This window comes from Silanimonas sp., from assembly GCF_027531545.1.
Classification (GTDB): Bacteria; Pseudomonadota; Gammaproteobacteria; order Xanthomonadales; family Xanthomonadaceae; genus Silanimonas.
In genome coordinates this window covers 1-55,514 of sequence record NZ_JAPZSC010000033.1, presented here as the reverse complement: position 1 = coordinate 55,514, position 55,514 = coordinate 1, and the positions used below count along the sequence as shown (strand labels likewise).

The 55,514-nt window shown below is 70.0% G+C and carries 53 protein-coding genes, 4 tRNA genes and 1 pseudogene (1 of these 58 running past the window's edge); 34 read left to right on the top strand and 24 right to left on the bottom strand.

The features are described from left to right. From O9280_RS14815 to O9280_RS14805, 3 genes are all read left to right on the top strand, one after another. Positions 1-898, top strand: partial view of an SDR family oxidoreductase gene (locus O9280_RS14815; RefSeq protein ID WP_298344588.1) — the 3' portion only. 677 nt of this gene lie to the left of the window's left edge; only the last 898 of its 1,575 coding nucleotides appear in the window; its start codon lies off the left edge, out of view; its stop codon occupies positions 896-898. Positions 899-1,026: 128 nt separating this feature from the next. Beyond that, entirely contained in the window at positions 1,027-1,191 is a 165-nt protein-coding gene (locus O9280_RS14810; protein ID WP_298344456.1) for a hypothetical protein, read from the top strand. Further along, a complete protein-coding gene (locus O9280_RS14805; protein ID WP_298344453.1) occupies positions 1,178-1,753 on the top strand; it encodes a hypothetical protein in 576 nt (191 codons plus the stop codon). Before O9280_RS14810 ends, O9280_RS14805 begins: the two co-directional genes overlap by 14 nt. A gap of 9 nt (positions 1,754-1,762) precedes the next feature. Here the strand turns inward: O9280_RS14805 and O9280_RS14800 are convergent, their stop codons facing one another. Beyond that, positions 1,763-2,782: a VIT1/CCC1 transporter family protein gene (locus tag O9280_RS14800; protein WP_298344450.1), complete on the bottom strand. Its 1,020-nt coding sequence runs from the start codon at positions 2,780-2,782 to the stop codon at positions 1,763-1,765. A 62-nt stretch (positions 2,783-2,844) separates the two neighbouring features. Here O9280_RS14800 and O9280_RS14795 point away from each other — a divergent pair, with 62 nt between their 5' ends. Together O9280_RS14795 and O9280_RS14790 are read left to right on the top strand one after the other, a co-directional pair. Next, complete coding sequence (locus O9280_RS14795; protein WP_298344447.1) at positions 2,845-3,357, top strand: SET domain-containing protein-lysine N-methyltransferase; 513 nt, start codon at positions 2,845-2,847, stop codon at positions 3,355-3,357. 98 nt (positions 3,358-3,455) lie between these two features. Then, a complete protein-coding gene (locus tag O9280_RS14790; RefSeq protein ID WP_298344443.1) occupies positions 3,456-5,732 on the top strand; it encodes a DUF5916 domain-containing protein in 2,277 nt (758 codons plus the stop codon). Between the two features lie 7 nt (positions 5,733-5,739). On the opposite strand, the gene O9280_RS14785 is transcribed toward O9280_RS14790, so the two are convergent. Further along, complete coding sequence (locus O9280_RS14785) at positions 5,740-6,156, bottom strand: DUF2784 family protein (RefSeq protein ID WP_298344440.1); 417 nt, start codon at positions 6,154-6,156, stop codon at positions 5,740-5,742. Positions 6,157-6,174: 18 nt separating this feature from the next. Continuing rightward, positions 6,175-7,545, bottom strand: coding sequence for an amidohydrolase family protein (locus O9280_RS14780; protein WP_298344438.1), 1,371 nt, complete (start codon positions 7,543-7,545; stop codon positions 6,175-6,177). Positions 7,546-7,693: 148 nt separating this feature from the next. Between O9280_RS14780 and O9280_RS14775 the strand changes: the two genes are divergently transcribed. The 3 genes from O9280_RS14775 to O9280_RS14765 all read left to right on the top strand — a co-directional run bounded on the left by O9280_RS14775 (position 7,694) and on the right by O9280_RS14765 (position 9,566). Then, positions 7,694-8,131 carry an OsmC family protein gene (locus tag O9280_RS14775; RefSeq protein WP_298344435.1) on the top strand — a complete coding sequence of 146 codons (438 nt, stop codon included), beginning with the start codon at positions 7,694-7,696 and terminating at the stop codon, positions 8,129-8,131. After that, entirely contained in the window at positions 8,128-8,832 is a 705-nt protein-coding gene (locus O9280_RS14770) for an alpha/beta fold hydrolase (protein WP_298344432.1), read from the top strand. Before O9280_RS14775 ends, O9280_RS14770 begins: the two co-directional genes overlap by 4 nt. 116 nt (positions 8,833-8,948) lie before the next feature. Then, positions 8,949-9,566 (top strand): glycine zipper 2TM domain-containing protein, encoded by a 618-nt coding sequence (locus O9280_RS14765; RefSeq protein ID WP_298344429.1) that lies wholly within the window; start codon positions 8,949-8,951, stop codon positions 9,564-9,566. Position 9,567: 1 nt separating this feature from the next. On the opposite strand, the gene O9280_RS14760 is transcribed toward O9280_RS14765, so the two are convergent. Together O9280_RS14760 and O9280_RS14755 are read right to left on the bottom strand one after the other, a co-directional pair. Then, positions 9,568-10,452 carry a PhzF family phenazine biosynthesis protein gene (locus O9280_RS14760; RefSeq protein WP_298344424.1) on the bottom strand — a complete coding sequence of 295 codons (885 nt, stop codon included), beginning with the start codon at positions 10,450-10,452 and terminating at the stop codon, positions 9,568-9,570. Beyond that, complete coding sequence (locus O9280_RS14755; protein ID WP_298344421.1) at positions 10,446-11,333, bottom strand: PhzF family phenazine biosynthesis protein; 888 nt, start codon at positions 11,331-11,333, stop codon at positions 10,446-10,448. The genes O9280_RS14760 and O9280_RS14755 overlap by 7 nt, the downstream gene beginning before the upstream one ends. Before the next feature lie 184 nt (positions 11,334-11,517). Here O9280_RS14755 and O9280_RS14750 point away from each other — a divergent pair, with 184 nt between their 5' ends. The 4 genes from O9280_RS14750 to O9280_RS14735 all read left to right on the top strand — a co-directional run bounded on the left by O9280_RS14750 (position 11,518) and on the right by O9280_RS14735 (position 17,783). Next, positions 11,518-14,121 carry a bifunctional aspartate kinase/diaminopimelate decarboxylase gene (locus tag O9280_RS14750; protein WP_298344418.1) on the top strand — a complete coding sequence of 868 codons (2,604 nt, stop codon included), beginning with the start codon at positions 11,518-11,520 and terminating at the stop codon, positions 14,119-14,121. Then, positions 14,118-15,533: a UDP-N-acetyl-alpha-D-muramoyl-L-alanyl-L-glutamate epimerase gene (murL, locus tag O9280_RS14745; RefSeq protein ID WP_298344415.1), complete on the top strand. Its 1,416-nt coding sequence runs from the start codon at positions 14,118-14,120 to the stop codon at positions 15,531-15,533. The genes O9280_RS14750 and murL overlap by 4 nt, the downstream gene beginning before the upstream one ends. Continuing rightward, a complete protein-coding gene (murD, locus tag O9280_RS14740) occupies positions 15,514-16,902 on the top strand; it encodes a UDP-N-acetylmuramoyl-L-alanine--D-glutamate ligase (protein WP_298344412.1) in 1,389 nt (462 codons plus the stop codon). Before murL ends, murD begins: the two co-directional genes overlap by 20 nt. A gap of 77 nt (positions 16,903-16,979) precedes the next feature. Beyond that, positions 16,980-17,783, top strand: a complete 804-nt coding sequence (locus O9280_RS14735) for a dienelactone hydrolase family protein (protein WP_298344409.1) — start codon at positions 16,980-16,982, stop codon at positions 17,781-17,783. A gap of 21 nt (positions 17,784-17,804) precedes the next feature. Here the strand turns inward: O9280_RS14735 and O9280_RS14730 are convergent, their stop codons facing one another. Next, positions 17,805-18,809 (bottom strand): polyprenyl synthetase family protein, encoded by a 1,005-nt coding sequence (locus tag O9280_RS14730; protein ID WP_298344407.1) that lies wholly within the window; start codon positions 18,807-18,809, stop codon positions 17,805-17,807. A gap of 132 nt (positions 18,810-18,941) precedes the next feature. Here O9280_RS14730 and ssb point away from each other — a divergent pair, with 132 nt between their 5' ends. Beyond that, positions 18,942-19,517 carry a single-stranded DNA-binding protein gene (gene ssb, locus O9280_RS14725; protein ID WP_298344404.1) on the top strand — a complete coding sequence of 192 codons (576 nt, stop codon included), beginning with the start codon at positions 18,942-18,944 and terminating at the stop codon, positions 19,515-19,517. Here ssb and O9280_RS14720 read toward each other — a convergent pair. Then, a complete protein-coding gene (locus tag O9280_RS14720; protein ID WP_298344401.1) occupies positions 19,439-19,882 on the bottom strand; it encodes a hypothetical protein in 444 nt (147 codons plus the stop codon). The genes ssb and O9280_RS14720 overlap by 79 nt on opposite strands. A gap of 352 nt (positions 19,883-20,234) precedes the next feature. On the opposite strand from O9280_RS14720, the gene O9280_RS14715 reads away from it, so the two are divergent. The 3 genes from O9280_RS14715 to O9280_RS14705 all read left to right on the top strand — a co-directional run bounded on the left by O9280_RS14715 (position 20,235) and on the right by O9280_RS14705 (position 23,792). Further along, positions 20,235-21,467, top strand: a complete 1,233-nt coding sequence (locus tag O9280_RS14715; RefSeq protein WP_298344398.1) for an alpha/beta fold hydrolase — start codon at positions 20,235-20,237, stop codon at positions 21,465-21,467. Next, positions 21,452-21,610, top strand: coding sequence for a hypothetical protein (locus tag O9280_RS14710; protein ID WP_298344395.1), 159 nt, complete (start codon positions 21,452-21,454; stop codon positions 21,608-21,610). The genes O9280_RS14715 and O9280_RS14710 overlap by 16 nt, the downstream gene beginning before the upstream one ends. A gap of 166 nt (positions 21,611-21,776) precedes the next feature. Continuing rightward, positions 21,777-23,792 (top strand): S9 family peptidase, encoded by a 2,016-nt coding sequence (locus O9280_RS14705; RefSeq protein WP_298344391.1) that lies wholly within the window; start codon positions 21,777-21,779, stop codon positions 23,790-23,792. A 95-nt stretch (positions 23,793-23,887) separates the two neighbouring features. On the opposite strand, the gene O9280_RS14700 is transcribed toward O9280_RS14705, so the two are convergent. Further along, the gene (locus O9280_RS14700) at positions 23,888-25,609 is read right to left on the bottom strand and encodes a peptide MFS transporter (RefSeq protein WP_298344388.1); all 1,722 of its coding nucleotides are present in this window, start codon (positions 25,607-25,609) and stop codon (positions 23,888-23,890) included. Between O9280_RS14700 and O9280_RS14695 the strand changes: the two genes are divergently transcribed. Next, complete coding sequence (locus O9280_RS14695; RefSeq protein WP_298344385.1) at positions 25,561-27,630, top strand: S9 family peptidase; 2,070 nt, start codon at positions 25,561-25,563, stop codon at positions 27,628-27,630. The two genes, O9280_RS14700 and O9280_RS14695, sit on opposite strands and share 49 nt — an antisense overlap. A gap of 1 nt (position 27,631) precedes the next feature. Next, the gene (locus O9280_RS14690; protein ID WP_297866205.1) at positions 27,632-28,390 is read left to right on the top strand and encodes a helix-turn-helix domain-containing protein; all 759 of its coding nucleotides are present in this window, start codon (positions 27,632-27,634) and stop codon (positions 28,388-28,390) included. A gap of 9 nt (positions 28,391-28,399) precedes the next feature. Here O9280_RS14690 and O9280_RS14685 read toward each other — a convergent pair whose 3' ends face one another. The 4 genes from O9280_RS14685 to O9280_RS14670 are packed head-to-tail and all read right to left on the bottom strand — an operon-like array spanning position 28,400 to position 32,228. Continuing rightward, the gene (locus tag O9280_RS14685; RefSeq protein WP_298344382.1) at positions 28,400-29,110 is read right to left on the bottom strand and encodes a sulfite exporter TauE/SafE family protein; all 711 of its coding nucleotides are present in this window, start codon (positions 29,108-29,110) and stop codon (positions 28,400-28,402) included. Then, entirely contained in the window at positions 29,100-29,294 is a 195-nt protein-coding gene (gene ccoS, locus O9280_RS14680; protein ID WP_298344378.1) for a cbb3-type cytochrome oxidase assembly protein CcoS, read from the bottom strand. The genes O9280_RS14685 and ccoS overlap by 11 nt, the downstream gene beginning before the upstream one ends. Next, positions 29,291-31,729, bottom strand: coding sequence for a heavy metal translocating P-type ATPase (locus O9280_RS14675; RefSeq protein WP_298344375.1), 2,439 nt, complete (start codon positions 31,727-31,729; stop codon positions 29,291-29,293). The genes ccoS and O9280_RS14675 overlap by 4 nt, the downstream gene beginning before the upstream one ends. Beyond that, positions 31,716-32,228 (bottom strand): FixH family protein, encoded by a 513-nt coding sequence (locus O9280_RS14670; protein ID WP_298344373.1) that lies wholly within the window; start codon positions 32,226-32,228, stop codon positions 31,716-31,718. The genes O9280_RS14675 and O9280_RS14670 overlap by 14 nt, the downstream gene beginning before the upstream one ends. A gap of 162 nt (positions 32,229-32,390) precedes the next feature. Between O9280_RS14670 and O9280_RS14665 the strand changes: the two genes are divergently transcribed. Further along, positions 32,391-33,734: an HD-GYP domain-containing protein gene (locus O9280_RS14665; RefSeq protein WP_298344370.1), complete on the top strand. Its 1,344-nt coding sequence runs from the start codon at positions 32,391-32,393 to the stop codon at positions 33,732-33,734. A 33-nt stretch (positions 33,735-33,767) separates the two neighbouring features. Here O9280_RS14665 and O9280_RS14660 read toward each other — a convergent pair whose 3' ends face one another. The 6 genes from O9280_RS14660 to ccoN are packed head-to-tail and all read right to left on the bottom strand — an operon-like array spanning position 33,768 to position 38,869. Beyond that, entirely contained in the window at positions 33,768-35,318 is a 1,551-nt protein-coding gene (locus tag O9280_RS14660) for a 4Fe-4S dicluster domain-containing protein (protein ID WP_298344368.1), read from the bottom strand. Between the two features lie 4 nt (positions 35,319-35,322). Then, a complete protein-coding gene (locus O9280_RS14655; protein ID WP_298344366.1) occupies positions 35,323-35,616 on the bottom strand; it encodes a hypothetical protein in 294 nt (97 codons plus the stop codon). A 10-nt stretch (positions 35,617-35,626) separates the two neighbouring features. After that, entirely contained in the window at positions 35,627-36,655 is a 1,029-nt protein-coding gene (gene ccoP / locus O9280_RS14650; RefSeq protein WP_298344363.1) for a cytochrome-c oxidase, cbb3-type subunit III, read from the bottom strand. Continuing rightward, complete coding sequence (locus O9280_RS14645; RefSeq protein ID WP_297866214.1) at positions 36,652-36,795, bottom strand: cbb3-type cytochrome c oxidase subunit 3; 144 nt, start codon at positions 36,793-36,795, stop codon at positions 36,652-36,654. Before O9280_RS14645 ends, ccoP begins: the two co-directional genes overlap by 4 nt. Position 36,796: 1 nt before the next feature. After that, positions 36,797-37,402, bottom strand: coding sequence for a cytochrome-c oxidase, cbb3-type subunit II (ccoO, locus tag O9280_RS14640; protein WP_297866215.1), 606 nt, complete (start codon positions 37,400-37,402; stop codon positions 36,797-36,799). 12 nt (positions 37,403-37,414) lie between these two features. Then, positions 37,415-38,869, bottom strand: coding sequence for a cytochrome-c oxidase, cbb3-type subunit I (gene ccoN, locus O9280_RS14635; RefSeq protein WP_298344359.1), 1,455 nt, complete (start codon positions 38,867-38,869; stop codon positions 37,415-37,417). Positions 38,870-39,344: 475 nt separating this feature from the next. Here ccoN and O9280_RS14630 point away from each other — a divergent pair, with 475 nt between their 5' ends. After that, positions 39,345-41,129 carry a S8 family serine peptidase gene (locus O9280_RS14630; RefSeq protein WP_298344356.1) on the top strand — a complete coding sequence of 595 codons (1,785 nt, stop codon included), beginning with the start codon at positions 39,345-39,347 and terminating at the stop codon, positions 41,127-41,129. 116 nt (positions 41,130-41,245) lie between these two features. Here O9280_RS14630 and O9280_RS14625 read toward each other — a convergent pair whose 3' ends face one another. From O9280_RS14625 to wrbA, 3 genes are read right to left on the bottom strand one after another with little or no spacing between them, the layout of a single operon-like run. Continuing rightward, a complete protein-coding gene (locus O9280_RS14625; RefSeq protein ID WP_297866218.1) occupies positions 41,246-41,731 on the bottom strand; it encodes an asparaginase domain-containing protein in 486 nt (161 codons plus the stop codon). A gap of 33 nt (positions 41,732-41,764) precedes the next feature. Then, positions 41,765-42,154 (bottom strand): DUF2069 domain-containing protein, encoded by a 390-nt coding sequence (locus tag O9280_RS14620; protein ID WP_298344353.1) that lies wholly within the window; start codon positions 42,152-42,154, stop codon positions 41,765-41,767. Between the two features lie 40 nt (positions 42,155-42,194). Further along, complete coding sequence (gene wrbA, locus O9280_RS14615; RefSeq protein ID WP_298344351.1) at positions 42,195-42,785, bottom strand: NAD(P)H:quinone oxidoreductase; 591 nt, start codon at positions 42,783-42,785, stop codon at positions 42,195-42,197. A gap of 99 nt (positions 42,786-42,884) precedes the next feature. Here wrbA and O9280_RS14610 point away from each other — a divergent pair, with 99 nt between their 5' ends. Together O9280_RS14610 and O9280_RS14605 are read left to right on the top strand one after the other, a co-directional pair. Next, a complete protein-coding gene (locus O9280_RS14610) occupies positions 42,885-44,150 on the top strand; it encodes a YihY family inner membrane protein (RefSeq protein ID WP_298344347.1) in 1,266 nt (421 codons plus the stop codon). After that, positions 44,150-44,812, top strand: a complete 663-nt coding sequence (locus O9280_RS14605) for a TlpA disulfide reductase family protein (protein WP_298344344.1) — start codon at positions 44,150-44,152, stop codon at positions 44,810-44,812. Before O9280_RS14610 ends, O9280_RS14605 begins: the two co-directional genes overlap by 1 nt. A 10-nt stretch (positions 44,813-44,822) precedes the next feature. On the opposite strand, the pseudogene ppk2 reads toward O9280_RS14605, so the two are convergent. The 3 genes and pseudogenes from ppk2 to hemA form a co-directional block, all read right to left on the bottom strand. Next, positions 44,823-45,665, bottom strand: a pseudogene (ppk2, locus tag O9280_RS14600) (polyphosphate kinase 2); the annotation flags it as partial. A gap of 64 nt (positions 45,666-45,729) precedes the next feature. Then, entirely contained in the window at positions 45,730-46,815 is a 1,086-nt protein-coding gene (prfA, locus tag O9280_RS14595) for a peptide chain release factor 1 (protein ID WP_298344339.1), read from the bottom strand. Next, positions 46,812-48,092 (bottom strand): glutamyl-tRNA reductase, encoded by a 1,281-nt coding sequence (hemA, locus tag O9280_RS14590; protein ID WP_298344336.1) that lies wholly within the window; start codon positions 48,090-48,092, stop codon positions 46,812-46,814. Before hemA ends, prfA begins: the two co-directional genes overlap by 4 nt. 160 nt (positions 48,093-48,252) lie before the next feature. On the opposite strand from hemA, the gene O9280_RS14585 reads away from it, so the two are divergent. From O9280_RS14585 to O9280_RS14530, 12 genes are all read left to right on the top strand, one after another. Next, entirely contained in the window at positions 48,253-49,734 is a 1,482-nt protein-coding gene (locus O9280_RS14585) for a hypothetical protein (RefSeq protein WP_298344333.1), read from the top strand. After that, positions 49,731-50,387 carry an outer membrane lipoprotein LolB gene (locus O9280_RS14580; RefSeq protein ID WP_298344331.1) on the top strand — a complete coding sequence of 219 codons (657 nt, stop codon included), beginning with the start codon at positions 49,731-49,733 and terminating at the stop codon, positions 50,385-50,387. The genes O9280_RS14585 and O9280_RS14580 overlap by 4 nt, the downstream gene beginning before the upstream one ends. After that, a complete protein-coding gene (gene ispE, locus O9280_RS14575) occupies positions 50,384-51,277 on the top strand; it encodes a 4-(cytidine 5'-diphospho)-2-C-methyl-D-erythritol kinase (protein ID WP_298344328.1) in 894 nt (297 codons plus the stop codon). The genes O9280_RS14580 and ispE overlap by 4 nt, the downstream gene beginning before the upstream one ends. 15 nt (positions 51,278-51,292) lie before the next feature. Next, positions 51,293-51,369, top strand: a tRNA-Gln gene (locus O9280_RS14570). A 39-nt stretch (positions 51,370-51,408) separates the two neighbouring features. Next, positions 51,409-52,365, top strand: coding sequence for a ribose-phosphate diphosphokinase (locus O9280_RS14565; protein ID WP_298344325.1), 957 nt, complete (start codon positions 51,409-51,411; stop codon positions 52,363-52,365). A 111-nt stretch (positions 52,366-52,476) separates the two neighbouring features. Further along, on the top strand, positions 52,477-53,169 hold the full coding sequence (locus O9280_RS14560; protein WP_297866229.1) for a 50S ribosomal protein L25/general stress protein Ctc: 693 nt from the start codon (positions 52,477-52,479) through the stop codon (positions 53,167-53,169). A 62-nt stretch (positions 53,170-53,231) separates the two neighbouring features. Continuing rightward, the gene (gene pth, locus O9280_RS14555) at positions 53,232-53,816 is read left to right on the top strand and encodes an aminoacyl-tRNA hydrolase (protein WP_298344322.1); all 585 of its coding nucleotides are present in this window, start codon (positions 53,232-53,234) and stop codon (positions 53,814-53,816) included. A 37-nt stretch (positions 53,817-53,853) separates the two neighbouring features. Beyond that, a complete protein-coding gene (gene ychF / locus O9280_RS14550; RefSeq protein WP_298344319.1) occupies positions 53,854-54,945 on the top strand; it encodes a redox-regulated ATPase YchF in 1,092 nt (363 codons plus the stop codon). An 83-nt stretch (positions 54,946-55,028) separates the two neighbouring features. Beyond that, positions 55,029-55,114, top strand: a tRNA-Tyr gene (locus tag O9280_RS14545). Positions 55,115-55,164: 50 nt separating this feature from the next. Continuing rightward, positions 55,165-55,238, top strand: a tRNA-Gly gene (locus tag O9280_RS14540). A gap of 27 nt (positions 55,239-55,265) precedes the next feature. Further along, positions 55,266-55,341 (top strand) — tRNA-Thr (locus O9280_RS14535). A gap of 32 nt (positions 55,342-55,373) precedes the next feature. After that, the coding region (locus O9280_RS14530; protein ID WP_284449322.1) for a GTP-binding protein at positions 55,374-55,514 on the top strand (141 nt) is incomplete at its 3' end.

The following is a 55,514-nucleotide window of genomic DNA, read 5'->3' as shown; positions in this document are numbered from 1 at the left end:
TGAAGTGTTCGGACTCGACCTTCGCCACACGCCCAGCGTGGAAGCGTTCTGTGCCGAGTTGGTCGCGACCCGGCCGCGCCTCGACTTCATCATCAACAACGCCTGCCAGACGGTGCGCCGCCCGCCAGCCTTCTATGCCCACATGATGGCTGGCGAAACGAAAGCCCTGCACGAGTTGCCGGAGCACATTCGCAAGCTGGTGGGCGGCTACGAAGGCTTGCGCGCGGCGGACCTGCTGCCGGGTGGCAGTCAGGCCTTGGTGGATGGCCCGAACTTGGCCACGCAGGCGGGCATTGCGCGTGCGGCCGAGCTTTCGCAGGTTCCGCTGCTGGCCGACGAGCTGCTGGGGCAGGCGCATCTGTTTCCGGAAGGCCGCGTCGACAAAGACCTGCAGCAAGTGGATTTGCGCGGTCGGAACTCGTGGCGTTTGCAGATGGATGAAGTGCCGGCGGTGGAGCTGCTCGAAACACAGCTGGTCAACGCGGTCGCGCCCTTCATCATCAATGCGCGCCTGAAGACCCTCATGCTGCGCACGCCGGAACGCGACAAGCACATCGTGAACGTGTCGGCGGTGGAGGGGCAGTTCTATCGCAACTTCAAGACCACCAAGCATCCGCATACGAACATGGCGAAGGCGGCGCTGAACATGATGACGCGCACGTCCGCCGCCGATTACCACGGTGACGGCATCCACATGAATGCGGTCGACACCGGATGGGTGACCGACGAAGACCCGATTGAAATCGCGGCACGCAAGGCCATCGAGGAGCGCTTCCATCCGCCGCTCGACATCGTGGACGGTGCGGCGCGCATCGTTGATCCCATCATCGGCGGCATCAATAGCGGCCAGCACGTATGGGGCCAGTTCTTGAAGGATTACGCCCCGACCGATTGGTGAGCCTCTGGCGCCGCTGGCCCAGGTGACACCCGTCACCCACAAGTCCTGACGCCCGTGGATGGGGCCATGTGCAGGCCTTCGCGACACTGTCCCCACGCTTCGATGGTCGAAGCGATGAGGAGAGCACCATGGAATCGCGTGACCTGACCCGCATCGCCCTGATCGCCGGCGCCGCCTTCGTGGCGGGCAAGGCCATCAAGGCGGCCAAGGGCTTCGGCTGGGCCAGCTTTGGCTTCGCCTGGGTGGCGTACTGGACCGGTGGCTTTGGATGGATGCGCCATGTCTTTTTCTGAGCGCAGCCTTGAAATCCAGCGCGCCGAGTTCGCGGCCGCGCGTGGGCTGGCCATGCCGCTGGCTGGCACGATCGCCTGGGCCGCGGTGGGCGTGGCCGGCCTGTTCCTCCCGGAGTCGACGATGCTGCTGGTGCTGGTGATCGCCACCGGCATGATCGCCTACCTCGGCATGGGGCTCTCGAAGCTCACCGGCGAGGATTTCCTCGACAAGACCAAGCCGAAGAACGCGTTCCAGAACCTGTTCTTCGTCGGCATGGCGCAGGCCCTGCTGGCCTACGCCATCGCCATCCCTTTCGGCATCGTCGAGCCCAGCGCGATGCCGCTCGGCGTCGCCGTGCTCAGTGTCTCGATGTGGATGGTCTACAGCTGGATCATCGGCCACTGGATCGGCTACGCCCACGCGGTGGCCCGTGTCGTGGCCGTGCTGGGGCTGCACTACGCGCTGCCCGACCATCGTTATGTGGCGATTCCTGCAGCTGTGGTCGTGCTCTATCTCGCGGTAATCGTGCTGCAGGAGCGGCGCTGGCGGATGAACCGCGACGCGCGCCCCGTGGCTGCCTGAGCCGCGGCCTCAGGCGATCACGCCACCCAGCAGGTGGCCGATCGCGAAGGTGAGGGCGCCGGCCCCGCCGCCGATGGCCAGCATCCGGAAGCCGCCGCCGAAGGCATTGCGCCCCGAGAACAGGCTCATCGCCGCACCGGTGGCGAACAGGCCGACGGCCGAGAGCGCGCCGCCGACGTAGGCCGCCATTGGCAAGGCAGCGCCGAAGAGGAAGGGCAGCAAGGGCAGGGTGGCGCCGACGGCGAAGGCGAGGAAGGACGAAATCGCCGCGCCCCAGGGGGAGCCGAGGTCGTCGGGGTTCAGGCCCAGCTCCTCGCGCGCCAGCACGTCGAGCGCGTGCTCGGGGTTGGCGACCAGCTGGTCGGCCATGCGCCGCGCGTCCGCCGGATCGATGCCGCGGGCGGCGTAGATCAGGGCCAGCTCCTCCGCTTCGGCTTCGGGGTACTCGGCGAGCTCCTCGCGCTCCAGCCCGATCTGGTACTCGAACAGCTCGCGCTGCGAGCGCACCGAGACGTACTCGCCGGCCGCCATCGACAGCGCGCCGGCGAGCAGGCCGGCGACACCGGCGGCCAGCACCGTCGCATCGCCGGAGCCCGCGCCGACCATGCCGAGGATCAGGCTGGCATTGGAAACGAGGCCGTCGTTGATGCCGAACACCGCGGCACGCAAGGAGCCGCCACCCGGCCCGCGATGGCGATGGCCGATGTCCTCGACGCGGGTGTGCCGGGCATGGCCGGCCGGTGCGGCGTCGTAGGCCGAGAGCCCGCGCACCTTCAGGGCGCGCAGCAGGGGCAGCAGTCGACGCGGTGGCACGCGGCGCAGGAGGGCGGCGGCCAGCTTGGCCCGGGGTGTCGGAGCGAATGCGGGTAGGGCGGGCGCCAATGCCGCCCAGCGCTGGGCCTGCTGCTCGGCCGTTCCGGCCAGCCGCTCGAACAGCGCGGCCATCCGCGCATCGCGCTCGGCGAGGGCGAGGCGCCGGTAGAGCCAAGCCGACTGCATTTCCTCGTGCCAACTCTCGACGGCGGACATGGGCTGTTCCTGCGCTCGGTACACGGCCAGAATAGGCTTCTTCCTGCCACGCGCCTTGACCCATGCCAAAGAAAATCGAACGCCGCCAGTCGTCCATCCATGGCAACGGCGTGTTCGCCACCGAGGCCATCGCCAAGGGCGAGCGCGTGGTGCGTTACAAGGGCGAAGTGCGCGCCCATGCCGACGTCGATGCCGATTACGCCGGCCACGACGAGACCGGCCACACCTTCCTGTTCAGCCTCAACGACGAGTTCGTGATCGACGCGAACATCGACGGCAACGTGGCGCGCTGGATCAACCACAGCTGCGCGCCGAACTGCGAGGCCGTGCAGGAAGAGAACGCCAAGGGCAAGAAGCACAAGGACAAGGTCTACATCCACGCCCTGCGCGACATCGCCGCGGGCGAGGAGCTGAGCTACAACTACGGCATCGTGCTCGACGAGCCCTACACCCCGGCGCTGAAGAAGCTGTGGGAATGCCGCTGCGGCTCGGCCAAGTGCACCGGCACCATGCTGCAGCCCAAGGACGAGCCGAAGCCGAAGAAGCCGCGCAAGAAGGCCGCGGCGAAGAAGTGAATCGCGGCTGACCCTGCCCCCGGGCGGGGTGACTTCCGGGTGACGCGTGCGCCCGGTCGACGTTTAGGCTGTCGGCCGTTGTTCGCCCCGAGGCCGCCATGCGCCCAGTGTTCCCTCCCTCGCCGACGCGCCTCGGCCTCGCCCTGCTCGCTGCCCTGTCCGCGCAGGGGCTCGCTGCAAGGACGGCGATCACGCTCGACGGCCGCATCGATTCCGCCGAGTGGGCGGACGCCCGTCACATCACCGATTTCCGCGGGGTGCAGCCGCTGACCCGCGAGCCGGCGTCGCTCGGCACCGAAGCCTGGGTGAAATCGACCCCTGACGGCCTCGCCATCGCCTTCCGCAACCACCAGCCCGCCGGCGTGCCTCGGCTCGCGCCGCGCGGCGGCCGCGACAACGTTCCGCCCGCGGACCGCGTCAACGTCTATGTCGATTTCGACGGCGACGGCCGCAATGGCTACAACTTCGTGGTGACGATGGCGGGCGACATCGGCGACACCACGATCGCCAACGAGAACCAGTTCAACGACGACTGGGACGGCGACTGGCGGCAGGCCACCTCGGAGGACCCCGAGGGCTGGTCGGCGGAGGTGCTGATCCCGTGGCACGTCGCGCCGATGGCGCAGGCGAAGGACGGCCAACGCACGATCGGGCTCTCGCTGGACCGCGTGATCGGCCACAGCAATGCGCGCTACGGCTGGCCGGCGGTGAGTTGGAACGAGCCGCGCTTCCTGTCGGTACTCGAGAAGATCGAGGTGCCGGCCTTCGAGCAGTCGCTGCTCGCCATCACGCCCTATGTCTCGGGCCTGCAGGACCAAGTGGACGGCCGCTTCCGCGGCGCCGCCGGTGCCGACCTGTTCTGGAAGCCGAACGGGCGCTTCCAGCTCTCGGCCACGCTGAACCCGGATTTCGGACAGGTGGAGAGCGACGAGCTGGTGGTGAACTTCGGCGCGACCGAGGTGTTCTTCAACGACAAGCGGCCGTTCTTCACCGAGAACCAGGCCTACTTCGACGTCGGCTTCGGCGGCCTGAACAACGCCAACCGGCTGCTCTACACCCGCCGCGTTGGCGCTGGCGCCGACGATGGCCGCGGTGCCGGCGACGTGACCGGCGCGGTGAAGCTCAACGGCAGCGCGGGCCGCATCGGCTATGGCCTGTTCGCGGCGACCGAGGACGGCCCGGCGGGGCGCGATTTCGTCGCGGCGCGCGCCAGCACGGCCGGCGAAGGCTGGACCAGCGGCGCGATGCTGACCGAAGTGAAGCGGCCCTTCCTCGACCGCGTGGCGCGCGTGGCCTCGTTCGACCAGGCCTGGACGCCGCATGACGGCCTGACCGTGCGCGGCGGGCTCGCGGCCTCCGACATCGAGGATCCCACCCGCGGCGGCCGCGACAGCGGCGGGCAGCTGCGCATCGACCACGAGCTCGGACAGGGCTGGCGGCAGCAGCTGTATGCGCTGCACCTCGGCAAGAACCTGCAGCTGAACGATTTCGGCTTCCTCGAGCGCAACAATTTCAACTACGTGCGCTACGAGGTCGCGAAGCGCGAGGCCGATCTTCCCGAGGACAGCCGGTTCGCCTCGCACCAGACGCGCTACGCCGCCTCGAGCCGCTACAACGACCGCGGCCTGCGCCTCTTCAACACCGTGGCGATCAACCAGTACAGCGAGTACCGCGACGGCGGCAACCGGCTCTGGGACGTGTTCGTCACCGGCCCGTTCAACGACGATCTCGTCCTGCGCGGCAACGGCCACGTGCGCCTGCCGCGTCGCGTGGGGATCTTCGCCGAGCGTTACTGGGCGCGTTCGCCCGAGGGGCGCTTCGAGCACTACGGCAAATTCCGCAGCGCCAATGAAGGTTTCGATGGTGGCGGTCGGCGGATGGTCGAACTTCTCGGCGAAACCACCTATCACGCCAACGAGCGCCTGCGTTTCACGGCGAGCCTGCAGCTCATCGACAACCCGGACTGGGTGATCTGGCGTGGCGGCAACGCGCTGGGGCAATTCGCCGGCCAGCAGGCCTTCCTCTCGGCCGGCACCACCTGGCAGATCGATGCGAAGCAGGAACTGCGCGTGCGCCTCGAAGCCATCGGCCTCGACGCCGAGGCCCGTGCGCTCTGGCGCGTGGCGCCGGGCGGCGTCGCAAGCCGCACTACCGAGCCGCTCGACGACTTCGCGCTGCGCAACCTCGGCTTCCAGGTGCGCTACCGCTACCAGATCGCGCCGCTCTCCGACCTCTACATCGCCTACGTGCGCGGCGGTTCGCTGTTCCAGGAATCGCAGGACGGCTTCAGCCTCGGCGACGAGTTCAGCAACGCCTTCGACCTGCGCGACTCGGAGCAGCTGCTCGTCAAGCTGAGCTACCGCTTCACGATCTGAGGCGGGGTCAGCGCCGGCCGCGCCGCTTCGGCGGCACGAGCCACCACAGGGCCAGCGACAGCGCGGCCCAGCCGAGATAGACCGGGATCAGAACGGCCAGCGGCACGTCGACATAGAGGGCCTCGGCGAGCAGGGTTTCGATGAAGCCGCCGCCGCTGCCGTGTTCGCCGGCGCCGCGGCGCAGCTCGGCCTCCCAGACGGTAAGGAAGCACAGGTCGCCGAGCGCGGCCTGCAGGGCGACCACGGCCATGCCGCCGAGATGCAGCACGCGCAGCCCGCGATGCCGCACCCAGCGCCAGTCACGCCACGCGCCGGCGAGAATCGCCGGCGGCATCACGACGTTGAAGGCGACGATGGCGAGGTGCAACGCGAGGATCGCGTCGGCCAGCGCCAGCGCCGTGGTCGGGCTGAACGCGCTGGCCATCGCGGATCCCGCCAAGGCTCAGCGCGCGGTAACCACGGCTTGGTCGACGGCCTTCTCCGGCATCGGCACCACCCGGCCGGCGGCCACCACGAGGCGGATGCGGTCGCGCTGCAGGGCGGCGAGGTCGGCGAGCGGGTCGCCTTCCACCACCACCACGTCGCCCGAGAAGCCCGGTGCCAGCTGGCCGACCTCGGTTTCGAGGCCCAGCAAGGTCGCGGCACTGCGGGTGGCCGAGACGACGACCTCCTTCGGGCTCATGCCGCCGTACTGCACCATCAGCGGCATCTCCTCGGCATTGCGGCCGTGCTCGGAGACGCCGGAGTCGGTGCCGTAGGCGATGGGCAGGCCGGCCTGTCGCGCGGCGGCGATGTTCTTGCCGGTGGCTTCGAGGCGCACGCGGATCTTCGCCGCGACGACGGCCGTGTAGAGGCCCTTCGGCAGGTTCTCGCGGTAGGCGATGGTCGGCGAGAGGGTCGGCACGAGGTAGGTGCCGCTGGCCTTCATCGCGCGGATGCCGGCCTCGTCCACGTAGGTGCCGTGCTCGATCGAATCGACGCCGGCGCGCGCCGCGGCGGCCACGCCCTCGGCGCCGTGCGCGTGCGAGGCCACTTTCAGGCCCAGCTGGTGCGCGGTATCGACGATCGCTTTCATCTCGGCGTCGGTGAAGTGCTGGCCGAGGCCGCGGTTCTGCTGCGAGAGCACGCCGCCGGTGGCCGCGAACTTGATGACGTCCGCCCCCGCGCGCGACAGCGTGCGCACGACTTCGGCGCACTGCTCCGGGCCGGTGCAGGTGTTGCCGCCGTCCATCGCCCGCGTCACTTCGGGACGGAAGCCGGTGAGGTCGCCGTGGCCGCCGATGATCGAAACCATCCGCCCAGCGGAGAGGATGCGCGGGCCCGGCACGTCACCCTCGCGGATGGCGTCGCGCAGGGCGTAGCCGGCGTTGCCGGGTGCGCCGAGGTCGCGCACCGTGGTGAAGCCGGCCTGCACGGTGCGCAGGGCATTGCGCACGCCGGTGATCGCGGCGCGTTCGTCGGTTTCGACCACGGACTGCCAGAACGGCTCGGCCGGATTGCCGGTGAGGTGCACGTGGCTGTCGATCAGGCCAGGCAGCACGGTGTGCGCGGTGCCTTCGAAGCGGAATTCGCGCACCCGGCCCTGGCCCTCGGGCGTGGCGACCTCGGCGTCGGCGCCGGGCAGCACGGCCTCGATGCGGTCGCCGCGGATCACCAGCGTGGCCGGTGCCACGCGGCCGGTGGCCGGATCAGCCAGCACCCGCTCGGCGCGGACGATAACGACGTCCTGCGGGGAGGCGGGAGCGCCTTGGGCGATCACGCCGGCGGGCAGCAGGCAGGCGAGGGTGAGCAGCGGTCGACGAAAACGGCGCATGGGAACCTGGGCGGGCTCGGGACGAGCCGCGAGCATAGCCCCCGATGGGCCGCGTCGCGGCGGGCAGGGGCGGGCCCTTCCCAGCAAGCCGCCTGCTGCAGGGCGGGCGTAGACTCCGGCCCTCCACCCCCACCCGAGGAATGCCGCCATGGCCACGCTGCCCCGCACCGCCACCGCCTTCTGGGAAGGCGCCCTGAAAACCGGACGCGGCGGCATCAGCACGCCGCAGAGCGGGGTGTTCGCCGAGCAGCGATTCGGCTTCGGCACGCGCTTCGGCGACGAGAAGGGAACGAATCCCGAAGAGCTCATCGCCGCCGCGCACGCCGGCTGCTACTCGATGGCGCTCGGCTTCATGTTGGAAACCGCCGGCCACGTCGTCACGCGCATCGACACCGAAGCGAAGCTCGCGCTGTCGGTCGGCGAAGCCAGCGGCCCGGCCATCACCGGGATCGCGCTGACGGTGCGTGCCACCGTGCCCGGACTCGACGCCGCGACCTTCGCCGAGTTCGCCAACAACGCCAAAGCCAACTGCGTGGTATCGAAGGCGCTGTCGGTGCCGATCACGCTGGACGCCGCGCTCCGTTGAGCCCGCGCGCGCTGTTCCTGCATGGCGCCGGTGCCTGGGGCGGCCAGTGGGCGATCTGGCGACGCCTGTTCGAAGCCGAGGGTTGGCGGGTCGATGCGCCGGACTTCGAGCCGGCCGCCGGTGGCCTCGCGGCGACTCGACTCGACGATTACCTAGCGCAGGCGGTCGATGCGGTGGAGGCGGCGCCCGTCGACGTCCTGGTGGGTGCCAGCCTCGGTGGGCTGTTGGCCGTCGCGGCCATGGCGCGCGTGGCGACGGCATCGCGCCCCCGGGCCCTCGTCCTCGTGAATCCGCTGCCGCCGGCGCCCTGGATCACGGCCGTTCCGTCATTCACTGCCTCCAGCGATGTCGTGCCCTGGTGCACCGAGGGGCGCTTCGCGAGCACGCAACGCGCCTTGGCCGGGGCGGGCTTCGCCGACCAGCAGTTCGCGTTCCGGCATTGGCGCGACGAGAGCGCGGCCGTGCTGTGTGAAGCGCACGCCGGCTTGGCGCTGCCCGATGCCGGCGCCCCCACGCTGGTCATCGCCAGCGACGCCGATGACGACATCCCGCCCGCGGCGTCGGCTGCTTACGCGAACGCCATCGGTGCCAGCCTATGCCGTGTGCCCGGCGGGCACGTCGCGCCGGTGATGGGGGCCTCCGCGGCGCGGTCTGCGCAGGCCGCCCTGGCCTGGCTGGCGCCTGCGCTGTCGGTGCCTTGAACGCCGGCTTTCGGCCCGCTGAACGCGCCGTCGCCCTGCCGTCCGATTAAGCCTGTGTTGACCCGCGCGGCCCGAGTCTCTCCTTGCGCCGCACTCCCGCGGCCCGGAGAGACCCGATGATCCGCCGCACCGCCCTCGTGGCCGCCCTTGCCCTCGTCGCCGGCACCGCTTCGGCGCAGTACTACGACAGCCGCTACGACTCGGGCTATCGCGGCGACAACGGGCCGCGCTGGGACACCGCGCGCGTGGTGAACGTCGATCCGATCCTCGCCCCGGGCGAGCCCAGCTACCGCCAGCAGTGCTGGCAGGAGCCGGTGCGTTACGTCAGCCGGGAGCGCGGTTACGGCTACGACGACCGCCGCTATGCGCGCCAGGGCGGCCCGGGCACGGCCACCAATACCGTGCTGGGCGGCATCGTCGGCGCGGCCATCGGCCGCCAGTTCGGCGACGGTGACGGCCGTCGTGCCGCGACGGTGGCCGGTGCGCTGCTTGGCGGTGCCATCGCCAACGACCGCAGCCGCCAGCGCTACGACGACGGCTACGGCCGCAGCTACGAGCGCGAGACGGTGCGCTACGAGCAGCGCTGCCAGACGGTGTCGGACGGTCGTGCCGAAGACCGCGTGGTTGGCTACCGCGTCGCCTACGACTACAACGGCCACGTCTACACGACCGAGACGCCCTACCACCCGGGCGATTCGATCCGCGTCCGCGTGGACGTGGTGCCGGAAACCTGAGCTACCAGCGCAGGGACCCGGCGACCACCGTCTGCGTGGTGCCGCCCACCCAGATGCGTCCGCCCTCGCGGACCAGCGACAAGCGCGCGTCGCGGCCGACTTCGCGACCCTGGCTGACGACATAGCGGTCGCTGAGCTCGCGGGCTTGCCCCGTGGCATGCAGATAGCCGGCCAGCGCGGCGTTCGCCGCGCCCGAGGCCGGGTCTTCGTAGTGGCCGTGGAAGGGCATCAGCGCGCGCACGACGAGGCCGTAGTCGGTGCCGTGGCAGCGCGCGAACACGGCGAGGCCCATCGCCTCGTGCGGAGCGGCCAATGCGGCGATGCCATTGAAGTCCGGCGTCCAGCCGCGCACCGCGGCTTCGTCCACGAGTTCGGCGGCCCACCAGCGGCGGCCGCTGTCGATCAGCGCGGCGCCGGCCGTCGAGAGCCGCTCACCGAGCAGCGCCCGCAGGCCCGCATCCTCGCCGTCGCGGCGCGCCAGCACCTGCGTGGCCGGCGCCTGGACGAACAGGGCCTGCGTCGGCCCGTCGCCTTCCACGCGCACCGGCAAGAGGCCGGCACCGCATTCCTGCACCAGCAGGCGCGTGCCCTCGGCGGCCTCACGCGGCGTGGCGAGGCCTGCGGCCAGCACCGCATGCGCGGTGCCGACGCTGGGGTGCCCGGCGAAGGCCAATTCGCGGCGCGGTGTGAAGATGCGCACCCGGTAGCTGGCCTCCGGCGTGGTCGGCGGCAGCACGAAGGTGGTTTCGATGACGTTCGTCCACGCGGCGATGCGCTGCATGGCCGCGGTGTCGAGGCCCTCGGCGTCGAGGACGACGGCCAGCGGATTGCCGGCGCCCGCCCGCGGCGCGAAGACGTCGAGATGCATGAAGCGCCGCGTCACCACGCCAGCGTGCCCTCGATGACGGTCTGCGTCAGGCCGCCGATCCAGACCTCGCCTTCGGCGTCGACCTCGATCTCGACCACGCCGTCGCGGCCCACTTCGCGGCCCTGCGAGCTGCGGAAGCGCGCCGACGGCAAAGCGATGTTCGCCTGCAGCCACGCGGCGATGGCGGCGTTGGCGCTGCCGGTGACCGGGTCTTCCGGAATGCCGTCGGCGGGGACGAAAGCCCTGACGACGAGGGCGTAATCCGGCCCGCTGCAGCGCGCGAACACGGCGACACCGACGCTGCCGTCGGCCTGGTTCGCCGCGGCCATCGCTTCGAGGTCCGGTGCCAACCGGCGCACGGTCGCTTCGTTGGCGAGCTCGATGCACCACCAGCGCGGGCCGTTGTCGACCAAGGCGGGACGCACGGCGCCCAGCGGCGCGCCGAGGAGGCTGGCCAGCACGGCGCGGGCATCCGCCGCGCGCTCGACACCACGCGGTGCGCGCACGTGGATCACGCGCGCCGCACCTTCGCCGCAGATGCGCAGGGGCAGCAGGCCGGCCGCGCATTCCTGCACGAGGGCGCCACGATCGGCCGCCGCCTTCGGCGTCGCGAGGCCGCGCTCCAGCACCGCGTGCGCGGTCCCGACGCTCGGGTGGCCGGCGAAGGGCAGTTCCTGCCGCGGCGTGAAGATGCGCAGGCGGTAGTCGGCCGCGGGCTGCGTGGCCGGAAGCACGAAGGTGGTTTCGGAAAGATTGAGCCACGCGGCGAGGGCCTGCATGGCGGCGGTGTCGAAGTCGTCTGCGCCGAACACCACGCCCAGGGGATTGCCCCGGCCCGGCTGGTCGGCGAAGACGTCGAGTTGCATGTAGTCGCGTTGGACAGGATCACGAGTCGTCATGCGCACAGTGTCCCCGCTGCCCGCGCATCGCCACAAGACGCGCAGCGGATCGACCACGGCCCCTCGGCGTCCACGGTGGGGCCACGGTATCCTTGCGCTGCCGCCTCTCGAGGCGGCATTCCTTTTTCCCGAAGCCCCAGAACCCACGGCCCTGTGAGGTGCCAACCCCGATGAGCGTGCCCCGATGAGTAGCCCTGTCCCCGCGTTCGCCAATGACTGGATCGTCCTGAAGTTCGGGGGCACCAGCGTGTCGAAAAAATCGCGCTGGGACACGATCGGGAAACTCATGCGCCGCCGCGCGGAGGAGGACGGCGCGCGCGTACTGGTGGTGGTTTCGGCCCTCTCGGGCGTGACGAATGCGCTGCAGGCCATGATCGATGGGCATCAGGACATGCCCGGCCTTCATGCCCAGGCGGAAGCTCTCATCGCGCGCCATGCCGCGTTCGCCGCCGAACTCGGCGTCGACGTCGAGGCGTGCTTGGGTGCGCGCTTCGCCGCCTTGCGCGCCTTGGCGTCCGACCCGCGTGCCGCGTCGGCCGAGCTGGCGTGGCAGGCCGAGGTACTGGCCCAGGGCGAGCTGCTCAGTTCGACGCTCGGCGTGGCCTACCTGCGCACGCAAGGCATGGTGTTGGAATGGTGGGACGCGCGCGATTCGATGCGCGCCATCGAGCAGCCCAACGCCAGCGCATGGGCGCAGCGCCTGTCGGTGTCCTGCGACTTCATGGACCCGGTGGCACGGGAGCGGCTGATGGCGAAGCCCGAACGTTTCGCGATCACGCAGGGCTTCATCGCCCGCCATCGCGACGGCGGCACGGCGATTCTTGGTCGCGGGGGGTCGGATACGTCGGCCGCCTACTTCGGCGCCCTGCTGAAGGCGCGTCGCGTCGAGATCTGGACCGACGTGCCCGGCATGTTCAGCGCCAACCCGCGCCAGGTGCCGGACGCGCGCCTGCTCTCGCGGTTGGACTTCGCCGAAGCGCAGGAGATCGCGACGACTGGCGCCAAGGTGCTGCACCCGCGCTGCCTGACGCCCTGCCGCGAGGCGGGCGTGCCGATGTGGATCCGCGACACCGAGAACCCCGACCTCGCCGGCACCGTCATTGACGGGCAGGCGGCGACGGTGGCCGGGGTCAAGGCGATCAGCGCGCGGCGCGGCATCGTGCTGGTGTCGATGGAGACCATCGGCATGTGGCAGCAGGTGGGCTTCCTCGCGGAGGTCTTCGGCTGCTTCAAGTCGCACGGCCTGTCGGTGGACCTGATCGGTTCCTCGGAGACCAACGTCACCGTGTCGTTGGACCCGAGCGACAACCTGGTCAGCACCAACGTGCTCGAAGCGCTGTGCCGCGACCTCGAGCGCATCTGCCGGGTCAAGGTGATCGCGCCGTGCTCGGCGATCACGCTGGTCGGCCGCGGCATGCGCTCGCGCCTGCACCGGCTCACCGAGGTGCTGGCCACCTTCGGCCGGGAGCGCGTGCACCTGATCTCGCAGAGCTCGAACGACCTCAACCTCACCTTCGTCGTCGACGAGGCGATCGCGGAAGGCCTGCTGCCGACGCTGCATGGCCTGCTCATCGCTTCCAACGCGATGCCGGTGGACGAGACGGCGGTGTTTGGCCCGAGCTGGCGCGAGCTGGGTGCGCCGCGCACGCCGCGCGCCACGTGGTGGCAGGCCGACCGTGCCCGCTTGATCGCGCTCGCGGAACGCGCTGCGCCCGTCTACGCCTACCACCTGCCGACCGTGCGCGAGCGCGCCCGCCAGCTGAAGGCCCTGACCGCGGTGGACCGCGCGCATTACGCGCTGAAGGCCAACCCGCACCCCGTCATTCTGAAGGCGCTGGAGGCCGAGGGCCTCGGCTTCGAGTGCGTGTCGCTGGCCGAGGTGGAACACGTGCTGGCGACGCTGCCCGGCCTCGATCCGAAGCGCGTGCTGTTCACGCCGAGCTTCGCGCCGCGCGTCGAGTTCGAGAAGGCGTTCGATCTCGGCGTGCACGTGACGCTCGACAACGCCGCGCTGCTCGCTGAGTGGCCCGAGGTGTTCCGCGGCCGCGAGCTCACGCTGCGCGTCGATCCGGGCTTCGGCTCGGGCCACCACGACAAGGTGAAGACCGGCGGCAAGGAAGCGAAGTTTGGCCTGCCGCTGGACGACGCGCCCGCCGCCGCCGCCGCCGCGAAGGCGCTCGGCGCGCGCCTCACCGGCCTGCATTCGCACATCGGCAGCGGGATCTTCGACGCCAACCACTGGCGCGAGGTGTACGCGCGGCTGGCCTCGGTGGCCGACGCCATCGGCACCGTCGAACGCATCGACGTGGGCGGTGGCATCGGCATCCCCTACCAGCCGGAGAGCGAGCCCTTCGACATGGCGGCCTTCGGCGCGATGCTGGCCGAGATGAAGTCGGTGTATCCGCAGTACGCGCTGTGGATCGAGCCCGGCCGCTTCCTCGTCGCCGAGGCCGGCGTGCTGCTGGCCCGCGTCACATCGACCATGCACAAGCAGGGCGTGCGACGCGTGGGCCTGGATGCCGGCATGAACGCCCTGCTGCGCCCGGCGCTCTACAACGCCTGGCACGGCATCGTGAACCTCACGCGCTTCGACGATCCGCCGGGTGAGCCCGCCGAGGTCGTGGGCCCCATCTGCGAAACCGGCGACGTGCTGGGCCGCCGCCGTCGCCTGCCCGATGCCACGGCCGAAGGCGACGTGGTGCTGCTCGCCGACGCCGGCGCCTACGGCATGGTGATGGCCAGCCGCTACAACCTGCGTGCACTGCCCGCCGAGGAGATCCTGGAATGAGCTGGACCTTCGATCGCGCGGCCATCCGCGCCTTCCGCTTCACCTCGAAACGCTTCGACCCGGCCACGGGCGAAATCGCGCTGGGCTACGCCTTCGTCAACCACGACGGCGCGACCAGCGCCGAACTGGTGGAGCGCATCACCGTCCCCGGCGCCCCGTTCACCGCGGTGCAGCCCGGTTCGGCGGATTTCGACGCAGCGAAAGCGGCGGCGGTCGACGCCGCGCTTCGCCTGCTGCACTTCGTCGCCGGCGTCAGCTACTACAAGGCCGCCGCACCGTCGGTGATCGAATGCGCCGACGGGCCGGTCGACGAGGCCACGGCGGGCTTCGTCGCCAGCGTCTACGAGAACGGCCTCGGCGAATTTGCCTACCGCAACGGTCTCGACCTGCGCGGGCACCTCGCTTGGCCGCGGGGCGGTGCGGCACGGCCCGTCGCGGCAACGCTGGGCCTCGAAGCCCCCGGCGCTTTCGGTCGCCGCGCTCTCGTGGCCATCGGCGGCGGCAAGGATTCGCTGGTCTCGATCGAAGCGCTGCGTGCGCTGGGCGCTTCGCCCACCGTCACCTGGATCGGCAGCTCGCCGTTGATCCGCGCCTGCGCCGAACGCACCGGTCTGCCCACGCTCAACATCACCCGCGCGCTGGCCCCCGAGCTGTTCGCCTTCAATCGCGAGGGCGCATTGAACGGCCACATCCCGGTGACGGCGGTGAACTCGGCGATCCTCGTGCTTTCCGCCCTGCTCACTGGCCACGGCAGCGTGGTGTTCTCCAACGAGCACTCGGCGAGCTACGGCAGCCTGATCCCGGGCACCGGCGAGGTGAACCACCAGTGGTCGAAGGGCTGGGACTTCGAGCGCGATTTCGCCGCGCTCGTCCGCGCGCAGGTCGCGGCGGATTTCGACTACGTCTCGCTGTTGCGGCCGTTCTCGGAGCTGGCCGTGGCGCGGCAGTTCGCGCGCCTCGAGCACTACGACGCGCATTTCTCCAGCTGCAACCGCAACTTCCACCTGCTCGGCGAAAAGCCCACGCAGCGCTGGTGCGGCGCCTGCCCGAAGTGCCATTTCGTCTTCCTCGCTCTGGCGCCCTTCATGCCCAAGCCGCGCCTGCTCGGCATCTTCGGCCGCAACTTTCTGGACGATGCGGGGCTGGCCGCCGAGTACGACGCCCTGCTCGAGATCGAAGGCCACAAGCCCTTCGAATGCGTGGGCGAGGGCCGCGAATCGCGTGCGGCCATGGCCGCGCTGGCGGCCAGCCCGGCGTGGCGCGAGGACGCCCTCGTGGCGCGTTTCGCCGCATCGCAGCAGCCGGCCCTCGATCCGGCTACCCTGCGCCTCGAACCACTGCTCAGCCCCCAGGGCGAGCACGGGCTGGGGACGGCACGGATGGAGGCGCTGGGTGCGCATTTCGGAGCTTGACGGCAAGAAAGTCGCGATCTGGGGCTACGGCCGCGAAGGCCGCGCCGCGCTGGCGGCGCTGCGCTGGCGCCTGCCGGGCCGGCCGCTGACGGTCTTCTGCAAAGACGACGAGGTCGCCGACCTGCAGGCGCAGGAAGACCCGACCCTCGTCATCCGCACCGAGGTCGATTCCGTCGCGCTCTCGGCCTTCGACGTGGTCATCAAGTCGCCGGGCATCAGCGCGTATTCGTCGCCGAAGATCGATGCCGAACTCCACGGCGCGCGCTTCACGAGCGGCACGGCGATCTGGTTCGCTGAAAACGCCGGTGCCCACAGCGTCTGCGTCACCGGCACCAAGGGCAAGAGCACGGTCACCGCGCTGATCGCCTTCCTGCTTCGCGCGGCGGGCGAGCGCACCGCGCTGGCCGGGAACATCGGTCTGCCCCTCCTTGAATTGCTCGACGTGCAGCCGCCCCCGGATGCCTGGGCCATTGAACTGTCGAGCTACCAGACCGCCGATGCCCTGCGCCCCGCCGTGGCCGTGGTGCTCAACCTGTTCCCCGAACACCTCGACTGGCACGGTTCCGAGGCGCGCTATTTCGCCGACAAACTGAAGCTCGTCACCGAGGCGCAGCCCGGCATCACCCTGCTCAACGCGTCCGATGCCCGATTGTGCGATGTCGGCACGGCGCTCGCTGCCCGCGGGCAACGGGTGCAGTGGTTCAACACTGACGACGGTTGGCATGTGCGTGATCGCTGGATCATGCGCGGTGGCCGGGCCGTGATCGACGTGAAGTTCCTGCCGCTGCCGGGCCGCCACAACTGGGTGAACCTCTGCGCGGCCATGGCCGCCGTCGAGGCGCTGGGCATCGACCCCGTGCCGCTCGCCGAACGCGTCGCCGATTTCCAGCCGCTGCCGCACCGCCTGCAGCGCATCGGGGAGAAGGACGGGCTGGTCTACGTCAACGATTCGATCAGCACCACGCCGATGGCTTCGATCGCGGCGCTTGACTGGTACCCGGGCAAGGGCACGGCCATCCTGGTCGGCGGCTACGACCGCGGGCTGGATTGGGGCGTGTTCGCCGAGCGCGTCGCTGCGGATGCCCCGGGCGCGATCATCACCATGGGCCAGAACGGCCCGGCGATCTTCGAGCGCCTGAAGGCCATCGCCACCGCCGCCAAGTTCGTGATGCGCGAGTCGACCTCGATGGAGGAAGCGGTGCGCTACGCGCAGGAGGTACTGGGCACCAAGGGCACGGTGCTGCTCTCGCCCGGCGCCCCGAGTTTCCCGCGCTATCGCGACTACGCCGAACGCGGCAAGCACTTCGCCCAAGCGGCGGGTTTCGACGGCGCCCAGATCAGCGCGATCCCCGGGCTCGGCGTGCGCTGAAATCCCAGCACGTCGCGGTCACGACACGGCCGGGGCATCGGCCTACACTCAGGCGCTCGTCTTCCGGAGCCTTCGCCATGCGCCTCGTCCCGCGTCTTGCCGCCCTCGCCGTGGCCACGGCAGCCGCCTTCGCCTCGATCGCTTCCGCCGCGCCGACCACGAGGCCGGTCAGCTGGACCGTGGGCGAAACGACCTTCGACGGTGTGCTCGTCTACGACGACGCCAACGCCGCGCCGCGTCCCGGCCTGCTGATGGTGCCCAACTGGTACGGCGTCACCGATTCGGCGGTCGAGAAGGCGAGGACGGTCGCTGGCGACGATTACGTGGTGCTGCTGGTCGACATGTACGGCCGCGGCGTGCGTCCGGCCAACCCGCAGGAGGCCGGTCAGGCCGCCGGCGCCGTGTACGCGGACCGCGCGCAGATGCGCGAACGCATCAACACCGCGCTGGCCACGCTGCGCGCCACCGAGGGCGCACCGCTGGCGAAGGACGACATCGGCGCGATCGGCTTCTGCTTCGGCGGCGCGACGGTGATCGAACTCGCCCGCAGCGGTGCGGAACTCGCTGGCGTCGCCAGCTTCCATGGTTCGCTCGGCACCAGCGCGCCCGCGATCGCCGGCGCGGTGAAGACGCCGCTGCTGGTCATGAACGGCGCCGACGACGCGTTCGTGAAGCCCGAGGAAATCGACGGCTTCGAGAAGGAGATGCGCGACGCCGGGGCCGACTGGCAGTTCGTCAACTTCGGTGGCGCCGTGCACTGCTTCGCCGAGCCCGACGAGGACGGCAGCGTCATCCCGGGCTGCAAGTACCACGAGCCGAGCTACCGCCGCTCGATGGCGATGATGCGCGGCTTCTTCGATGAGCGCTTCGCCGCGGAGTAAGGCATTCCTCTCCGGCGCGCCTCAGTGGGCGCGCTGGAGTGCGTACTGCGCCAGGCCGGCCAGCGCGGCCTTCGCCTCGGAATCCGGCAGCGCGGCGAGGGCGTCGATCGCCGAATCCGCGTACTTCTGCGCGGCGGCGCGGCTGTAGTCGAGGCTGCCACAGGCCTCGATCGCGGCCAGCACTTCCGGGAAGCCGTCGGCGTCACCGTCGAGGACGATCTGCTTCAATCGGGCCTGGATGTCCGGCGCGCTGTGCGCCATGGCGTGGATCAGCGGCAGCGTCGCCTTGCCCTCGGCGAGGTCGTCGCCCAAGTTCTTGCCGAGCGTGGCCGCGTCGCCGGCGTAGTCGAGCACGTCATCGGCGATCTGGAAGGCGTAGCCCAGCGCCATGCCGTAGTCGAACAGCGCCTTCTCCCCGGCGGCGCCGAGGCCCGCGAGATGCCCGCCAAGCTGGGTGGCGGCAGCGAAGAGCACGGCCGTCTTGCGCTCGATCACGCGCAGGTAGGCGGCCTCGTCGGTGTCCGGGTTTCGCACGTGAAGCAGCTGCAGCACCTCGCCCTCGGCGATCCGGTTGGTGGTGTCGGCCAGCACTTTCTGGATCGTCATCGATTCCAGCTCGACCATCAGCTGGAAGGCGCGCGAATAGAGGAAATCACCGACCAGGACGCTGGCGGCATTGCCGAAGGCGGCATTGGCCGTCGCCCGGCCGCGGCGCAGGTCGGATTCGTCGACCACGTCGTCGTGCAGCAGGGTGGCGGTGTGGATGAACTCGACCACCGCCGCGAGCTGGTGGTGGGCGTCGCCGCGGTAGCCGGCCGCGCGGGCCGCTAGCACGGTGAGCATCGGGCGCAGGCGCTTGCCGCCCGCGCCGATGATGTATTCGGCTACCTGGTTGACCAGCACCACTTCGGAGGCGAGCCGCCGGCGGATCAGGGCGTCGACGGCAGCCATGTCGCTCGCGGCCAGAGCCTGGACGGCGGGGAAGGGCAGGGCGGGCGCGGGTGCGGAGTCGACGGCGGCGTGCATGCTGGAATTATAGGCCGCCGCCCCCTCGTGAAGACGTGTTCCGACCCTCGCACGAGGGGTCGGCCGACCCCGGGCGGGTGGGGGCTGTCATACTCTGTGGCCTGTTTCGACATTCAGCGGCCGGAGGACCCCATGGCGCGCGGTATCAACAAAGTCATTCTCGTTGGCAACCTCGGCAACGACCCGGAAGTGCGCTACAGCCAGAGCGGCTCGGCGCTGACGACCATCAGCGTGGCCACGTCCGAGAGCTGGAAGGACAAGGACGGCAACATGCAGGAACGCACCGAGTGGCATCGGGTGAAGTTCTTCGGCCGTCTGGCGGAAATCGCCGGCGAGTACCTGAAGAAGGGCCGTCAGGTGTACATCGAGGGCCGCCTGCGCACCGAGAAGTACACGGACAAGGCGGGCGTCGAGAAGTACAGCACCGACATCATTGCCGATGAAATGCAGATGCTCGGCGGCAACCCGGGCATGGGCGGCGAAGGCGGCGGTGAGCGCGCCGAGCGTCCGGCCCGTTCGGGCGGCGGTGGCGGCTACGGCGGTGGTGGCGGTCGCGGTGCAGGCGGCGGCGGTGGCGGCTACGGCGGTGCGCGTGGTGGCAGCGGTGGCGGTTCGGGTGGCGGCGGCGGTTACGGCAACCGCGGTGGCGGCAGCGCGCCGCCGGCCCAGAGCAACGACCCGTTCCCGGACGACGACATCCCCTTCTGATCCGGCCGTCCGCGGGGCTTGCGCGCTAGGGGGCGCTGGATAGACTTCGCCTTCCCCCACCCCCCACGGACGTTGCCATGAATGGACTCCGACGGGCCGCTTTCGCGGCCCTGTTGCTTTTTGCCCCCCTCCACGTTGCGGCGCAGGGCGATCCCGCCCTGGCGGCCCCGGCCCCGCTGCCTGCCGACGTTGCCGGTCTCGTCGCCCATCTCGTCCGCGACGAGAAGTTCATCGACATCGCGCTCTCGCCGACCGGCGAGTACTTCGCCGCCACGGCCGCGCGCGACAAGCAGACCTTCCTCGTCATCGGCACGCTGGCGGAGCGCAAGGTGCTCGCCCACCTGTCCGGTGGTGAGGAAGCCCATGTGCTGGATTTCTGGTGGGTGAGCGACACCAGGATCGTCGCCTCGATGGGCGAGAGCATTGGCTCCCTCGAGGCGCCGCGCGATTACGGCGAGCTCTGGGTGCTGAGCGCGGTCGAAGGGGCGGAGCCAAGGCTGATCGCCGGTTGGCGCGGTGCCGAGAACACGATGGTTTCCCGCGCGGCGGCGCGCAACACGGACCACAGCCGCTGGGTGTACCTGGCCGACCCGCTGCGCAACGATGATGAGACTGTCCTGGTCTCGGTTGTGAGCATGCAGTCGCGTGGCGAGGGCTTCGCTACCGCGGAACTGATGGATCTCACCTCCGGCCGCCGCCGCGTCGTCGCGCGCGCCCGTGCCGCGCGCCGACTTCCTCGCCGACCATTCGGGCGAGGTGCGGTTCGCCACCGGCCAGAACAGCCAGAACGACACGATCACCTACTACCGCAGGGACGCGAAGAGCGACTGGCAACTGGTCAACGACCAGGGCACGAGCGGCGTCTGGATCGAACCGATCGGGTTCTCGAAGGACAACGCGGTGGCCTACGTGCTGTCGAGCCGCGAGGAGGGCCCCGACGCCATCGAGCGGCTCGACCTCGCGACCCTGGAGCGCACCGAGGTGTTGCGGGATCCCCGTGTCGACCCCAGCCGGATCATCTACGACCCCGCCACGGACGAGCCGATCGGTGCGGTGTTCATGGATGGCAGGCCGAAGTCGGTGTTTTTCGACCCGGCCTCACCGCAGGCCCGCACGCAGCGCAGCCTGGAAGCGGCCTTTCCCGGACAGTCGGTGCAGCTGCGCAGCGCCAGCGCCGACGGCAACCAGCAGCTGGTGATCGTCACCAGCGACCGCAACCCGGGCGACTTCTACCACTTCGACCGGGCGAAGCGTTCGGCGGACCTCTGGGGCAGCCGCGCCGACTGGGTGATGCCCGACCAGATGGCCGAAACCAGGCCGGTCGAGTTGAAGGCCCGCGACGGATTGCCGCTGCATGGCTACCTCACCGTCCCGCCCGGCCGGGACGCCAAGGGCCTGCCGCTGGTCGTGCTGCCGCATGGTGGGCCGCACCAGGTGCGTGACACCTGGTCTTTCGACCTGGAGCGCCAGTTGCTCGCCGCCCGCGGCTACGCCGTGCTGCAGGTGAACTTCCGTGGCTCCGGCGGTTACGGCGGCGCGTTCGAGTCGGCGGGCTACCGCGAGTGGGGGGGTGCTATCCAGGATGACATCACCGACGCCACCCGCTGGGCGATCGAGCAGGGCATCGCCGATCCCAAGCGAATCTGCCTGTACGGCGCGAGCTTCGGCGGCTACGCGGCGTTGATGGGCGTCGCGCGCGAACCGTCGCTCTACGCTTGCGCCGCCGGCAACGTCGGCGTCTACGATCTCGACATGATGTACGGCCGAGGCGACATCCAAGCCCGCCGCTGGGGCGAGAACTACCTGAAGCTCGTGGTCGGCGAGGAAGGGCTCGACGCCCGCTCGCCGGCCAAGCTCGCCGCATCGATCCGGGTGCCGGTGTTCCTCGCGGCGGGCAGGAGGACGAGCGCACCCCGCCGGAACAGACGCGCGCGATGGAGCGCGCGCTGAAGGCCGCGGGTGTGCCGGTCGAAGCGCACTACTACGACGGCGAAGGCCACGGCTACTTCCTGTTGCCGAACCGCCGCGACTACTACACGAAGCTTCTGGCCTTCCTCGGCCGCCATCTCGATGGCGACCAAGCGGCCCGCTGAGGGCTTCGCCGGGGCCGGGCTTCACGCTCTGCCCGGCGGATCCGCCCGGTTGGGCGGTGGATGGGCGTCGCAGGGCTTGTCGTCGACACCGCCCTGTCGCGCCTCTGGTAAGGTTTCGCGCATTCGCCCGCAGGGCGTTCAACCATCATCTGGGGAGATCATGGCAATGGGTTCCAATCGTCTTCTGTTCCTGGCTTCGATGGCGCTCTCGGGCGCCTTGCAGGCGTCCGACGCGCCGACGACTGTTCCGCTCGAGGACTTCAATCGGCACGCCGAGTACACGGCTGTGCGCATTTCGCCCAACGGCGAGTATCTCGCCGCCACGGCGCCGATCGGCGATCGCGACGTGCTGGTGGTTCTGGACATGAAGGACCTGAAGCCCATCAAGGTCCACCAGCTGCCGGACAACAAGAGCATCGCCGGCTTCTTCTGGGCCGGGCCTGATCGCCTGATGTTCACGGCGACGCGCAAGTTCGGCCAGTTCGCCCAGCCCGGCGGTACGGGCGAGTGGTATGCGGTCGACGCCAACGGGGAGCGACCGCGCGTGCTCGTCACTTACGAGGGGACGACGACCAGCGGTTCGACGAGCTTCTCGCAGAGAGTCAGCCCGGTCTCGGCCCTGCGCGAGGACGCCTCGCGCGTGCTGGTCCAGGTGACCACGGGCACCGGTAGCGAGGAGGGCGACCGGGCCGAGCTCATGGAGATGGACACCTTCACGGGCCGCATGAAGCGACTGGCGCGCGCACCCGCGCGCAACTGCGATTTCGTGCTCGATGCCGATGACAAGCCGGCCTTCGCGAACTGCGCCGACAACAAGGACCGCGACAGCTTCACGGAAGGCCATGGCCAAGTCTATCGCCGCGCCGACGGCGATTGGACCAAGATCTTCGACTCCCGCGAGACGGCGGGCCGCCTGCGTGTCTCGCACGTCGACCCCGACGGCACGGTGTATGCCGTGCAGCACGACAACGCCAAGCCCAACGTCATGGGCCGCCTGGACCCGCAGACCGGTGCGTTCTCACCGCTCGATAGCGACCCCCGCGTCGACATGCTGGGCGAAGTGATCGCGGCGGACGGCAAGACCCTCATCGGCGTGACCCGCATGCCCGGCAAGCCGGAAGTGCGTTACATCCGCGAAGAGCATCCGGACGCCCAGCTGCTTGCCCAGCTTTCGGCAGCCTTCCCCGGGCAGTACGTCAGCCTCGGCGGCGCGACCCTCGATGGCAACAAGATGGTTGTTTCGGTCCAGAGCGACCGGAATCCCGGCGAGTTCTACCTGTACGACAAGTCCACCAAGCAGGCGCGTTACCTGGTGAGCACGCGCCGCTGGATCGATCCCGAGCTGATGTCGGAGATGCGTCCCTTCACGATGACGGCGCGCGATGGCGTGACGCTTTCGGGTTACCTGACGGTCCCGAAGGGCCGTGAGCTCAAGGGCCTGCCGATGATCGTCAACCCGCATGGCGGCCCGCACGGCCCGCGCGACATGTGGGGCTTCAATCCCGAGGTGCAGCTGTTCGCCAACCGCGGCTACCTCGTGTTGCAGGTCGATTTCCGCGGGTCAGGCGGCTACGGTAAGGCCTTCGAGCAGATGGGCTACGGCGAATGGGGCGGCACGATGCAGGACGACGTCACCGACGCGACGCAGTGGGCCATTGCCCAGGGCTACGCGGATCCGGAGCGAATCTGCATCTACGGCGCCAGCTACGGTGCCTATGCGGCGCTGATGGGGGCGGTGCGCGAGCCCGACCTGTACCGTTGCACGGTCGGCTACGTCGGCGTCTATGACCTGCGCTTGATGTACTCCGAGGGCGACATCCGCGAGTCCGATACCGGCGGCAACTACCTGGAAAGCGTGATCGGCAAGGACCGCAGCAAGCTCGACGAGCGCTCGCCGGCGGCGCGAGCCAGCGAGATCAAGATCCCGGTGTTCCTCGCCGCGGGCGGCCGCGATCGCCGCACGCCGCCGGAGCAGACGGACGCGATGGAAGCCGCGCTCATCGCCGCGGGCAATGCACCGCGGGAGAACATCCTCGAGCCGAAGGAAGGCCACGGCTTCTATGAGGTGCCTGCCCGCAACAACATCTACTCGAAGATGCTGGCCTTCTTCGGGGAGCACATTGGCGGCACGGTCACGGTGGGCGAGTCGCGCACCGAGTCGGCGTCGGGCGGTTCGGACTGATTGGGCTTGTGGCTGCCGGTCACGGCAGCCCCAAGGATCACGGGAAGGGCGCGACTCCGGTCGCGCCCTTCGTCGTTCATGGGGCCGCGTGGGGATCAGTCCGCGCGCAGCAGGCGGTTCAACAGCGGCGTCGCAATGAACATCGCCAGGCCTGCCCCGAGCCCGATCCACATCATCTGGGTGAAGAACGGCGCGTAGACGGCCAGGGCCTCGGCGGCGGAGATCACGCCGTCAGGCCCGGGCGCCACTTCGGCCATCGTGCCGAGGCGGCCAGCGATCATTTCGCCGAAGGCCGAGAACAGGAACCACGCGCCCATCATGGTGCTGACCACGCGCGGGATCGACAGCGAGGTGACCGCCGCGAGTCCGATCGGACTCAGCGCCATTTCGCCGAGCACCAGCACCGCGTAGGCGAGGATCAGCCACCAGAGGCTGACGAGGCCGTCGCTGCCGGGGTTCGCCGCCGCGAAGGCCAGCACGCCGAACGAGCCGCCGCAGAACACCAGCGCCCAGGCGAACTTCGCCGCATAGCCCGGATTGATGCCCGCGCGGTCGAGGCGGGGCCACAGCCATGCGAAGAGGGGCGTCATCGCGATGACGCAGAACGCGCCGATCGCCGTGGTCTGGCCGGCCGTCCATTCGATGCCGAAGGTGCTGCGGTCCATGGCTCGCTCGGCCAGCGTCACCCACGGGCCATAGCTCTGCTCGTAGAGGCCCCAGAACAAGGCGCTTACGGTGGTGAGCACCAGCAGCAGGATCATCTTTCCGCGTGCGACACGGTCGATCCCCGAAAACATCAGCGCAATGAACCAACCGTACAAAACGGTGCCCGCCACGACGGCGACGAGTTCAGTCAGCGTCACCTGGTGGCCGCCCAGCAGGGCGTTCAAGGGCGCGAAATCGATGCGCGTCTGCAGGATCTGCCAGACCGCGACCACGCCGGCCAGCGCGCCGAGATAGATCAGCCACTCGCGGCTGAGGCCACCCAACGCCCGCTCGCGCAGCAGGGCCGGGTCGGCCGGTTCGGCCTGGCCCCGCAGATGTGGCTGGCCGAGCAAGAAGATCACCAGCCCCACGGCCATCATCAGGCCGCCCAGCGCGAAGCCGTAGCTCCAGCTGATGTTCTCGCCGACGTAGCCGACGATGAAGGAGGCGAGCAAGGCGCCGATATTGATGCCCATGTAGAAGATCGAGAAGCCGGAGTCGCGGCGAGGATCGTTCTCCGCGTAGAGCCGCCCGACGATCGTCGAGATGTTCGGCTTCAGGAAGCCCACGCCCATCGCGATCAGGGCCAGCGAGGCGTACATCACCTGCACGGCGGTCTCGTCGCGCGTGCCGCCGTCGATCGGGGTGCCGATCCACGCCATCCCGAATTGCCCGAGCACGAGCAGCACGCCGCCGAAGACGACCGCCTTGCGCATGCCGAGGTAGCGGTCGGCCAACATGCCGCCCAGCAAGGGCAGGGCGTAGGCGAGCCCGGCGTAGGTGCCCATCAGCAGGTAGCCGTCGGCGTCGGAGAAGCCGTGGTGCTTGATGAGGTACAGCACGAGGATGGCCTTCATGCCGTAGAACGCGAAGCGTTCCCACATCTCGGTCAGGAAGCAGACGTAGAGGCCTTTGGGGTGGCCAAGGAACTCGGCCGGCGCGGCGGTGGTGGTCAAGCGGCGTTCCTGCGGTGGTGGCCGGGGTGTGAAGCCCGAGTGTACGGGGCGTGATGGCTCAAGGGGCGCGTTATCCTTGGCCCCTCGTCCCGGAGACCGAACCGCCCATGCGCCTGTCCGTCCTTGCTCTGTCGCTGGCCCTCGCGGGGCCGGCACTCGCCGCCGAGCCCGCCGCCACCGCCAATCCGCGCGGCTTCACGGCGAAAGACCTCGTGATGCTCGACCGCGTGTCGGCCCCGCAGTTCTCGCCGGACGGCGATCGCATCCTCTATGCGTTGCGCGAGACGAACTGGGAAGCGGACCGCGGCGTGGGCTCGCTGTGGGTGACGGATGCTTCGGGCGGCCCTGGTACGCGCCTGACGCCGGCGGACCTCCCCGCCTCGGCCGGTGCGTGGTCGCCGGATGGCGCTTTCGTCTATTTCCTCAGCGCGAAGTCCGGCTCGATGCAGGTCTGGCGCGTGCCGGCCGCCGGCGGTGATGCCGCGCAGGTGACGGCCTATCCCTTGGACGTCGGCAGCTTCCGCCTCGCGCCGGACGGCAAGGCCATCGCCCTCGCGTTCGAGGTGTTCGCCGATTGTGGAACGCTCGCCTGCACAGCGGAGCGCCACGCCACCAACGCCAATGACAAGCGCACCGGCGTGCAGTACGACCGGATCTTCGTGCGCCATTGGGACACCTGGAAGGACGGCACGCGCTCGCAGGTGTTCCTGGCCCCGATCGGCGCGGACGGCAAGGCCGCAGGCGAGCCGCGCCTGCTGACCACGGGCATCGACGGCGACGTGCCGGGCAAGCCCTTCGGCGACCAGTCCGACTACGTGTTCTCGCCGGACGGTTCGACGCTCGTGTTCAGCGTGCGCATCGCCGGCATGAGCGAGCCGTGGTCGACCAACTTCGACCTCTTCGAAGTACCGGTGGACGGCAGCGCCGCGCCGAAGAACCTCACCGACGCCAACGACGCGACGGACACCAACCCGGTGTTCTCGGCGGACGGCAAGACGTTGTTCTGGCGAGCGATGAAGCGCCCGGGCTTCGAGGCCGACCGCTTCGGCCTGATGGCGCTGGACCGCGCCACCGGCGCCACCCGCGAGATCGCCGCCGACTGGGACCGCAGTTTCGACATGCTTGTTCCCGGCGACGACGGCCGCACGATGTACACGGCCACGCTCGACACTGGCACGCACCCGGTCTTCGAGGTGAACCTTGCCAGCGGCGCGGTGCGCAAGGTGGTGCAGGGCGGCAACATCGGTGCCTTCGACATCGACGGCGACCGCATCGTCTTCACCCGCGACAGCATCGCGCAGCCGGCCGACCTCTACCTCGGCGCGATCCGCGCGCGCATCGCCGAGCGTCGCTTGACCACCTACAACGCCGATGCACTCAGTGGCGTGCGCATGGGCGAGTACGAGCAGTTCAGCTTCAAGGGCTGGAACGACGCCACGGTGCACGGCTACGTCATCAAGCCGTGGAACGCCGAGCCCGGCAAGAAGGCGCCGGTGGCCTTCCTGATCCACGGCGGCCCGCAGGGCAGCTTCCACAACCAGTGGCACTACCGCTGGAACGCGCAGACCTATGCCGGCATGGGCTTCGCGGTGGTGATGATCGATTTCCACGGCAGCACCGGCTATGGCCAGGCCTTCACCGATGCCATCTCGGAGGACTGGGGCGGCAAGCCGCTGGTCGATCTGCAGAAGGGCTGGGCGGCCGCGCTCGAGAAGTACGACTTCCTCGACGGCGAGCGCGCCTGCGCGCTGGGCGGCAGCTACGGCGGCTACATGGTCAACTGGATCGCCGGCAACTGGAACGAGCCGTGGGACTGCTTCGTGAGCCACGCCGGCGTGTTCGACCTGCGCTCGATGGCCTACTCGACGGAAGAGCTGTGGTTCACCGAGTGGGAGAACGGCGGCGTGCCGTGGGAGAACGCCGCCGCCATGGAGAAGCACAACCCGGTGAACTTCGTGCAGAACTGGCGCGTGCCGATGCTCGTCATCCACGGGCAGAAGGACTATCGCGTTCTCGTCGAACAAGGCCTCGCGACCTTTGGTGCGCTGCAGCGTCGCGGAGTCGAATCGGAACTGCTCTACTTCCCGGACGAGAACCACTGGATCCTGCGGCCGCATAACAGCGTGCAGTGGCATGAGTCGGTGAACGCCTGGCTGCAGGAGCACACGGGGCGCTGACATGAGCTTGATCGAACTGAAGGCCCTCGCCGGCCAGCGCAGCTGCGATGAGTGCGTGCTGCACCCGATGTGCAAGCCGGCGCTGGTCGGCATCGAGGACATCGAGCGCCTGTCCGGCGCGGTGCTGGCGCGGCGCCCGATGGGCAAGGATGCCGTGCTGTTCCGCGCGGGCGAACCGATGCGCTCGGTGTTCGTCGCCCAGAGCGGCGGCTTCAAGACCGTGGCCATCAACGAGGCCGGCGACGAGCAGGTGATCGGCTTCTATTTCCCCGGCGAGCTGATCGGCCTCGAAGGGCTGCGCGACGGCCGCTTCAGTACCGACGCCGTGGCCCTCGAATCCGCGCAGGTCTGCGAGGTGCCGCTGCCGGCGCTGGAGCGCGTGGCCACCCAGCGTCTTGAGTTCCAGCGGCAGATGATGAAGGCCTTGGGCGAGGGTATGGCCCGCCACCAGGACCACCTCGAGCTGCTGGGTCGCAAGCAGGCGCAGGAGCGGTTGGCGATGTTCCTGCACGGTCTGTGCGAGCGGCAGCAGCGGCTCGGCCGCGATCCCTCGCGCCTGCACCTGCCGATGAGCCGCTCCGACATCGGCAGTTACCTGAGCCTCGTGATCGAGACCGTCAGTCGCGGCCTGTCGAAGCTGCAGGACGAGGGCGTGATTTCGGTGAAGGGCCGACAGCTGGAAGTGCTCGAGCCGGAGCGCCTCGCGAGCATCGCGCACGGCGAAGAAGGCGACGGAGAGCGCTGCGCCGGCCGTCGCTGAGCGCGGCGATCAGCCGGCGAGGCTGCGGCAGCCCAGCGCCGCAAGCGCCGAGTGCAGCATTGGTAGCGAGACCAGCCAGGGCGCGGCGAGCGTCAACACGCCGCTGCTGCCGATGGCGATCGCGCCGATCGTCCGCCAGCGGGGTGTGTCGAGCCCGAGCCGCGCGCCGCTCCAGCCGAGGCTCGTCATCAGCGGCAGCGTGCCGAGGCCGAAGGCCCCCATCAGCAGGGCGCCGTGGAGCGCATCCGCTTCCAGCCACGCGGCGGTGAGCACGGTCGCCGAGAAGCCGCAGGGCAGCCAGCCCCAGAGCAGGCCCAGCAACCAGGGCCGCAGCGGCCCGTCGCCGGGCAGGCGCGCGCGCAGCGGAGCCAGCCAGCGCCAGATCGGCAGGGCCGGCAAAGCCGCGGCGAAACGCGGGCGCGCGATGCGCACCGCCGCCCACAGCAGCACCAGGCCGACGCCGGTGCGCAGGGCGGTGGCGAGGCCTTCGATGGCGAGCACGCCGAGCAGTCCACCGCCGATGCCGCCGACGAGCGCACCGGCCGCGGCATAGCCCAGGACGCGCCCGACGTTCGTTGCGGCGGCGCGATAGGCGGCGCCGGAGGCGGGGCCCGCGCTGCCGAGACCGACGGCGATGCCGCCGCACATTGCGCCGCAGTGTGCGCTGCCGAGCAGGCCCGTGAGCAGCGCCGCGCCGAGCACCAGCAGGTCAATCGGCATCGCGAGGGGCGTCCGCTGGAGGTTTCGCGGGACAGGGCGGCGGGGCGCGCTCGTCGCCGAGGATGTCGAGCGAGGGCGTGTCGAGGTCTTCGAACTGCCCGCTTTGAACGGCCCAGGCGAACACCGCCAGCGCCAAGCCGACCAGCAGCAGCGAGATCGGCACCAGGAACAGCAGTACGTTCATGGCGTATCGCCCTCGAGGCCGCGGCCGATGCGCCAGGCGTTCGCAGTGACGGCCAGCGACGACAGCGCCATGCCCAGTGCCGCCAGCCCGGGCCCGACAATGCCGAGGGCGGCCAAGGGCAACATCAGCGCGTTGTAGGCGATGGCCCAGACGATGTTCTGGCGGACGATCGCTTGCGTCTGGCCGGCCAGTCGCATGGCGTAACGCAAGGGCGTCAGGCGCGAACCCAACAGCACGAGGTCGGCCTGGCGCTGCGCCAGCGAGGCGCCACTCGCCATGGCCGCCGACACGTCCGCTGCGGCGAGCACGGCGGCATCGTTGACGCCGTCGCCCACCATCAGCACGCGGTGCCCCTCGGACTGCAGCACGCGCAGCGCGGCGAGCTTGCCCTCCGGCGACAGGCGGGATTGACGATGGGCGGCGTCGATGCCCAGCCGTTCGCCGAGCGCGGCCACGCGCGCGCCGGCATCGCCACTGAGGATGCGCGGTGCCATCCCGTCCCGGGCCAGGGCCGCGACCGTGGCCGCGGCATCGTCGCGGGGCGCGTCATCGACGTCGAAGCGGGCTTCCAGCCTGCCCTCGCGCGACAGCCAGAGTCCGCCGTCATCCGCGGCGTCCGCGCCAGCGGTGGCGTCGACGAAGCGCCGGCGACCAAGGCGCCAAAGGGCACCGTCGATGCGGCCTTCCACCCCTTCGCCGGGGTGCAGGACGGCGCCGCTCGCGGATCGACCTGCGGGCGCCTCGCCGAAGGCCTTGGCCAGCGGATGCGCGACGCCGAGTTCGAGGCAGGCGGCGATGCCGCGGAGGCTCTCGGCATCGCGCCCGGCGAGTGGTTGGATGTCGAGCAGCTGCGGTTCGCCGCGGGTGAGGGTGCCGGTCTTGTCGAAGGCGACGCGATCGATGCTCGCGAGGCGCGGCAGCGCGTCCGGCCCCAGCGCGAGCACGCCGCGGGCCAGCAGCCGCGATTGCGCGCGGGCGATGGCGGCCGGCACGGCCAAGGCCAGCGCGCAGGGGCAGGTGGCGACCAGCACGGCGAGCGTCGCGGGAAAGGCGTTCGCCGGTTCGATGAACCACCACGCGATCGCGACCAGCGCCGAGAGCACGAGCGTGGCCGCCACGACACGCCGCGCGATGGCTTCCGCCCAGCCGGCCATGGCCGGCCGCTGCTCGCGAGCCTGCGCGACCTGTCGAGCGACCTGCGACATCGCGGTGGCCGCGCCGACGGCCGTGGCCTGCAGGCGCAGCGTGCCGGCGTGCACGTGGCTGCCAGCCAGCACTGCCTCGCCGTGGCGACGGCGGAGCGGCGTCGATTCGCCGGTGAGCAGGGCCTCGTCGACCCAGGCGTCGTCGCCGACGACCGTGCCATCGCAGGGCAGGGCATGCCCGGTGCCGACCTGCACGAGGTCACCGACCACCAGTTCACGGGCCGGAACCGCTTCGAGCCGGTCGTCGCGAAGGCGCCAGGCCATCGCGGGCTGCGCGCCGGCGATGGCATCCAGCCGCGCGGTGTTGGCATCGCGCAAACGGGCTTCAAGGAAACGCGCCGCCAGCAGGAACAGCACGAACATCACCGCGGCGTCGAACCACACCTGCGGGCCGCCGCGCAGGGTTTCGAACAAGGAGCCGGTCCAGGCCAGGAGGATGCCGCCGCCGATCAGGGTGTCCATGCCCGGCAGTCGCATGCGCCACTCGGACCACATGCCGCGGAGGAAGGGGGCGCCGGCGATGAAGACCACCGGGGCGGAAACGGCGGCCGTCACCCAGCGGAAGGCGTCGCGCGTGGCCTCCGGCATCTGGCCCGCGGTGTCGAGGTAGAGCGCTTCGGAAAACATCATCGCCTGCAGCGTGCCGAGCCCGGCGATGCCCAGCGCGATCAGTTGGCGACGGCGTTCGCGGCGTTGTTCGGCGTCGCGCGCCGGCGAGGCGAGCAGGGCCGGTCGATAGCCAAGCCGCCCGACCCGCTGCAGCAGGGCCGAGAGCGGCGTCCGCGCCGGGTCCCAACGAAGGTGGAGGCGCCCATCGACGGCGTTGGCCCGAACGTTGAGCACGCCGGGGGCCTGCCGCAGGGCCTTGTCGACCAGCCAGGCGCAGGCGGCGCAGTGCATGCCGCCCAAGGCGAGCCGGATGGCCCGGCCACCGTCCGCTGCTTCCGAATGGGCCTCGAGCATCTCGGCGCGGTCCCAGTCGCCGTAGTCGTCGGCCGCCTCGACCCGTGGGCCGGGTGCGCTGCGCCAGCGGTAGTAGTCGCCGAAGCCTTCCGAGGCGATCCACGCCGCGGCGCCGGCGCAGCCCTGGCAGCAGTAGGCGTGCTCGACGCCATCGACGGCGGCGTGGACGACACGGGTGGCCGTTTCGCCGCAGTGGGCGCAGGCCATCGCCGACGCGGCGGCAGCGGCGTCGCGCCTCACCGCGGCCTGGCCGTCAGCCGGGGCCATCGCCGGTGCCGAGGTTCGCGGGTTCGTCGCTCGCCACGGCGGGAGCGAGATCGATGCTGCGGGCGCCGCGCGGCCAGCGCGCGACCAGCCGCCATGCGCCGTCGGCCGGGGCCAGCGACACCCGCCAGCCCACGTTCGGGTCGAAGGCCGGCGCCTGCCAAGCGCCATCGGCCGGGGCCAGCGCGAGCGCGACGTCCTGCGCGGCGTCCAGCGGATGCTCGAGCTGCAGGCGGAGATCCGACCCGTCGTCGAGGCCGGGCACCACCACCCGCACCTGCGCCCCGTCGAGCGATAGCCGCCCGCCCAAGTCGAGCCGTCGCGCCGCGGCGTCGGCGGCGAGGTCGACCTGCTGCACCTGGGCGGTGCGGCGGACCGGATCCCCCACCGTGTCGAGGCCACCCCGCCCGATGATGGCCAGCGTGGCGACGCCCGCGGCCAGCGTGGCCACGGGCAGGCCGATGAGCACCAGCAGCACGGGATTTTTCGCTTTCAGGGGCATGGCGGGCACAAGGAAGGCCCGTGGAACCGGGCAGGAACAGGGCCAGTGTGGCCGAGGCCGCCCCGGCCGTGTTTGCGTTCGATCAATCGCCCCCTGTCAGCGATGGCAAATCCTTGACGCAACCCCCTGTGGACACCGCCGTGAGGTCGTAAGCTGGTGACGATGATCAAGCCCGTTTCCATCAGCCGCGCGCGCGCCGGCATGTGGTTCCACCGCCTCGGCGGTTCGGGCTTGCACCACGCGTTCGTGAAGAACGGCTTCCTGCTCGAAGCCCGCGACATCGCGGTGTTGGCCGAAGGTGGCGTCGAGGAGTTGATCATCGACACCGACAAGGGCCTCGATGTCGAGGACGACGGCACCACCGCCATCGCGCCGGCGACCTCGGCGACGGAGGCTGCGGAGGTCGAAGCCGCGGCATCGGCAGAGGAGGCGGCGGCTCCGGCCCCGTTGCCCGCCGACGACCCGCCGCAAGGATCCGATGAGGCCAGCGCGATGCCGGCGGCGGTCGCCGTCGATGCCGTAGCCGCGCCGGTGGCCGCGCCCGTGGCCGCTCCGCTGGTTCCGCGCGAAAGCATGGACCAGGAGCTGCATCGCGCCCGGCGCATCTGCCAGGACAGCAAGGCGCAGGTGGTCGCGCTGTTCAACGACGCGCGCCTCGGCCGGGCCATCCAGCCCGAGGCCGTCATGCCGATGGTCGAGGAGATCAACGAATCGGTGAGCCGGCATCCCGATGCCCTGCTCAGCGTCGTGCGGCTGAAGAACCACGACGAATACACCTACATGCATTCGGTGGCGGTCTGCGCGCTGATGGTCGCGCTGGCGCGCCGTTTGGGCCTGCCGGAAGAGCAGGTCCGCGATGCGGGCGCCGCGGGGATGCTGCACGACCTCGGCAAGGCCGCGATGCCGCTGAACGTGCTGAACAAGCCCGGCGCGCTCAGCGACGACGAGTTCAAGATCATGAAGGCGCATCCTGTGCGCGGTTACCACATGCTCGTGCAGTCGGGCAGCGCGTCCGAGGCGGTACTGGACGTGGCCCTGCACCACCACGAGAAGTTCGACGGCAGCGGCTACCCGCACAACCTCAAGGGCGACGCCATCGGCCTGATGGCGCGCATGGGCGCGGTCTGCGATGTCTACGACGCGATCACCTCGAACCGGCCCTACAAGAAGGCCTGGGGCCCGGCCGAGTCCCTGCAGCGCATGGTCAGCTGGAAGGGGCACTTCGACGAACTGGTGCTCAAGGCCTTCATCCGCAGCGTCGGCATCTACCCGATCGGCGCGCTGGTGCGGCTCGAATCCGACCGCCTCGGCGTGGTGCTGGAGCAGGGCGAAAGCTCGCTGCTGGCGCCGAAAGTCCGTGTGTTCTTCAACGCCCGCAAGCGCGAGCCGGTGTTCATCAAGGACATCGACCTCGGCGCGCCCGACTGCGGCGACCGCATCGTCGGGCTCGAGTCGGCCGACAAGTGGAACTTCCCGAACATGGAGAGGCTCTGGCTGTCGCAGTAGGCGCGGCATCGCGCGGCGAAGCCGCGCGATGCGTCAGAGCGGTCCGAAGAAGCGGGTTTCCTCGGCCACGGTCGTCTCGCCGTCCAGCGTCGCCACTTCCAGCGTCACGTCGATACGGCCCGACACCGCGCCGGCGGGCGCCTTCAGCGCGATGCCCACGCTGCGCACCTCGCCGGGCCCGACGCCGATCACGCCGGGATCCGCGCCGAGGGCGATGCCCGCCGGGGCGTCGACCACGCGGATGCGGTAGGCGGCGGGTTCCTCGGACTTGTTGATCAGCCGCAGCGTGTAGCCGTTCTCGATGCTGCCGTCCATGTTGGCGCGATACAGCGCATTGCGGTCGCGCAGCACGTCGACGATCAGCGGGCTGCGGGTGGCGATGCCAATGGCGATGCCGGCACCGATGGCCGCCAGCAGGGTGGCGTAGACCCAGACGCGGGCGCGCAGGACCTTCGTCGGCTTGCCATCGACCGCGTTCTGGCTGGTGTAGCGGACGAGTCCCTTGGGGTATCCGAGCTTGCCCATCACGTCGTCGCAGGCGTCGATGCAGGCGCCGCAGGCGATGCACTCGTACTGCAGGCCATTGCGGATGTCGATGCCGGTGGGGCAGACCTGCACGCACATCGTGCAGTCGATGCAGTCGCCCAAGGCTTCGCCGGCGGGCTTCTCGCGCTCGTCGACGTGGATGGCGGCGTCGACGATCGAAGTCGTACCGCGCGCGCCGGCCGCGAGATCCGCGGCGCTTTTGTGGCGGGCGAACCACGCCACCCAGCCGTCGGCGTCCTCCTTGCCGATGAGGCCGCGGGCGCGTTCCAGCACGCTGGCGAGGCTGCCCTTCTTGCGCGGTCCGCGCGGTTCGCCGCGGCGCTCGTCGTAGGCGATGATCAGGGTGTTGCGGTCGAACATCGCGCTCTGGAAGCGCGCATACGGGCACATGTACTTGCAGACCTGCTCGCGCAGGAAGCCGGCGTTGCCCCAGGTGGCCACCGCGTAGAACAGGGTCCAGAAAGTCTCGTAGCCACCCCATTCGAAGGGGACGAGGCGCGCGCCGAGCTCTCGGATGGGCGTGAAGTAGCCGACGAAGGTGAAGCCCGTCCACAGCGCGAACACCGCCCACAGCGCGTGTTTCGAGCTCTTGCGCAGCAGCTTCTCGCGCGACCACGGCGCGGCGTCGAGCTTCATGCGCTTGGACCGGTCGCCCTCCGTCCAGCGCTCCATCCAGATGAAGACTTCCGTCCACACGGTCTGCGGGCAGGCGTAGCCGCACCACAGGCGTCCCGCGAGCGCGGTGAAGAAGAACAGCGACAGCCCCGCCATCACCAGCAGGAGGGCGAGGAAGATGAAATCTTGCGGCCAGAAGACGAGGCCGAACACGTGGAACTTGCGCGCCGGCAGGTCCCAGAGCACGGCCTGCTGGCCGTCGAGGTTGATCCAGGCGACGCCGTAGAACAGGCCCAGCAGCACGAACACGGCGAGATGCCGCAATCGCTGGAAGTGCCCCGAGACCTCGCGCGGGTAGACCTTGGCCTCGGAGACGTACATCGCGCCGTCGTCGACGACCTTCAGCGGCAGCGGCTTGCCCATCGATTCAGTCCTTGAGCGGGCCGTTGAAGCGGCTGGCGGGGCGCAGCAGAATCCAGGTGAACAGGCTCGAACTCGCCGTCGCCGCCCAGAACATGAAGAAGCAGATCGTGTAGCCCACGCCGCGCCCGATCTCGTGGTCGAGATCGGGGAAGCTGATGTCGCGCAGGTCGAGCGGATCGACGAAGGCGAAGAACACCATCGTCATCACGCCGGCGGCGAAGAACGACGGCCAGAGGATCGCGCCCAGCCGCTGGGTCCAGCTGCGCGGCGGGTGTTCGATGATCGGGCCGTCGTCCATGGTCGACGCCTCAGCCTTCCGCGCCGGCGGCCGGCGCTGCGGCGTCGGCGGCAGCGGCTTCGGCGGCAGCGGCTTCGGCGGGTGCGGCCTCGACCGGCGCGGCCTCCGCAGGTGCCGGAGCCGGTGCGGGCGCCGCGGCGAGTTCCGGCTCGCCGCTCAGCGAGTGCACGTAGGCCGCCAACAGGCGGACGCGTTCGGCGCCCAGCACCGGCTCGAAGGCCGGCATCTGGCCGTTGCGGCCCTTGATGATGCCTTCGCGGATCGTGGCGAGGTCCGGCGCATAGAGCCAGTCGGCGTCGGTGAGGTTCGGTGCGCCGAGGACCGGATTGCCCTTGCCTTCCGTGCCGTGGCAGGCCGCGCAGACGAGGTCGAACTTCGCCTTGCCGACCGAGGCGAGACCCGGATCGACCGTGGCGCCCGAGAGCGACTGCACGTAGGTGGCGACCGCGGTCACCGCGGCATCGTCGCCGATCGCCGCGCCGAGGGCGGGCATCACGGCGGTGCGGCCATGGGTGATGGTGGCCAGCATCGTCACTTCGTCCTTGCCCCACTGCCAAGCCGTGTCGGTGAGGTTCGGGAACCCTCGCGCACCGCGGGCATCCGAGCCGTGGCACTGCGCGCAGTTGTTGGCGAACAGGTTGCGGCCCACGGACAGCGCTTCCGACGAGGCCGCGATCTCGGCGATCGGCATCGTCGCGAACTGCGAATAGCGCTCCGCGAACGCCGCGTCGGCCTTGGCCTTCTCGGCGTCATGCTGCTTCTGCGAACTCCAACCGAAGGTGCCTTCGGCCTTGCCGAAGCCCGGGTAGACCACGAAGTAGCCGATGGTGAACGCGATCGTCAGGTAGAACAGGTTGATCCACCAGCGCGGCAGCGGCTTGTTGTACTCAGTGACGTCGCCGTCCCAGACGTGGCCGGTGGTCTCGCCGGTGGGCAGGCTGCTGTTGCGCTGCTTCGAGGTGTACCAGAGCAGCCACACGCAACCGACGAGGTTGAGGACGACGAGGGCGATCAGGAACCAGGACCAGAAGTCGCTCACGGGCGTTCCTCCGTCGTTTCGTCGTCAAGGGCCATGCGGGCCAGTCGGTCGAAGTCCGCGGCGCGGCGCACCACGAACAGCCAGTAGGCGCCGCCGAGGAAGGCGGCAAGAAGGATTGCGGTAACGGTGCCGGCGATCATGTCAACCTCGCGGTGCGTGCTTGCCGAGGCCCTGGAGATAGGCCACCAGCGCATCGAGTTCCGACTTGCCCTCGACGGCCGCCGCGGCGCCCTGCAGGTCTTCGTCGGTGTAGGGGTGGCCCAGCGTGCGCAGCGCGGCGAGGTTCGCCGTGATCGCCGCGCCATCGACCGGCGTTTCGGCCAGCCACGGGTAGGCCGGCATGTTCGATTCCGGCACCACGGCGCGGGGATCGAGCAGGTGCACGCGGTGCCAGTCGTCGGAGTAGCGGCCGCCCACGCGGGCGAGGTCCGGGCCGGTGCGCTTGCTGCCCCACTGGAAGGGGCGGTCGTACACCGATTCACCGGCCAGCGAGTAGTGGCCGTAGCGCTCGGTCTCGAAGCGCAGGGTGCGCACCATCTGCGAGTGGCAGTTGTAGCAACCCTCGCGCACGTAGACGTCGAAACCGGCCTGCTCGAGGGCGGGGCGGGGCTTCATGCCGGGCAGGGGTTCCACCTGCTCGGCGCTGTACATCAGCGGGACGATCTCGGCGAGGCCGCCGAAGCTGATCGCGACGGCGATCAGCACGCCCATCAGGCCCACGTTGCGTTCGATCTTGTCATGGCTCATCGCAGCGACTCCTTAGGCGTGGGCCGGTTCGAGGACGGGGTGTTCGACCGCGCCGCGCGAGGCCTGCAGGGTCTTCCAGACGTTCACGACCATCAGCACCATGCCGATGATCACGAGCACGCCACCCACCAGGCGGATCAGGTAGTAGGGATAGGTGAACTTGACGATCTCGATCCAGGCGTAGGTCAGCGTGCCGTCGACGTTCGCCGCGCGGCTCATCAGGCCCTGGCCGATGCCCGAGACCCACATCGAGGCGGCGTAGAGCACCACGCCGATCGTGTGCGTCCAGAAGTGCGCGTCGATCAGCTTGGTCGAGGCCATTTCCTTCAGGCCCAGGCACTTCGGGATCAGCATGTAGATCGCGCCGATCGAGATCATCGCGACCCAGCCCAGCGCGCCGGAATGCACGTGGCCGATGGTCCAGTCGCTGTAATGCGAGAGGGCGTTCACCGACTTGATGGACATCATCGGGCCCTCGAAGGTGCTCATCATGTAGAACGACAGCGACACGATGAGGAACTTCAGGATCGGGTCGGTGCGCAGCAGGTGCCACACGCCCGAGAGGGTCATGATGCCGTTGATGGCGCCGCCCCAGCTCGGGGCCAGCAGCACCAGCGAGAACACCATGCCGAGGCTCTGCGCCCAGTCCGGAATGGCCGTGTACTGCAGGTGGTGCGGGCCCGCCCACATGTAGATGGCGATCAGCGCCCAGAAGTGCACGATCGACAGGCGATAGCTGTAGATCGGACGGCCGGCGCGCTTCGGGACGAAGTAATACATGATCCCGAGGAAGCCGGCGGTCAGGAAGAAGCCCACCGCGTTGTGGCCGTACCACCACTGCACCATCGCGTCGACGGCGCCCGAATAGATCGGATAGCTGTGGATCGCCGAAGTGGGTAGGGCCAGCGAGTTGACGATGTGCAGCACCGCGACGGCGATGATGAAGGCGCCGTAGAACCAGTTGGCCACGTAGATGTGGCTCACCCGGCGCTTCACGATCGTGCCGAAGAAGAGCACGGCGTAGGCCACCCAGACCACCGCGATGGCGATGTCGATCGGCCACACCAGCTCGGCGTACTCCTTGCCCTGGGTGAGGCCCAGCGGCAGCGAGACGGCGGCCGCGACGATGATCGCCTGCCAGCCCCAGAACACGAAGCTCGCGAGCTTGTCGGAGAGCAGCCGCACGTGGCAGGTGCGCTGCACCACGTAGAGCGAGGTCGCGAACAGCGCGCTGCCGCCGAAGGCGAAGATCACCGCGTTGGTGTGCAGCGGCCGCAGGCGGCCGAAACTCAGCCAGGCGGTGTCGAAGTTCAGGGCCGGCCAGTAGAGCTGGGCCGCCAGCAGGACGCCGACGGCCATGCCGACCACGCCCCAGATCACGGTGGCCAGTGAGAACTGGAGGACGACCCGGTCGTTGTAGGTCGCGGGTGGGGCTTCGGGGTGCCGGGTGGGCGCGGACGCGCTCATGGGAGGCCTCTTCTGGGAAGTGAGGCCAGTGTGATGGCCGGCGGGATGCGACCGATTGACGCTGGTCAAAACCCCGGACGCTCTCGCGGGGTGCTTCGAAGGGTGGTGGGGCCTGCGCAATCGACCGGCCGCGGTGGCGAATTCCGGGGGTATTCAGGATTCACAAGGAAATCCAAGACTCTTTAGTGCCAAGGCTTAACTGTTTCGCAAGGAAACCATTGCTTGCAGCAACCAATGTGACGGAGTTTCTTCAGTCCGGTGATGAAAACGTGACCCGCTTCACCGCACGTCCCCGTCACGACTCTCCCGCGACTCCCCTGTCCCGGCTGGCCCTCCCGGCTTGCCACGGGCCGGTCTGGTCGATGGGGGCGGCCCGCAGAACGCGCCAGCGCGTCGGGGTCGGCAACTGGCGCAGGGACGCCAAGGGCCTCGGCCCGACCTTCCGTTCGTTCAATTCGACCAGGGGAAACATCACGTGAATCGCAAGTCCTTCAAGCCCCACGCCCTCGCTGCCGCGCTGATCGTCGCGATGGCGCCGATGGGTGCTGCCGTCGCCGCCGATGGCGCGCGCATCGTCAACAAGGCCGCCATCGAGTCCGGCGCCGAGTTCTCGGGCTTCATCGTCAAGTTCCGCGACGGCACCGCCCAGCGCGCCAATGCGGCCATGGTCGCGCGTTCGCTCCAGGGGGCGAACGCGGTGATGGCCAAGTCGTCGCGCGGCGCCGCCGGCCTGCGCCACTTCCGCCGCATGAGCCTCGGTGCCGACGTCATCCGCGCCAGCCGCGAGCTGACCTCGGCCGAAGCCGTGCAGGCCATGCAGCAGCTGGCCGCCATGCCGGGCGTCGAGTACGTCGAGCCCGATCTGATCATGCGCCCGGCGCTGACGCCGAACGACACCCGCTACAACGAGCAGTGGGGCTTCTTCGACGCCGACGCCGGCATCCGCGCCAACACGGCGTGGGACGTCGCCACCGGCGCGGGCGTGATCGTCGCCGTCATCGACACCGGCCGCACCACCCACAGCGACCTCGATGCCAACACGGTCGCCGGTTACGACTTCATCTCCAGCGCCACGACCGGCAACGACGGCAACGGCCGCGATGCCAACGAGTTCGACCCCGGTGACTGGACCACGGGGCAGTGCGGCGCCGCCAGCAACTCCAGCTGGCACGGCACCCACGTGGCCGGCACCATCGCCGCCGTGACCAACAACGCCAAGGGCGTGGCCGGTACGGCGTTCGGCGCCAAGGTCATGCACGTCCGCGCGCTGGGCACCTGCGGCGGCTCGACCTCGGACATCGCCGACGCCATCACCTGGTCCTCGGGTGGCACCGTCTCGGGCGTGCCGACCCTGTCGGCCGCGCAGGCGGCAAAGGTCATCAACCTGTCGCTCGGCGGTTCGGGCGCTTGCGGCACCACCACGCAGAACGCCATCAACGGCGCCGTGGGTCGCGGCTCGACGCTGGTCATCGCCGCCGGCAACAGCAACACCAACGTCTCGACCGCCACGCCGGCCAACTGCGCCAACGTGGTCGCCGTCGCTTCGGTGACCAGCGCCTCGGCCCGTTCGAGCTTCTCGAACTTCGGCACCCTGATCGACGTCTCCGGCCCGGGCTCGGCCATCCTGTCGACGCTGAACTCGGGCACCACGGCCCCGGGCGCTGAGACCTACGCCAGCTACAGCGGCACCTCGATGGCTACCCCGCACGTGGCCGGCGTCGTCGCCCTGATGCAGAGCCGTCGCATCGCGCTGGGCCTGCCGCTGCTGACGCCCGCCCAAGTCGAGTCGACGCTGAAGAGCACGGCCTACGCCCTGGCGGGTGCCTGCACGGGCGGCTGCGGCGCGGGCATCGTCGATGCCAAGCGTGCGGTCGATGCCGCGGGTGGCGGCGGTGGCGGCGGCGGCACGCCCCCGACCACGCAGACCTACGCTAACGAGACCGACTTCGCGATCCGCGACAACACCACGATCAATTCGCCGATCACGGTGTCGGGCCGCAGCGGCAACGCCTCGGCCACCGCCTCGGTGTCGGTGGACATCCTCCACACCTACCGCGGCGACATGCTGGTCCAGCTGGTCGCGCCCGACGGTTCGCTCTACACGATCTCGAATCGTGCGGGCGGCAGCGCGGACAACCTGATCGGCACCTACACGATCAACCTGTCCTCGGAACTGCTCAACGGCACCTGGAACCTGCGCGTCAACGACAATGCGGCTGGCGACACCGGCACGCTGCGTCGCTGGACGATCACGTTCTAAAGGCCTCCAGGGGAGCGACGGCGGGTCCGGGCTTCGGCCCGGGCCCGACGGCGCCACCCCCGCCTTGCATCACGCAGAAGCCCGCGCCGGAAGGTGCGGGCTTCTTCGTTGTGGCCTCAGCCGATCGCTTCGAAGCGGTTCGCGGCGACGTTCTTGCGCACCTTGAACGGGTCCCACACACGGCCGTTCATCGCGATGTACACCCCGGGCGGCATCGACTGCACCGCACCGACCGCGCAGCCGACGTTGAACTCGGTGTCGGAGCCGCGGAAGCGCGCGGGGCTGAGCGCGCCGGTGAGCACGATGGTCTTGCCGAGGTCGGCCAGCACCTTCGCGGTCTCCACCATGGTGTCAGTGCCGTGGGTGATCAGCACGTGCTTCTGCGGCTGCGCCGCGATCAGCGTGCGCACCATCTGCCGGTCGTCGTCGGTGATGTGCAGGCTGTCCTTGCGGAGCGCCGGGATCACGGTGAAGCGGAAGGCGACGCCGAGCTCGCGAAGGATGGTGCCGATCTGCGGTTCGCCGACCTGGTAGTCCGACTTGTCGTCGAAGTAGACCTTGTCGATCGTGCCGCCGGTGGTGACGATCAGCAGTTCGTCCATCGCGGTGCTCCGTGGGCGTCAGGGGGCGGCAGTTTACTGCGCGTCCGGGCCGGCGGCGGTGTCGGATTCCGCGGCCTTCGGCCGCCGTGCCGTAGCCCGAGCCTGCAGCCCGCGCCAGCTGGCCGCGACGACCAGTCCCACGGAGAGCAGCGTCTCCACCCAGGCCAGCGCGGTCACCGCCGGGTTGCTCCACAGCTCCATGACGCCGTGCGAGAAGTACAGCAGGGCGGCCACCCCGCCCCAGAAGCCGGCGCTCGGGCGGCGAAACAGCCCCAGCAGCACGGCAGGCAGGATCGGCAGGCTCATCACCACGACGACGAAGATCGGCGGCAGCGAGGTGGAGGGCGCCAGCCACAGGTGCCAGGCGGGTTGCAGCAGGGCCAGGGCGAGGATCCACGGCAGCGGGCGGAGCAGGGCGTTCATCGGTGCGGGTCTCGTCGGTGGGGCGTTGCAGTGGAAGCGTTCAGCCGAGGCGCCGGGCGACATCGGCCAGCCGGCGGCCGAGCGCCTGCGCCAGCGCCTTTTCGTCCTCGCTCAGGGTGGCGTCGTCGCTGGCGCCGGCCACGTGGCTGGCGCCGTAGGGCGTGCCGCCGCTTCGCGTGCTGGACAGGGCTGATTCGGAGAACGGCAGGCCGACGATCAGGCAGCCGTGATGCAGCAGCGGCAGGTGCATCGAGAGCAGGGTGGATTCCTGCCCGCCGTGCATCGACGCCGTCGAGGTGAACACGGCGGCCGGCTTGCCGACCAGCGTGCCCGAGGCCCACTCCGCCCCGGTGGTGTCGAGGAAATGCTTCATCGGCGCGGCCATGTTGCCGAAGCGCGTGGGGCTGCCCAGGGCGACGCCGGCGCATTCCGCCAGATCGGCCTTGCTGACGTAGGGCGCGCCGTCCTCGGGGACTGGCGGGCTGGCCGTGGTCGTCGTCGGCGCGACCGGCGGCACGGTGCGCAGGCGTGCCGTCATGCCCTCGACCGATTCGATGCCGCGGGCGATCTGGCGCGCCAGCGCGGCCACCGAGCCGCCACGGCTGTAGTAGAGGACAAGCACGTCGGCCATGGCGGCTCCGGGCGGGAAAGACGGGCGCGAAGGCTAACGCATCGCGGGTGCTCGCCGGCGTGAGGCGCGATCGCCGCCTGCCGCGCTAGTCTTCGGCCCATGACCTGGCTTGCCGTCCTCCAGCGCTGGTGGGATCGCCTCGACCGCGACCTCAGCACCACCTTCTTCCGTTTCCTCGCCCGGCGCTTCGTCGACGACCGCTGCTTCGAGTCGGCGGGCGCGCTGTCCTACACCACGGTGTTCGCGCTGGTGCCGCTGTCGGCGGTGGTGTTCGCCATCCTCGCGGCGTTTCCGGTGTTCGATGCCTGGACGCAGGCGCTGGTCGATTTCGTGTTCCAGAACTTCGTGCCCGAAGCGGCCTCGGCGGTGGCCGACACCCTCCGACAGCTCGCGGGCAGCGCCCGCCAGCTCAGCCTGAAGGGCCTCGTCGCGCTGCTGGTCTCCGTGCTGCTGGTGATGCTGGCCATCGAGCAGACCTTCGACCGCATCTGGCGCGTGCCGCAGCCGCGGCCGACGCTGTGGCGGCTGGTGGTGTACTGGACGCTGCTGACCCTGGGCGCCGTGCTGGCGGCCTCCAGCCTCGCCGTCAGCACCTGGCTGTTCGCGCTGCCGGCCTTCGCCAAGGCGAACGCCACGTTGGGGCAGCAGGCCCTCGGTGCGATGCCCTTCGTCGTCGCCTTCATCGTGTTCACCGCGGCCTACCGGTTGATCCCGAACCGACCCGTGCCGCTGCGCTTTGCGCTGGCTGGCGCGCTGCTGGCCGCCGCGCTCTTCGAAACCGCCAAGCACGGCTTTGCGTGGTACTTGCGCAACACCAATTTCGAGCAACTGTATGGCGCGCTGGCCGTCATCCCGATCTTCCTCGTCTGGGTGTGGCTGAGCTGGCTGGTGGTGCTGCTGGGGGCCTCGCTGGCGGCCTCGCTGGGCGCCTTCCGCTACCAGCCGCGGCACCAGCGCCTGCCCGCCGGAGCCGAGCTCTACGCCTGCCTGCGCCTGCTGGCCCGCCTCGAGGAAAGCCGCCGCCACGGCCGCGGCCTCGATGCCGAGGCGCTGCGCGCGCTGGAGCCGGCGCTCACCGACGACCTCTGCCAGCGCCTGCTGGGCGGCTTGGCCGAACGCCACATCGTGCAGCGCGGGGAAAGCGGGGCGTGGCTGCCGGTACGCGACCTGTCGACGGTGACGCTGGAAGACCTGCATGAGCGCCTAGGCCTGCGCCTGCCGCCCTCCGATTGCGCGCTGCCGGGGGCCGAGGACGCCATCGGCCGGGCCGCTCTGGCGGCGCTGCGCCACCTGCGACAGCCCCTCGACAGCGCGCTCAGGCATCCTCTCTCCGATTTCCTCCTTCCCGAACCGGATTCCCCGTGATGCCCTCCTGCTCCGCCTTCGCTCGTCCCGCGCTCGCCGCCGCCGTCGCCCTCGTGCTTGCCGCCTGCGGGCCGTCCGAGTCGGTGTCGCCGGATGCCGGCCCGGTCGAGGCCGCCACGCCGATCGGTGAGGCCGCACCCGCCGAAGCCGCACCGGCAGCGGCCGAGGCCGCACCTGCTGCTTCGTCAGCGCCGCTGGCCGACGCCGCGAAGCCCACGCATCCCACGCTCGCCGTCGACACCGTCGATCACGGTCGTTTCGACCTCGCCTCGCAGCGCGGCCAATGGGTGGTGGTGAACTTCTGGGCGACCTGGTGCGCGCCCTGCTTGAAAGAGATCCCCGACCTCAACGCGCTCGACGCGAAGCGCGAGGACCTCATCGTCATCGGCCTCGCCTACGAGGAAATCACGCCCGAGGCGATGCGTGCCTTCTACGGCGAAAAGGTGAAGCCGGAATACCCCGTCGCCATCGTCGACGTGTACAGCCCGCCGGCCGATTTCGACACGCCGCGCGGCCTGCCGTTCACCGTGCTGGTCGCGCCCGACGGCACCGTGGGCCACAAGTTCCTTGGCCCCGTCACCGGCGCTGAGATCGAAGCGAAGATCAGCGAGGTTTCCGCGGCTTCGACGTCGACGGGCGGGGTCGCGTCGACGCCGGCGTGACCGGCGCCTCCGATTCCGAAGCGTCCGCGATCGGCGCCAGGGTCACGTAGCGCTCCGGCAGGGGCTTCCCGGCCAGCTTCGGCAGCTTGAGCGCCCGATCGTCCGGCGCCTGCCACGGCAGGCCGCCGAGCCAGTGGCGGATCATCGTCAGCCGGCCGCGGCGTTGGTCGTTGAAGTCCACCAGATTCCACGGGGCGTGCGCGGTGTGCGTGGCGGCGATCATCGCCTCGCGCGCCTTCGTGTACTCGGCGTACTTCTCGCGCGCCTGCAGGTCGATCGGCGAAAGCTTGTAGCGCTTCAGCGGGTCCTCGGCGCGTTCGGCAAAGCGCTCCTCCTGCTTCGCCTGGTCGACGCCCAGCCAGTACTTGGCGATGCGGATGCCGTCATCGACGAGCAGTTTCTCGAACACCGGCACCTGTTCGAGGAACGCGCGGTACTGCGCATCGGTGCAGAAACCCATCACCTTCTCGACGCCAGCCCGGTTGTACCAGCTGCGGTCCATCAGCACGATCTCGCCGGCCCCGGGCAGGTGCGTGACGTAACGTTGGAAATACCATTGCCCGCGCTCCGTCTCGGTGGGCTTGTTGAGCGCGACGACGCGACAGTGGCGCGGGTTCAAGGTTTCGGCGATGGCATGGATCACGCCACCCTTCCCGGCGGTGTCGCGGCCTTCGACGATCACCAGCAGGCGCTGGCCGGTGGCGGCCACCCATCGCTCCGCTTCGGAAAGCGCGAGTTGAAGCGGCGCGAGGCGCTCGAGGTAGTCCTTCTTCCTCAGCTTGCCGTTGCCATTGCCGTTGTCGGCGCCGTTGCTGGTGTCGTCGCGTTTGGCCGCCGCCTTGGTCTTTGCCATCCGCCGACATTAGCGCGCTGCTCGCCGGGCCGCATCGTGGTGCCCGAGACGGTCCAGAGAGGACTCAGGCCGCTTCGGTCAGCAGCTTGAGCTCGTCGGCCTGCGCTTCCTGCGCAAGACGTTGCACCAGTTCGTCGAGGTCGCCCTCGATGATCGTCGGCAGGGCGTAGAGCGTCAGGCCTTCGACGCGGTGGTCGGTGACGCGGCCCTGTGGGAAGTTCCAGGTGCGGATGCGGGCGCTGCGGTCGCCGCTGCCTACCTGCAGGCGCCGGGAGGCCGCCGTGGCGGCCTGCTGTGCGGCCACCTGCTGCTCGTACAGGGCCGACTTCAGACGCTGCATGGCCTTGTCGCGGTTGGCGTGCTGGCTGCGCTCGGTCTGGCACTCCACCACGAGGCCGCTGGGCACGTGGGTGATGCGGATGGCCGATTCGGTCTTGTTGACGTGCTGGCCGCCGGCGCCCGAGCTGCGGAAGGTGTCGACCTTCAGGTCCGCGGGGTTGATGACGACTTCCGCGACGTCCTCGAGTTCGGGGAGGATCGCCACCGTCGCCGCCGAGGTGTGGATGCGGCCTTGGGCTTCGGTTTCCGGCACGCGCTGCACGCGATGCGTGCCGGATTCGTACTTCAGCTTGGAATACGCGCCGCGGCCCTCGACGCGCGCGACGATCTCCTTGAAGCCGCCATGCTCGCCCGGGTTGGCGCTCTGCACCTCGACGCGCCAGCCCTGCCGTTCGGCGAAGCGGGCGTACATGCGGAACAGGTCGCCGGCGAAAATCGCCGCTTCATCGCCACCGGTGCCGGCGCGGATCTCGAGGAAGAGGTTGCCCTCGTCGCGCGGGTCCTTCGGCACCAGCAGCAGGGTGAGTTCGTCGTCGAGCGCGGCGAGTGCGTCGCGGATGGTCGGCAGCTCGTCCTCAGCCATGGCGCGCAGGTCCGGGTCGGCCAGCATGGCCTCGGCCTCGCGCCGGTCGGCCTGCAGCGCGGCCTCGCGCGCCAGCGCGTCGGCTACCGGCTGCAACTGGGAGAACTCGCGGGAAAGCGCGCGGAACTTCGCGTTGTCGGCGATCACCGAGGGCTCGGCGAGCAGGCGCCCCACCTCTTCATGGCGCTCAGCGAGCGCCAGCAGCTTGCGACGCAGTCCCGGGCTCATGCGGATTCGCTGGGGGCGGAGGGCGAACCGTCGGCCGCGAAGAGCTTCGCCGCGGCGGCCAGCGTGGCCGCATCGCCGTCCAGCGCCGCCTGCCTCAGCGCCGTGGAGGGCGCATGCAGCAGCTGGTTGGTGAGTTGGTGCGCGAGGCGCTCCATCACCGCCTCGGCCGGTTCGCCGGCGGCCAGCCGCTCGCGTGCCTTGGCCAGCGCATCGGCCTTGGCCAGCTCAGCGGTGCGGCGCAGCGCCCGCAGGCTGTCCTGCTGTCCCTGCGCCCGCCACCAGGCCATGAAGTGCTCGACCGACAGGTCGATGATCGCCTCGGCCTGCTCGGCCGCCGCCTGCCGCGAGGCTTTGCTTTCGCTGATGACCTGCTCGAGGTCGTCGACGGTGTAGAGGTAGACGTTCGCCAGCGCCGCCACGCCCGCCTCGATGTCGCGCGGCACGGCGAGGTCGAGCAGGAACATCGGGCGCTGCCGGCGGGCCTTCAGCGCATCGCGGACGTCGGCGGCACGCAGCACCGGCTCGCGCGCGGCGGTGGCGGAGATCACCACGTCGGCTTCGGGCAGGTGGCGCGGCAGTTCGGAGAGGGGCAGGGCGTAGCCACCCACGCGGGAGGCCAGCGTCTGCGCGTGCTCGAGCGTGCGGTTCGCGATCAGCAGGCGCTTGGCCTCGGCGTTGACGAGGTGCTTGGCGGCCAGTTCGATGGTGTCGCCGGCGCCGACCAGCAGCACGGTGGCGCGGTCGAGGTCGGCGAACACCTGGCGCACGAGGCGCACGCCGGCGTAGGCGACGGACACCGGATGGGCGCCGATGCGGGTGTCGGTGCGCACGCGCTTGGCCACCGCGAAGCTCTGCTGGAACAGGCGGTCCAGCGGCGTCCGAAGGCTGCCGGCGCCGCGCGCCTGCTGCCAGGCGTCCTTCACCTGGCCGAGGATCTGCGGTTCGCCGAGCACCAGCGAATCCAGGCCGGTCGCCACGCGGAACAGGTGGCGTACGGCCGCATCGCCCTCGTGGGTGTAGAGGTAGGTGGCCAGCGCGTCGGTGGCGAGGCCGTTGCGGCGCGCCAGCCAGTCGATGACCGCCGGCACGCGGCCATCGTCGATGCGCGCGTAGATCTCGGTGCGGTTGCAGGTGCTGACCAGCGCCGCTTCCTCGACCCCCTCGACCTGCTGGAGCTGCAGCAGCGTCTCGGCCATCTGCGCTTCGCCCACGGCCACCTTCTCGCGCACCTCGACGGGCGCGGTCTGGTGATTCACTCCGAGGGCGATCAAGGGCATGGCGGGCGCGGAAGCGGGCGCAGGGCGGTGACGGGGCGTTATTCTAGCGGCCCCGCTTGGAGTCCCGATGAATCGCCGTTCTTGGAGTCCGTTCGCGCTGCCCCTTGCCGCGCTGCTGTCGTTCGGACCCGTGGCCTCGTCACCGTCCCGGGCGGCCGCGATGCCCCCCGAAGTCCTCGAAGCCCTGCTCGCGGCCGAATTCGCCCGCATCGGCGGCGATACCGAAGCCGCCGCGGCGCATGCGCTGGTGGCATCACGGGCGTCGCGCGACGCCGTGCTGGCCGAGCGCGCGGTCGAGTCGGCACTCGAGGCGGGCGACACCTTCCGCGCTGCCGCGGCGCTCGAACGCTGGACGTTGCTGCAGCCGCAGTCGGCGCGTCGCGATGCGCTGGCCCTGCGCTTCCACATCGTGCAGGGCGACGACGACCGCGCCGTGGACACCGCGCTGCGGCTGCTGGGCGACGAATCGAATCTCTCCGTCCTGGTCGCCGGGCTGGAGGCGCCGTATCCCGACCAGGGCGTGATCGCCCGCGCGGTGCTGCGCGCCCTGCTGGTCGATCCGCGCTTCCCGCAGCGCCTCGACACTTGGCTGGCGATGGCCGGCCTGTCGCAGCGGCTCGGCGACAGCGGGCTCTCGGCGCAGTGGGTCGACGCGCTCGTGCGGCGCTTTCCCGCTGATCCGCGTTCAGGGCTGCTGCGCGCGGAGCGCCTGACGCAGCGCGGCGAGCGCGAGGCCGCCCGCGCCGAGGTGCGATTGGTGCTCTCGCGCGGCGACCTGCCGGCCGAACAGCGCCGCATCGCCGCCGAGGCCCTCGCCGTGCTGGGCGATCCCGAAGGCGCCGCGGCGGCCATGGCCCGTGGGCCGCAGGACGCCCGCTCGATGACGCTGCGTTCCACCTGGTTGGCCCGTGCCGGCGATCTGGAAGGATTGCGGCTGCTGTTCAACGAGGCCGAGGCGCTCGCCGCAAGCCGCGCTGCGCCGGAGCCCGCGCTGCCCCTGCTGCTGGGCGAACTCGCCGAACGCCTGCAGGACTGGCCGGCTGCCGAGCGCTGGTACCGCCGTCTCGACCAGGGCGAAGCCCGCGATCGCGCCCGGCTGCGGCTGGGCGTGGTGCTGGCCCGGCAGTCCCGCTTCGACGACAGCCTCGCCGCCCTGCGTGAACTGCAGGCCGACGACAGCGCCGATGGCGCCATCCGCCGCGACGCCTTCATCGCCGAGGCCGACCAGTGGGAATCCCGCCGCCGCCGTTCCGAGGCCGAATCGGCGCTGACCCGCGGCCTCGCGGTGCTCGAGGACGACCCCGGCCTGCGCGTGGCCCGTGCCCGCGTCGCCCGAAATTCCAGCAAGCCGGCCGAGGCCGAAGCAGATTTGCGCGCGGTTCTCGCGCGCGACCCACGCTATGCGCCGGCCTTGCGAGCGCTTGGCAGCCTGATGCTGGCCCGCGGCCAGCCCGCCTCGGCCGAGCCGCTGCTCGCCACCGCATGGGCGGTCGAAGCCGGTGCCCCGACCGCCGCCGCCTGGGGCGAGGCGCTGTGGCTGCTGGGTCGCACCGCCGAGGCCCGCGCCGCCTGGCAGCGCGGTCGCCAGCTCGACCCCGCGGACCCGGTGCTCGCGGACACCTTGGAGCGCTACGGCCAATGACCCGCGTCACCCTTGCTCTGCTCGTGCTCCTGCTCACCACCGGCTGCGCCACGCAGCGCGCGGTGGCTCCGTCGCCCACGGCCCGGGAAAGCGCCCCTGTCGCCGAGGCCGTGGCGCCCCCGGTCGATTCCCCCGAAGCCTTCGCTGCCCTGGCCGCCCGCGACGCCCAGTTGCGCGACGCCGCGGGCTGGGCGCTGACCGGTCGCCTTGCCGTGGCCCGCGGGAACGACGGCGGGACGCTCAACGTGCAATGGGTGCAGACGGGCGCCTCGTTCGACATTCGTCTGAGTGCCCCCGTCACCGGCCGGCAGTGGCGCCTGTCCGGGAGCGCCGACGGCGCCACCCTCGAGGGCTTGGGCGATGGCATCCGGCAAGGACCGGACGCCGAGTCCCTGCTGCTCGAGGCCACCGGCTGGCGCCTGCCGATCCGCCAGATGCCCGACTGGGTGCGCGGCCTGCGCGGCCCGGGGCCGGTCGCGGGCCTGTCGGTCGATGCGGAAGGGCGCCCCGTGGGCTTCCGGCAGGACGCCTGGACCCTGTCTTTCCGCGACTGGTGGCCCGGCGCCCCCCCCCTGCCGCGGCGCGTGTTCGCGGAAGCGGAGGGCGCTTCGGTCCGGCTGGTCGTCAGCGAGTGGAAGGCGCGTCCGGAATGACGGCCCCGCCCGACGATCGCCCCGGCTGGCGGGCCTTCCCGGCCCCGGCCAAGCTGAACCTGTTTCTTGCCATCACCGGGCGACGGCCCGACGGCTACCACGCCCTCCAGACGGTCTTCCAACTGTTGGACTGGGGCGACACCGTCTGGCTGCGTCCCCGCGACGACGCCCGCATCGAGCGGGTCGGCGCACCGGCCTACGCGCCGGACCCCGCGAAAGACCTAGTCATCCGCGCGGCGGAACGCTTGCGCTCCGAAGTGATTGGCCTCGATCAGGCGCTCAACGTTCAATATGGTGTCGACATCGCCGTCGAAAAGCGCGTTCCTGTCGGCGGGGGCTTCGGTGGCGGCTCAGCCGATGCGGCCACCGTGCTGGTCGCCCTCGACCAGCTCTGGGGTCTGCATCTCGGCGTCGATCGCCTCGCGGCCTTGGGCTTGGCTCTCGGCGCCGACGTTCCGGTATTCGTCCGCGGCCGCAGTGGATGGGCCGAGGGGGTGGGGGAGGCCCTCACCCCGATGGCCTTGGGGGAGCGTCATTACCTCGTCGCCGACTCCGGGGTTTCCGTCCCGACGGCTGAACTCTTCAAAGCCCCTGATTTGAAGCGGGATGCGGCCCCCGCTACAATCGCCGACTTCCTTTCCGGGATGGTCCACGGCAACGCCTTCGAGCCGGTGCTGCGCAAGCGCGCGCCACTCGTGTCGACGCTGCTGGATCGTCTGGGGGCATTCGGGGATGCGCGGCTCACCGGTACCGGGGGCGGTTGCTTCGTCGAATTGCCTTCGCGGGCCGAGGCCGAAGCCGCGCAGCGCCAGCTGTCGGCCGAGGGCTGGGATTGCCGGGCCTGCGTCGGCGTCGATCGTTCTCCCCTCGGGGCGGCGCTCGTCGGCTGAGCGCGACAGACACACAGGGGCGTCGCCAAGTGGCCCAAGGCACCGGGTTTTGATCCCGGCATTCGTAGGTTCGAATCCTACCGCCCCTGCCAGACCGATCCGCCCGGCCACACCTTCCCGGAGCCCAAGCGATGCGCAAGCAAAACCTGCTGCTGTTCACCGGCAATGCGAACCGCCCGCTGGCCCTCTCGGTGTGCCGTGAACTTGGCGTGCCGCTGGGCAAGGCCCTCGTGGGCCGTTTCTCCGACGGCGAAGTGCAGGTCGAGATCGAAGAGAACGTCCGCGGTCAGGACGTCTTCGTGCTGCAGCCCACCAACGCGCCCACCGCCGAGAACCTGATGGAGCTGCTGGTGCTGGTCGACGCGCTGAAGCGCGCGTCGGTCAACAGCGTCACCGCCGTCGTCCCGTACTTCGGCTACGCCCGCCAGGACCGCCGGCCGCGCTCGGCGCGCGTGCCGATCACCGCGAAGGTCGCGGCCAAGATGTTCGGCGCCGTCGGCACCGACCGCCTGCTCACCATCGACCTGCACGCCGACCAGATCCAGGGCTTCTTCGACATCCCGGTCGACAACGTCTACTCCTCGCCGCTGCTGCTGGCCGATATCTGGCGCACGCACGGCACCGAGAACCTGATCGTCGTCTCGCCGGACGTCGGCGGCGTGGTCCGCGCGCGCAGCATCGCCAAGCGCCTCGACGACGCCGACCTCGCGATCATCGACAAGCGCCGTCCGCGCGCGAACGTCGCCACGGTGATGAACATCATCGGCGACGTCGAGGGCAAGACCTGCGTCCTCGTCGACGATATCGTCGATACCGCCGGCACGCTCTGCGCCGCGGCGGCCGCGCTGAAGGCGCAGGGCGCCCGCAAGGTCGTCGCCTACTGCACCCACCCGGTGCTGTCGGGCGCGGCCATCAGCAACGTCACCAACAGCCAGCTCGACGAGCTGGTCGTCACCGACACCATCCCGCTCTCGGAGACCGCGCGCCTGTGCCCGCGGATCCGCCAGCTCAGCGTCGCCGAACTGCTTGCCGAGACCATCCGCCGCATCGCCTTCGGCGAATCGGTCTCCGAGCTCTACGTCGACTGACCCATCCGCCGCGCCGGGCCTTCCCGTCGCGGCTGCTGCACCACTGCCCTGGTCGCGGGGCAGTGTCCCAACCGCCGCGAGGCGGTCACTTCCAAGCAAGGCAACACGAACATGGCAACCCACATCATCAACGCCACCAGCCGCAAGGACGAGGGTAAGGGTGCGAGCCGCCGCCTCCGTCTCACCGGCCAGGTCCCGGCGATCGTCTACGGCGCCAACGCCAACCCGGAGTCGATCCAGCTCAACCACGAGAAGCTCTGGCTGATCCAGCAGAACGAGTGGTTCTACGCCTCGATCCTCGACCTCGACGTCGACGGCAAGGTGCAGAAGGTGCTGCTGCGTGACATGCAGCGCCATCCGTACAAGCAGATCGTCATGCACATCGACTTCCAGCGCATCGACGAGAACTCGCCGATCCGCTTCAAGGTGCCGCTGCACTTCGTCAACCAGGAAACCTCGCCGGCCGGCAAGACGGCGGGCGTCGTCATCACCCACGAACTGAACGACGTCGAAGTCTCGGCCCTGCCGAAGGACCTGCCGGAGTTCATCGAGGTCGACCTGTCGGCCCTGACCCTCGGCGACATCGTCCACCTGTCGGCGCTCAAGCTGCCGGCCGGCGTGACGATCCCCGAGCTGAAGCTGGGCAAGGAGCACGACCTCGCCGTCGTGATCGCCAAGCAGGCCCGCGCCGCCGAGGAAGAGATCGCTGCTCCGGCCGCCGCCGAAGTGCCGAGCACCAAGTCGGCCAAGGCTGCTGCCGCCCCGGCCGCCGCCGCGCCGGCCAAGCCCGCGAAGAAGAAGTAATCGTGCCGTCCGTGGCGCCCTGATCGGGCGCCACGGCGGAGTCAGCGATTACCGAATCAGCGATGGCTGGCTTGCGCCTCATTGTCGGGCTGGGAAATCCCGGTGCCGAATACGACCGGACCCGGCACAACGCCGGGTTCTGGTTTGTTGACGTCCTCGCGGAGCAGGCGAATGCCCGCTGGGGCCTCGATTCGAAGCTGCAAGGCGAGATCGCGAAGGCCGAGGTCGCCGGGCACGCGCTGTGGCTGCTCAAGCCCAGCACCTTCATGAACGCCTCGGGCCGCTCGGTGGCCGCGGCGCTGCGCTACTGGAAGATCGAGCCGTCCGAGTGCCTCGTCGCGCACGACGAACTCGACCTCGCGCCGGGCCTCGCACGCCTGAAGTTCGACGGCGGCCACGGCGGCCAGAACGGTTTGCGCGACATCCATGCCCAGCTCGGGCATGGCAAGTACCACCGCCTGCGGGTTGGCATCGGCCACCCCGGCGACAAGACCAAGGTCACGCCCTGGGTGCTCGGACGCCCCGGTCGTGACGACCAGGCCGCCATCCGTGCCGCCCTCGACGACGCGCTGCGCGTGCTGCCTTTGGCGCTCGCCGGCGATTTCCCCGAGGCGATGAAGCGCCTCCACACCCCCGCCTCGCGCTGACCGCACCGCGGCCGCGCCACCTCGAACCGGAGTCACCATGGGCATCAAGTGCGGCATCGTCGGCCTGCCGAACGTCGGCAAGTCCACCCTCTTCAACGCGCTGACGAAGGCCGGCATCGCCGCGGAGAACTACCCGTTCTGCACGATCGAGCCGAACGTCGGCATCGTCGAGGTGCCGGATAAGCGCCTTGACGCGCTCGCCGCCATCGTCAAACCGCAGAAGGTGCAGCCGGCCATCGTCGAGTTCGTCGACATCGCCGGCCTCGTCGCCGGCGCGAGCAAGGGCGAGGGCCTCGGCAACCAGTTCCTTGCCAACATCCGCGAGACCGACGCCATCGTGAACGTCGTGCGCTGCTTCGACGACGCCAACGTCGTGCATGTGTCCGGCCGCGTCGATCCGCTCGCCGACATCGAAACCATCGTCACCGAGCTGGCGCTCGCCGACCTCAGTGCCGTCGAGAAGGCGATCCAGCGCGAAGGCAAGCGCGCGAAGTCCGGCGACAAGGACGCGCAGAAGCTGGTCGCCGTGCTCGAGCGCCTGATGCCGGTGCTGAACGAAGGCCGCCCCGCGCGCGCCATCGAGTTCAGCGACGACGAGAAGCTGCTGCTGAAGCCGCTCTGCCTGCTGACCATCAAGCCGGCCATGTATGTCGGCAACGTGCTCGAGGACGGCTTCGAGAACAATCCGCACCTCGACCGCCTGCGCGAGTTCGCCTCGCGCGAAAGGGCGCCGGTCGTGGCCGTGTGCGCCAAGATCGAGGCCGAACTCGCCGACCTCGAGGACGCCGACAAGCAGGCTTTCCTCGAGGACCTCGGTTTCGAGGAGCCGGGCCTGAACCGCCTGATCCGCGCCGGGTACGACCTGCTCGGCCTGCAGACCTACTTCACCGCCGGCGTGAAGGAAGTCCGCGCCTGGACCATCCTCAAGGGCGACACCGCCCCGAAGGCGGCTGGCGTGATCCACACCGATTTCGAGAAGGGCTTCATCCGCGCCCAGACCATCGCCTTCGACGACTACGTCGCCTACAAGGGCGAGCAGGGCGCCAAGGAAGCCGGCAAGCAGCGCGCCGAAGGCAAGGACTACGTGGTCAAGGATGGCGACGTCCTGAACTTCCTGTTCAACGTCTGAATCGAGGGCGGCGGGGCGGCGCGCGCGGTGGCTCCGGCGCGTTGACAAGTCGTCACGCCCTCGACAGAATATGCGGCTCTGTCGGAGGAATACCCAAGCGGCCAACGGGGGCAGACTGTAAATCTGCTGGCTCACGCCTTCGGTGGTTCGAATCCACCTTCCTCCACCACTCCCGGCGCTTCATGGCGACGAGGGTGGCAAGAACGGTCCAGCCTTCGGGCGGGAGTAGTTCAATGGTAGAACCTCAGCCTTCCAAGCTGATGGTGCGGGTTCGATTCCCGTCTCCCGCTCCATGGTTCCACCGGCAACACCAAAAACTCGCTCACATAGCTCAGTCGGTAGAGCACTTCCTTGGTAAGGAAGAGGTCGCAGGTTCGATTCCTGTTGTGAGCACCATCCTACGAACCATCATCACCGGGTAGACGGCAATGGCAAAGGGCAAGTTCGAGCGCACCAAGCCTCACGTGAACGTGGGCACGATCGGTCACGTTGACCACGGCAAGACGACGCTGACGGCGGCGCTGACGAAGATTGGCGCCGAGCGTTTCGGTGGTGAGTTCAAGGCGTAC

Coding starts and splice junctions, on each gene's coding strand:
- murL (WP_298344415.1), top strand. CDS start 14,118: ATGAGCTGGACCTTCGATCGCGCGGCCATCCGCGCCTTCCGCTTCACC.
- O9280_RS14750 (WP_298344418.1), top strand. CDS start 11,518: ATGAGTAGCCCTGTCCCCGCGTTCGCCAATGACTGGATCGTCCTGAAG.
- hemA (WP_298344336.1), bottom strand. CDS start 48,092: ATGCCCTTGATCGCCCTCGGAGTGAATCACCAGACCGCGCCCGTCGAG.
- O9280_RS14670 (WP_298344373.1), bottom strand. CDS start 32,228: ATGCCCCTGAAAGCGAAAAATCCCGTGCTGCTGGTGCTCATCGGCCTG.
- O9280_RS14565 (WP_298344325.1), top strand. CDS start 51,409: ATGCGCAAGCAAAACCTGCTGCTGTTCACCGGCAATGCGAACCGCCCG.
- O9280_RS14580 (WP_298344331.1), top strand. CDS start 49,731: ATGACCCGCGTCACCCTTGCTCTGCTCGTGCTCCTGCTCACCACCGGC.
- ychF (WP_298344319.1), top strand. CDS start 53,854: ATGGGCATCAAGTGCGGCATCGTCGGCCTGCCGAACGTCGGCAAGTCC.
- O9280_RS14790 (WP_298344443.1), top strand. CDS start 3,456: ATGCGCCCAGTGTTCCCTCCCTCGCCGACGCGCCTCGGCCTCGCCCTG.
- O9280_RS14730 (WP_298344407.1), bottom strand. CDS start 18,809: ATGCACGCCGCCGTCGACTCCGCACCCGCGCCCGCCCTGCCCTTCCCC.
- O9280_RS14605 (WP_298344344.1), top strand. CDS start 44,150: ATGCCCTCCTGCTCCGCCTTCGCTCGTCCCGCGCTCGCCGCCGCCGTC.
- O9280_RS14610 (WP_298344347.1), top strand. CDS start 42,885: ATGACCTGGCTTGCCGTCCTCCAGCGCTGGTGGGATCGCCTCGACCGC.
- O9280_RS14755 (WP_298344421.1), bottom strand. CDS start 11,333: ATGACGACTCGTGATCCTGTCCAACGCGACTACATGCAACTCGACGTC.
- O9280_RS14780 (WP_298344438.1), bottom strand. CDS start 7,545: ATGCGCCGTTTTCGTCGACCGCTGCTCACCCTCGCCTGCCTGCTGCCC.
- O9280_RS14705 (WP_298344391.1), top strand. CDS start 21,777: ATGGGTTCCAATCGTCTTCTGTTCCTGGCTTCGATGGCGCTCTCGGGC.
- O9280_RS14695 (WP_298344385.1), top strand. CDS start 25,561: ATGCGCCTGTCCGTCCTTGCTCTGTCGCTGGCCCTCGCGGGGCCGGCA.
- ssb (WP_298344404.1), top strand. CDS start 18,942: ATGGCGCGCGGTATCAACAAAGTCATTCTCGTTGGCAACCTCGGCAAC.
- O9280_RS14585 (WP_298344333.1), top strand. CDS start 48,253: ATGCCCCCCGAAGTCCTCGAAGCCCTGCTCGCGGCCGAATTCGCCCGC.
- O9280_RS14660 (WP_298344368.1), bottom strand. CDS start 35,318: ATGGGCAAGCCGCTGCCGCTGAAGGTCGTCGACGACGGCGCGATGTAC.
- O9280_RS14645 (WP_297866214.1), bottom strand. CDS start 36,795: ATGATCGCCGGCACCGTTACCGCAATCCTTCTTGCCGCCTTCCTCGGC.
- O9280_RS14625 (WP_297866218.1), bottom strand. CDS start 41,731: ATGGACGAACTGCTGATCGTCACCACCGGCGGCACGATCGACAAGGTC.
- O9280_RS14690 (WP_297866205.1), top strand. CDS start 27,632: ATGAGCTTGATCGAACTGAAGGCCCTCGCCGGCCAGCGCAGCTGCGAT.
- ccoO (WP_297866215.1), bottom strand. CDS start 37,402: ATGAGCCATGACAAGATCGAACGCAACGTGGGCCTGATGGGCGTGCTG.
- O9280_RS14795 (WP_298344447.1), top strand. CDS start 2,845: ATGCCAAAGAAAATCGAACGCCGCCAGTCGTCCATCCATGGCAACGGC.
- O9280_RS14560 (WP_297866229.1), top strand. CDS start 52,477: ATGGCAACCCACATCATCAACGCCACCAGCCGCAAGGACGAGGGTAAG.
- wrbA (WP_298344351.1), bottom strand. CDS start 42,785: ATGGCCGACGTGCTTGTCCTCTACTACAGCCGTGGCGGCTCGGTGGCC.
- O9280_RS14620 (WP_298344353.1), bottom strand. CDS start 42,154: ATGAACGCCCTGCTCCGCCCGCTGCCGTGGATCCTCGCCCTGGCCCTG.
- O9280_RS14685 (WP_298344382.1), bottom strand. CDS start 29,110: ATGCCGATTGACCTGCTGGTGCTCGGCGCGGCGCTGCTCACGGGCCTG.
- O9280_RS14655 (WP_298344366.1), bottom strand. CDS start 35,616: ATGGACGACGGCCCGATCATCGAACACCCGCCGCGCAGCTGGACCCAG.
- ispE (WP_298344328.1), top strand. CDS start 50,384: ATGACGGCCCCGCCCGACGATCGCCCCGGCTGGCGGGCCTTCCCGGCC.
- O9280_RS14800 (WP_298344450.1), bottom strand. CDS start 2,782: ATGTCCGCCGTCGAGAGTTGGCACGAGGAAATGCAGTCGGCTTGGCTC.
- O9280_RS14785 (WP_298344440.1), bottom strand. CDS start 6,156: ATGGCCAGCGCGTTCAGCCCGACCACGGCGCTGGCGCTGGCCGACGCG.
- O9280_RS14675 (WP_298344375.1), bottom strand. CDS start 31,729: ATGGCCCCGGCTGACGGCCAGGCCGCGGTGAGGCGCGACGCCGCTGCC.
- O9280_RS14665 (WP_298344370.1), top strand. CDS start 32,391: ATGATCAAGCCCGTTTCCATCAGCCGCGCGCGCGCCGGCATGTGGTTC.
- O9280_RS14735 (WP_298344409.1), top strand. CDS start 16,980: ATGCGCCTCGTCCCGCGTCTTGCCGCCCTCGCCGTGGCCACGGCAGCC.
- pth (WP_298344322.1), top strand. CDS start 53,232: ATGGCTGGCTTGCGCCTCATTGTCGGGCTGGGAAATCCCGGTGCCGAA.
- ccoS (WP_298344378.1), bottom strand. CDS start 29,294: ATGAACGTACTGCTGTTCCTGGTGCCGATCTCGCTGCTGCTGGTCGGC.
- O9280_RS14765 (WP_298344429.1), top strand. CDS start 8,949: ATGATCCGCCGCACCGCCCTCGTGGCCGCCCTTGCCCTCGTCGCCGGC.
- ccoN (WP_298344359.1), bottom strand. CDS start 38,869: ATGAGCGCGTCCGCGCCCACCCGGCACCCCGAAGCCCCACCCGCGACC.
- O9280_RS14805 (WP_298344453.1), top strand. CDS start 1,178: ATGTCTTTTTCTGAGCGCAGCCTTGAAATCCAGCGCGCCGAGTTCGCG.
- O9280_RS14810 (WP_298344456.1), top strand. CDS start 1,027: ATGGAATCGCGTGACCTGACCCGCATCGCCCTGATCGCCGGCGCCGCC.
- O9280_RS14720 (WP_298344401.1), bottom strand. CDS start 19,882: ATGGGCTTCCTCACCACCGGACAGGTGGGCGAGCACCTTGCGCTCCGC.
- O9280_RS14710 (WP_298344395.1), top strand. CDS start 21,452: ATGGAGCGCGCGCTGAAGGCCGCGGGTGTGCCGGTCGAAGCGCACTAC.
- O9280_RS14775 (WP_298344435.1), top strand. CDS start 7,694: ATGGCCACGCTGCCCCGCACCGCCACCGCCTTCTGGGAAGGCGCCCTG.
- prfA (WP_298344339.1), bottom strand. CDS start 46,815: ATGAGCCCGGGACTGCGTCGCAAGCTGCTGGCGCTCGCTGAGCGCCAT.